The organism is Flavobacterium sp. UBA5153 (assembly GCA_002413745.1).
Taxonomy (GTDB): Bacteria; Bacteroidota; Bacteroidia; order Flavobacteriales; family Flavobacteriaceae; genus Flavobacterium.
This window is the reverse complement of sequence record DHXP01000024.1, coordinates 1-57,671: the sequence shown is the minus strand read 5'-3', so window position 1 is coordinate 57,671 and position 57,671 is coordinate 1. Positions and strand designations below refer to the sequence as shown.

Sequence of the window (57,671 nt, the reverse complement as noted above, 5' to 3'; positions counted from 1 at the left end):
CTTCGACCTCAACAGGATTGAAGGTTCCTAAACCAACGTGAAGGGTTACTTCGGCAAATTTTATTCCCTTGATTTCTAATTTTTTCAATAAATGTTTAGAGAAATGCAATCCGGCAGTTGGCGCCGCAACGGCTCCTTCCTCTTTGGCATAAATAGTTTGGTAACGCTCCGCATCTTCCGGAGTTACGTCTCTGCTGATGTATTTTGGAATTGGTGTTTCACCAAGTTCGGTCAATTTATTTCTAAATTCTTCATAAGAACCATCATATAGGAAACGCAATGTTCTACCACGCGAGGTTGTATTATCAATAACTTCGGCCACCAATGAATCATCGTTGCCAAAATACAATTTGTTACCAATACGGATTTTACGAGCTGGATCAACCAAAACATCCCAAAGGCGTTGTTCAGCATTCAATTCCCTAAGCAAAAAAACTTCGATTCTTGCTCCTGTTTTTTCCTTGTTCCCGTATAAACGTGCCGGAAAAACTTTGGTATTGTTCAGAATTAACACATCGCCTTCATCAAAATAATTGATAATATCTTTGAAGGTTTTATGTTCAATAGTTTGTTTTTGGCGATCAATAACCATTAAACGAGATTCGTCCCTGTTTTCGGCTGGATATTCAGCAAGGAGTTCTTTTGGTAAATTGAATTGAAAATGTGATAATTTCATTTGAGAAAGTTATGAGTTATGAATTATAAATTATGCGTTTTCTCTTTCATAATTTTAAATCGTGTGCAAATATACGATTGTAAGATAGGCGTTGTCAAGTGTTTCGATGTTTATTTTTTTGGAACACAGATAAAACGGATGTGCCAACGCAGATTTGCTCGGATTTTATTTTTGCAATATCTCAAAACCCAAACTTTTTAAATCATTCCAAAAATCGGGATACGATTTTGAAACTACTTCGGCATTTTCGATAATTATTGGCACTTTTAATGCCAAAGGCGCAAATGCCATTGCCATACGGTGGTCGTTATAAGTGGCAATTTTCACGTTCGAATTGATTGGACTCGAAGGCTGAAGCGTTAGACTGTCATTGGTCACCGATATATTGGCTCCGAGTTTCGTCATTTCTGTTTTTAAGGCTTCTAGCCTGTCAGTCTCTTTAATTTTCAAGGTATGCAAACCGGTTAAATGGCAACCAATTCCCAATCCTAAACAGGTTACAACAATGGTTTGGGCGATGTCGGGGGTTTTGTTTAGTTCCAAATTTAAAGTTGCAAGTTCAAATCCGCTCTGTTTTTTGAGAATAATTTGATTATTTTCAAAAATAGTTTCTACTCCAAGATTCTTGTAGATTTCTACTAAATCTGAATCGCCTTGTAAACTGTTTTCTTTGTAACTTGACAATGCAATTGTTGTTCCTTCATTGGCCAAAGCCGCGATAGAATAAAAATAAGAGGCTGAAGACCAGTCGCTTTCCACAGTCAAAGTTTGAGGTCTTGGCGCCTCGAATGCGCTCGGCGTGACAATAATTTTATTTTCCTCGAAAGATGTTTCAACACCAATTTCGTTCAGCAAGGCCAATGTCATTTTGATATAGGGAACAGATGTGATTTCGCCTTCTAACCTCAATTCTATTCCGTTTTCAAGTTTTGGCGCTATTAGCAAAAGTGCCGAAATATATTGGCTACTCACGCTTGCCGGTAAAGAAACTTTATTTTGCGAGAGTTTTTGACCCGTGATTTTTATTGGCGGAAAACCTTCATTTTCTATATATTCTATTTTGGCTCCCAATTGTTGTAAAGCATCAACCAAAATCTTGATTGGTCGTTCTTTCATACGAGAAGATCCCGTCAAAGTCACTGTTCTGTGTTCTTGTATGGCAAAAAAAGCGGTCAAAAATCGCATTGCCGTGCCTGCGTGATGAATGTCAATAATTTCCTCATTGCCTTTCAAAGCCATTTGCATCACTTCGCTGTCATCAGAATTTGATATGTTTTCTATTGTAATATTGGGGAACAAAGCCTGTAACAGCAGCAACCTGTTGCTTTCGGATTTTGAGCCAGTTATTTGGATTGCAGACTGTGGATTACAGTCCCGAAAGCTTTCGGGAGAAGAATGTAGTAGTAAATTCATTTTTTAATTATTTCACAAAGAAGCGCAAAGATACACAGAGATTTAAATTATTTTAATTTTTCGTTGTTTTTGTGTCTGTCTTTATCCCGCACCGATTTTAAGTCCAATTTTTTGTCGAAAGCGGCTTGCAAATCGATTCCGGTTTGGTTGGCGAGACACAAAACCACAAAAACCACGTCGGCTAATTCCTCGCCAAGGTCTTTGTTTTTATCGCTTTCTTTTTCGGATTGTTCTCCGTAACGACGGGCAATAATTCGGGCAACTTCGCCTACTTCTTCGGTAAGTTGCGCCATATTTGTCAATTCGTTGAAATAGCGAACACCGTGTTCTTTGATCCAATTATCTACTTCGAGTTGGGAGTTTTTTAGGTTCATAGTTTTTTTTATTTAACCCTTTATCCCTGTCAGGGTTTCAAACCCTGACAGGGTTGGTTGGGAAGATTAGTATTCGATTATAAAATCAATAATTTCATTCAAATTCTGTTGTTGATTGTGATAAAAAATAAAGTTCTCTACATCTCCGAATAATTCAACAACTTCCTTTCTTTTTAGTTTTGTGGGTTTGTCCGAAATTATTGTTCCATATGATGACCAAGGGTACAAACTCATTTTCGTAACAAAACCGTGATGTACTGGATTGTTATGGATGTAAAAAATCAATTGTTGAAAATACTTTTCAGAAGAAACTAATTTTCTTTCAAAAGTTGTTTCAAATAAACTTCCTGTTCTATTATGGCGTTTATTTACAGCTTGCGTATAAGCATTGAATAAATGCGAAAACTGTCTTGATGGGTCAATGATTTTTGGTTTTTCAGTTGTGGTGTAGGTCAACTCATCTTGTTCTATTTCAACTTTTTCTTTGATTCTCACCAAGATATGAAAGTGATTTTTCAACAAGCACCAAGCATACGTTTCGGCAATAGGTTCTATGTATTTATCATACAACCGAAGAAAATGATAGTAATTCTCGTTTTCAAGAAATATGTCAATTCCATTATTACCACGATTGTAAATGTGGTAGTAATTTCCGGGAAGTATGGGTTCTTTTATTTCCATTTTACTATTTCTTTTAAATTTCAACCCTAACAGGGTTTCGAACCCTGTTAGGGTTGATAGCTTGACCTTGTTTTAAACGATTATCATCCAACACAAAACCTTTTATAATATATTCTTTTAAAGTTTGGGTTGCCCAAATACGAAATTGTGTGGCTTTAGTAGAGTTTACTCTATATCCAACAGAAATTATGGCATCGAGACTATAATGTTTTACTTTGTAGGTTTTACCATCTGATGCAGTTGCCGAGAAAACCTCGGTAACTGAATTTTCTTCTAATTCATTACTTTCAAAAATATTTTTTAAGTGTAATGAAACATTGTCCGTACTACAGTCAAACAATAACGCCATTGCTTTTTGTGAAAGCCAAACCGATTCATTTTGCAACAAAACATCGACGCATATTTCTCCGCTTGAAGCAGTATATAATACAAACTTTTTTAAATCTTCATCCATAACTATTCTATTGCTATTGTATCAATCTCCTTCATCAATCGGTCGGTTTCTGTCAAGGCAACGATGATTTTTTGATAATGGGCAATATCGTCAAATTCTAGTTTGCGTTCCTTACGGTCTTTGAGCCATTTTTGCGCGGGTTGATATCCGCCAATGTAGAAATTCCAAGCTACTTCGGGAACATTTTCAAAATACTGGGTTTCGTTTATATAAACTTTTCCGACAACCCTATCAGGGTTCAAAACCCTGATAGGGCTAATTTCAAATCGAGGTTTCCCCACCACACAATCGCCGTCAATATTAAATTCAGTAATATAATCTTCTACTGTTGCGCTTTCCAGCAAATGGATTTCTCGTATTTGCGAACCCAATTCTACCAATTCCCAAAAGGTTTTGGAGTCTTTTGGATAGGGGATTTTTGGAAAATCTATTTTCAGGAATTCCTTGTATTTTTCTCTGTATGTTGGCGAATGCAAAACAGCATAAATATAATCGAGAATATCGATTGGCGCGAAACTACCTTTGTCAAAGTTTGAAACTTTGACAAAGGTGTCTTTCTCGGGAACAAAAGTTAAACCTAAATTGCTTGCGATTTTGTTTACTATTTCGGTGTTTAGATTGGGGATTCTTTTTAGGGTTGCGTTATTTTCGCTCCCGTTCATCCCTGTCAGGGTTTCAAACCCTGACAGGGATTGTTCTCCGTTGGTTTCGGGATAAAGGTAAAGTGGATAAATTGATGTCATAAATCTATCGCTTAATCTAGCATCTGCTAAATTCTTAGTAATAAACACACTACTAAATTCATCTTCTTTGTTAATCCTAATTGTTGCTAATCCTAAGTTTTCTCGATTTACAAAATTCTGCATTACTTCATTTCTTGGATAACAATGAAATCCTTTCGATTTTCCAGTGTAAAAAGTATATTTATCCTCAAATGGTCTATATGATATTTTTATTAATTTTTTATCATTTGGATAATGGCTTTGTAAATCTTTTCTAGCATAATTTACTTGCCAATCTCTTACATCTTTTCCTAAATCGAATTTTCTTCTGGCTGATTCATCATCTAAACTTAAAAATTCTTCTATAGTTTTTTGAAGATTTAATTTCGTAGAATGAATTGTAAAATTATCTCTCGCTGTTACAATTCCAACACCATTAACCTTAAATAATTCGTTTACTGCAAATGCTTTATCATATCCTTTTTGCTCATCAAAATCTTTATTAGCAAAGAAATAATTTGGCGCAACATTTGGTAATTCTGTAAATTCAATGTTTTTTAATGAGTTTTCAGAAAGAAAATCATATTTCAAATCTCTTTTCCCATACAAATCATAATGGAAAACTTGTCCCAATTCGTTGGCTTTTTTCTTGCCCGTTTTTACAAAAATGTTGATAGAAACGCCTTGCATAATGTCAAACACATTAACATCGGCAGAACCATCGGGCGAAGTTTCTTTTTTCTTGCTGTTGCCGTGTAAATCAATCGTATAAATTTTGTCGTAGGTTTTCAATAAATTCCAACGCATTCCACGAAATGTGGGATTGTCCAAAAATCCGTGTGGATTGATAAACGCCAAAACACCGCTGCCATTTCGTTCGATATAATGTTGTCCGTAACGCAAGAATTTTACATAATCGTCATTTATCCATTTTGGGTTTCGTTCTTTCAGTTTTTCCTTTCCGCCGGGTTCTTTTTTGTAATCTTCCATCAATTGCATAATCCACTCGCCTTTGTTGTTGCTTTCGCCACTATACGGAGGATTTCCCACAATGCACATTACTGGCGTGTCGCGCTTGATAAAATTGGCTTCGTTAGCTTCGCTACTCAACCAATTGGCAAATAAAGTTCCTGTGTCTGGGTGACTTTCTTCGAGAGAGTTGGTTAAATATATTTTTAATCGTTGTGACACACCCCCAGCTCCTCTCGAGAGGGGAGTGTAACCGGTTTCCGTGAGTAATAAATCCATTTGCAAATGCGCCATGGCGTAACTTGCCATCAGCAATTCAAACCCATTTAATCTGGGTAATAAATGGGTTTCTACATAATTGCTCCAAACACCTTGTTGTCCTTTGAATTTTTTATGAACGTGTTTTACTACTTCGGCAAGAAAAGTTCCTGTTCCAGTAGCTGGATCCAGAATTTGCACTTTGTGAACTTCTTGTTCTACTTTTTTGCCTTGAAGGTCTATTTTTATCTTGGTTTTGCTGTTGTCGGCTAAACCTTGCGGCAAATCGAATTCGGTTTTTAGAATATCATCTACGGCACGAACAATAAAATTCACGACTGGTTTTGGCGTGTACCAAACGCCACGCGCTTTTCGTAATTTTGGGTCGTATTCGCTCAAGAAGGTTTCGTAAAAATGGATGATGGGGTCTTCCATTTTTGTTGACTTTCCGTAGTTTTTCAAGATTTCTTCAACATTACACGCCAAGAAAATTTCGACCAAAGAATCTACAATCCATTTGATTCGGTCGTCAATATCTGGTCCGGCAATGTAGCCAAACAGTTTTCGCAAGAAAGGGTTTGATTTTGGAATTAATTCCGCTGCTTCTTGTCTGGAGAAAGTGGGTAAAGTTGGGTCGTGCAACCTGGCGGCAAACATTCCGTAAGCAATGGTTTGGGCATAAACATCTGCAAATCCTTTTGGCGTTATGTCGTGAATAAGAATTTCTTTGAAAGCGTTCATTTGGTCTTTCAATGTAGAATTTTCTTGAGTTTCTTGGTCAGAAAGCAAAGATTTCTCTATAATATCGGCAAGTAAACGCGCTTTTCCCGCCATCATTTCAGCCAGTTTCTTGGAGCTTTTGATGGATTGGCTTATGTGAACACAAAAATCTTTAATGAGATTTGTAAAAGTGGCGAAGTTTTCGGGTAATGAAAAAATCGTTCCGTTTTGGATTTCTGCAATGGCAATTTTTGTGATAAAAACGCCATCGATATACAAATGAAAATCTAAATAATCGGTAAAAATTAAATTGTTCAGCGAGTTTTTATAACGGTCAAATTGTTCTTTGTTTCCTGTTTTTTTTGCTCCTGCCAAATCTTTATCGCCAATATCTTTGGCTTCAATAAAACCTACAGGAATATCTTTTTTAGTGATGATATAATCTGGCGCTCCACATTGCTGTCTTTTGGGTTCATTGGTTGCAGCAACATCTATGACAATACTCTCGATTAGTTGCTTTAAGTCGCCACGATAGGTATGTTCCGTCGCACTTCCTCTTTTGTAAGCTAAATTAATGTTTTGAATGTATTGCTCTAATGTCATTGAAGTTGAATTTAAACAAATGTAAAGAATTGGAAAATAAAAAAACACCTTGAGTGAGGTGTTTCTTATAATTTAAATTGATCTTTTCTAAATTTCCTTGGAAGTAATATTGAATTTGAAAAACAATGAATAATTTTATCAAATTCATCGTCAATTAATTTTCCTTTAAATTCAATATCTTCTATTTGATAGGTTGAAAGCAAATTGGTTTCTGTTTCATCGAAAACATATTGAGCATACAAGTAAGTGTCCAATTGGAAAGAAAATCCTTTATCCGTTACAACAATATCTTTAGGTATATAATAACAACAAATACATTTTTCAGGAAAAGAAATACAACCGTGATTTTTTTCAATATTAGCTGGAAGTGACTCTACCTTTGTAGGCAAAATAGCTGCAACAAAACCATTTTCAATAGTTTTTAAAACTAGAAAGAATTTGTTTTTTGGCTCGTTCCCGTTCTTAAAAATATAATCTTTGAAGTAAAATAGATTTCCTTTTTCGAACATCTTCTACCTTTGATTTAAAGATGCTGTAAAGTTTAAAAACTCTAAATGGTCATTATAGAATGCCAATTTATTTTGATCGTGAGCTACTAAATCTGCAAAATCAATTTTAAAATCGGTAGCATTGATTTCTTCATTTAGCAAAGCTTCTAAAACACCATTTTTTTTGGCCGTTGCGTACCAAAGAGAATTTTTTTGATGAGTATAATCAACCAGATAATTGGTATTTTTACCCGAAAAAGTAGTTACAATTTCGTCAAAAATAGCAATATCTGAATCTGAAAACTCATCATCATTGAAACTACTTATTGGAGAAACGTGAGTTGAATTATTAACAACTTCAGATTTGATGTAATCCTTTAATAATGAAGCCCCATCATTGAATTCAATATATAAATCTTGACAAACTGGTCCATATTTCCAAATTTCATATTGTAAATTGAACATTGGAAAACCTCTTTTTTTTACAGAATATTCATCCAAAATATACACAAGTTTCAACAAACTTGTCTTTGGAAGGAATCCCATTTTTTCTATCAAATAAATTAAACCATTTCCTAGTTTATCAATTTGATTACGTGAATATTTATTATTGATTGTCATAGTTTTACAAAATAGCTAAAATGTTGATTTTCAAAAACATAAACTAATTAAGGACTGCAAAGATAATATGAATTATCTAATTATAGTTAAAATTACAAAAAAATCATTACAAAACAATCTTGATTTATCCTTTATTTTTACTGTCAATAATTATAGTCACCGGTCCATCATTAATCAATGCCACTTTCATATCGGCGCCAAATATTCCAGTCTGCACTTTCTTGCCCAATTCGTTTTCCAGTTGTTGCACAAAATTCTCGTAAAGCGGTATGGCAATTTCGGGTTTTGCAGCTTTGATATAGGACGGGCGATTCCCTTTTTTGGTCAAGGCGTGAAGCGTAAACTGGCTTACCACGATAATATCGCCATTGGTTTCTTTGACTGACCAATTCATCACGTCATTTTCATCTCCAAAAATTCGAATATTGACGATTTTTGAAGCCAGCCAATCAATATCTTCTTGATTATCGGCATCTTCGATGCCAAGCAGAACAAGCAATCCGTTTTGAATTTCGGCCACAATTTTATTGTCGATGGTCACTGAGGCTTGGGAAACTCTTTGGATTACTGCTTTCATTTTATGTTTTAAAGTTTGAAAGTCGAAAGTCGAAAGCCGAAAATCACAAAACATTTGACTTTAAGACTTTAGACATTTGACCAATTATTTCCTCGTTTCATCACTTGCTTTTCGATCTTCATCAAAGGAATCCGTGCGATAATTTTCATCGTCGCCTTCCAGAATTTTTAGGTAACTATTGTAGCGTGACCAGGCAATTTCGTCTTTTTCCAATGCCTGTTTTACGGCGCAATTCGGTTCGTCTTTGTGTAAACAATTGTTGAATTTGCATTGACCCTTCAACTTGAAAAACTCCGGAAAATAACCACTAATTTCTTCTTTCTCCATATCGACAATCCCAAAACCTTTTATTCCCGGCGTGTCGATTATTCGAGCATCAAAACTCAAATCATACATTTCGGCAAAAGTGGTGGTGTGCTGCCCTTGCTTGCTTGCTTCTGAAATCGTCTTTGTTTTTAGGTGCAAAGATGGTTCCAAAGCATTGACCAAAGTTGATTTCCCCACGCCAGAATGACCGGAAAACATACTTACTTTCCCAATCATCAATTCCTTTAATTCATCAATTCCTTTTCCTTGGGTCGAAGAAACGCGAAGGCATTTGTAACCAATATTTTCATAAATATGTTGCAAATACAACTGTTCGTCTAATGTAGCATCATCAAAAGTGTCAATTTTATTGAAAACCAAAACGGTTTCTATTCCGTACGCTTCGGCAGTTACCAGAAAACGATCAATGAAATTAGGAGTTGTTGGCGGATTATTGATGGTGACCAAAAGAAAAACGGTATCAATATTCGATGCGATAATATGCATTTGATGCGATAAGTTCACCGATTTTCGAACGATATAATTCTTTCTTTCGTGAATTTTGTGAATGGTTCCCGTAACAGTATCCGAAGTTTCTTCGAGTTCATAATCCACGATATCGCCCACCGCAATAGGATTGGTGCTTTTGATTCCTTTAATTCGGAATTTACCTTTCATACGACATTCGATAAAATCGCCTTGCTCGGATTTTACGGTGTACCAACTTCCTGTGGATTTATAAACGATTCCTGTCATAGAAGATTTAGGATTTTAGATTTAGGATTTTAGATTTCAGATCTAAAACCTGTAGTTTCGACAAAGGTAAAACGTTTGTCACTTTAGTTCACAAAAAAAGGTTGCTATTTTAAAGCAACCTTTTTTTATTCCAAATATTTTTGATAATTTAATTTTAAATAAATTATTTCTGATAAGGAAAATTTCGACCTACTTTTCTCATCATTCTTTCCATCATAGCACTTGGTGAACTCATAACATCTTCTGCCATTTGTTTGTAAAAACGCCATACTAAACCACCATCTTTTCCATCGTTTATTTGCATCGTCAACTCTCCTGTTGCAACTTTCCCTGTCCCAAAACCTATAAGCAATGATTTCACAATTGCTCCAGCTTCGCTACCTGTTTTTTCGTAGGTATAAGAACATTTTATTACAGCATCAACTCCTAAAATTTTTGCGATTTCGTCTCCTGATAACTCGCTTAATTTATCAAATAAACCATTTTTTTTCAACAAAGCATTTGTTTTGTCAACGTCTTGAACTTCAACTGTAAAGTCGGAAGATTTTCTCAATAGGTATGTATAAAGTCCTGATTGCATACTTAATCCTAATTTTTCTTCTTCGTCTTTGTTCCCTTCTGCACTAAAATTTTTAGGTATCCTTTTATAACCAATGTTTGCTTTGAAAGGCAAAATAGCTACTGTTTTATGCATCGCAATAATTTCTTTTAATTTTGGACTTTCAAATATTTGTTTTTCTTGTGAATATCCTAAAAAGGACAACATTAAACACACGAAACTTAAAATGATTTTAAAATTGTTTTTAAAAACAATTGATAACTGTTTTTTCATTAAATTGAATTTAAAATATTAATATTGTATTTTACTGCATGATATGAAAAAAACCCTACACTTTTTTATGAAAATATAGGGTTTTTTATAATAAATAAATCTTGATTATGAATTCAATATTTTTTCTTGGTGACCAATACTTTCTTGGTGAATATCTTTGAATAACTTAACGATAAACTCTTCGGTCAATCCTTTTTTTCCACCTTCAGCGATCATTTTTTCTTGGATTTCATTCCAACGATTACTTTGTAAAACAGCCACATTATTGTCTTTTTTCACTTGACCAATTTCGTTAGCTACTTTCATACGTTTTCCTAACAAATCCAATAAGTTAGCATCCAAAACATCGATGTTTGCTCTCAATTTTGTCATTTTGTTTGCAAACTCATCTGTATCACCGCTCACTTTTCTTACTTTCAAATCTTTGAAAATTTGAAGCAAAGCTTCAGGAGTCACTTGTTGTGCAGCATCACTCCAAGCATTGTCCGGATCATTATGTGTTTCGATAATCATACCGTCATAATTCAAATCCAACGCCTCTTGAGTCACTTCAAGAATCATATCGCGGTTTCCTGTAATATGTGATGGATCAATAATCAAAGGCAAATCAGGGAATTTATTTTGCAATTCGATAGCAATCTGCCATTCTGGAATGTTTCTGTATTTTGTTTTTTCGTAAGTAGAAAAACCTCTGTGAATCACTCCTAAATTCTTGATTCCAGCAGCATACAAACGTTCAACACCACCCAACCACAAAGCCATATCTGGATTCACCGGGTTTTTAATCAATACGATTTTATCCGTCCCTTTCAAAGTATCGGCAATCTCTTGAACCGCAAACGGATTTGCAGTTGTACGAGCACCAACCCATAAAACGTCGATATCATTTTCTAAAGCCAATTTACAGTGTGCAGCGGTGGCAACTTCGGTTCCCATTAGCAATCCTGTTTCTGCTTTTGCTTTTTTTAACCATTTCAAACCTATTTCTCCAACACCTTCAAATCCTCCCGGACGCGTTCTTGGTTTCCATATTCCAGCTCTAAAAACGCTAACATCAGAATCTTTCAATGCGTGAGCAATTTTCAATACTTGTTCTTCTGTTTCAGCACTACAAGGTCCTGCTATCACAAATGGATGAGTCAAATTGAATTCGTTCAACCAGTTTCTCATTTCTTTCTTGTTTTCCATCTTTTCTAATTATTTATTTTTTTATTGTGTTGTTCTTTGATTGTGTTGTTCTTTTTAACTGTAAACTGAATACCGCCTACTTTTTACTATTCATTCCGTTTAATATTTCTTTTATTTTATTCACACTTTGCATTTCGTCGTAAATCGCATCGTAATCTTCGTTCTCCAATAATTCCTTGAACTTGGATAAATTGGAAATATATTCTTCCAATGTTTTTACCACTTGTTTGTTATTTTGTTTAAAAATAGGCGTCCACATTGCGGGTGAACTTTTGGCCAAACGAACCGTACTTTCAAAACCGGAACCCGCCATATCAAATATATCCTGCTCGTCCTTTTCTTTATTTATCACCGTTTTTCCAAGCATAAACGAACTGATATGGGACAAATGCGACACATATGCAATGTGCTTGTCGTGCGATTTTGGATCCATATATCGGATTCTCATTCCCATACTTTTGAACAACTCCAATGCTTTTTCCTGTAATTTGAAAGTCGTTTTCTCCACTTCACAAATAATGTTGGTCTTGCCTTCGAACAATCCTCTTATCGCTGCTGAAGGCCCCGAAAATTCAGTTCCCGCAATTGGATGCGTTGCAATGAAATTCCTTCTTTTAGGATGATTTGCCACTGCTTCGCAAATTGGTGTTTTGGTAGAACCCACTTCAAAAACAATCGTATTCAATCCAATAGAATCCAAAACTTTTGGCAAAACTGTAAGCGCAATATCCACGGGAACCGAAACAATAACGAAATCGGCATCTACCAAATCTTCAAATGTCGCAGCTGCATCTATAACTCCCAAAGCCAAGGCTTCCGCCAAATGACTTTCATTATTGTCAATCCCATAAATAGTAGCTTCTGGATGCAGTGACCTGATGTCCAATGCCATTGAACCTCCTATTAATCCTATACCTATTACGAAAATCCTCTCCCCAGCCCTCTCCAAAGGAGAGGGAGCCGAAACCGGAGATGTATTTGTTTTGTTTTTATCCATTAGTTGCTCTTTTTGTTGCTCAAAGCCCCTCCTTCGGAGGGGTTGGGGAGGAATCTATCAATTGCTTCTTGTACTTTTTCCTCTTTTACACACAATGCAAATCGGATGTAACCTTCGCCATTACTGCCAAAAATTGTTCCCGGCGTTATAAAAATCGATTTCTCGTATAATATTTTATCTATAAAATCTTCTGCCGATGTAATTCCGTCCGGCAATTTTGCCCAAACAAATAATCCAACGCCTTCCTTATACACTTTACAACCCAGTTTTTCGGCTAATTGTTCGGTTAGTATTCTACGTTTTTTATAAATCCCATTCATCGAATCGAACCAAGATTTATCACTTTTCAAGGCAGCAATGGCTCCTTTTTGAATCCCGAAGAACATTCCGCTGTCCATATTGCTTTTTACTTTCAATATCGCATCGATACAAGCGGCATTTCCCAAAACCATTCCCACTCGCCAACCTGCCATATTGAAGGTTTTTGACAAGGAATTCAATTCCAACGCTACTTCTTTTGCTCCTTCAACTTGCAACAAACTCATTGGGTTGTCATTCAAAACAAAACTGTACGGATTGTCATTGATCAATAATATAGTATGTTTTTTGGCGAAAGCCACTAACTTTTCAAACAATTCCAAACTTCCTCTCGCTCCTGTTGGCATATGCGGATAACCAATCCACATAATTTTCACTTTCGATAAATCCAATTTTTCCAAAGCTTCAAAATCAGGTTCCCAATTATTCGTTTCTTTCAAGTCATAATAAACGGGTACCGCTCCAACCAAATTCGTCACCGAAGTATACGTTGGATATCCTGGATTTGGAATCAAAACCTGATCTCCTTCATTCAAAAAAGCCAGTGAAATATGCATAATTCCTTCTTTGGAACCCATCAAAGGCAAAATTTCCGTGTTAGGATTCAACGCAACATTAAAGTTATTTTGATAGAAATCAGCCATCCCTTTTCTCAATTCCGGCAATCCCTGATAACTTTGATATTGATGTGCATTTTCCTCCTGCATTGCCAAAACAACGGCATCAATAACTGCTTGAGAAGGTCTCAAATCCGGACTTCCAATTCCCATATTAATGATTGGTTTCCCTTCAGAAGCCAGTTGTCTGACTTCTCTCAATTTAGAGGAGAAATAGTATTCTTCAATTATATCTAGCCTTTTTGCTGTTTTGATCATTTTCTTATTTTAAAATTCTTTCGACTTTATGACTTTGAACTTTATGACTTACTACGGTTTTGTATTTTTATATTCGCCCAATACTTTGAAGTATTCTGCCATAATTTCCATTAATGATTTTGCTTTTGCATAATCCTCATAGTTGGAGAAAGTCACGTCTACAAAAAATGAATATTTCCAAGGTGTTTCAATTTTTGGCAAGGATTGAATTTTGGTTAAATTCAGCTTACAATCGCTCATTACATTCAAAACAGCAGCCAGACTTCCGCGTTTGTGATCCAATTCGAATTTCAAGGAAGCTCTGTTTATTTCTTCTTTCGACACAAATGAATTCTCCTTTTTAATAATGACAAATCGCGTCATATTATTATTAATCGTTTGAATTTCTGGAGCCAAAATTTCCAAATCATACATTTCCGAAGCCGTTTTGCTGGCGATTGCCGCAATTCCTGTCAATTGATTTTCGTGGATTCTTCGTGCCGTTTCAGCCGTATCTTTATCCTCGACAATTTTTATGTGTGGATGCTTTTTCAAAAACTCCATACATTGCAACAAAGCAATTGGATGAGAATGTACTTCTTGTATATCCCCAATTTTTTGACCTTTTAGAGCCATCAAATTTTGATGAATGCTTAAGTAATGTTCGCCAATAATGTGCAAATTATTCTTGTCTATCAAAGCATAATTTGGGATAATTGGTCCAGCAATCGAGTTCTCAATCGCCATAACCGCTTCATCCGATTTTCCCGACATTAAACTATCAACCAATTCTTCAAATGACAGACATTCGTCTACCTCAACATTCTGAGAATAGTATTCTTGTGCCACCTGATGGTGAAAAGATCCTTTTATACCTTGAATTGCAATTGTTGTGCTCATAAATACTCAAAAAAAAATCCTGATTTTCATCAGGATTGTATATTAGTTTTATTTGTTTCTTGTTTTTCAAATAACCATAGACAATCCTTACTTCCTAAAAAAGAAGTAGTAAGTATTGCTAAAATAAAAACGGTTATTGGACATTTTGATTCTGTTTTTTAATAAATTCTTTGCGAATGTATAAATAATTTTCTGCCAACCAAAAAAAAAGACATATTTTATTGAACAAAAAAAGAATTCTCGGTAAAACCTGTTTTTTATTATGTAATATTCAAAAACCGCCTCTAAAAATCACATTTAAGCAACTGCGTTTGAGCGTCTTTAAGTCGATAAGTCCTTATATTTTAAACAAAAAAATTGCTGTTTATCTATTTCACTCTTGTAGGTGTGTCTCCTCCGTTTATAATACTTTGCGAGCTGATTGCAATTGATTTTATAATTTCGGTCATATTGTCCAAATCCAAGGTTGAAACTTCATCAGTCAATTTATGATAATTGGGCTCTACATCCATTTTAGAAGTAGAAATAGTGTGGGCCGGCACACCCAAAGCAGCCAATCTTGCATTATCTGAACGATAAAAAAGTTGCTCTTGTGGATAAGGATCTGGATTGAAATTAAAATTAGAGCCTTGTAAATTTCCCTGCAAGATTGTTCCAAAATCGGATTTTTCAAAACCGGTTATGTAAGCCGAATTCTTGCCCCATTTGCTTTCTGTCCCAATCATTTCGATATTGAACATAGCCACAACTTTGTTGGAATCTATGTTTTCCGAAAAAAACTTCGAGCCAAAACCGCCCACCTCTTCACCGGTAAAGGCCACAAACACAATCGTTCTTTCGTTTTGATTTAATTCCTTAAAATACTTTGCCAAAGCTATTACGGCAGTAGTTCCCGAAGCATCATCATTGGCTCCGTTAAAAATTTTGTCTTCCCCATTTTTAATAATTCCCAAATGATCATAATGAGCCGAAAAAACCACGTACTCATCAGGTTTTGATTTCCCTGGAAGTACGCCAATTACATTATTTGCCGCCTTTCCTTTGACAACAAATTCTTGTCTATATTTTTTTAAATCCTTGAAATAGGAAAGATCTATTTTTTGAAATTCATTTTCAATAAAAGCAGAAGCCGAATCAATTCCCGGCGTAAAAATGGCTCTTCCTTCCATCTTGTCTGAAGCCAATTTGGTTTCAATTCTTACGATTTCTTGCTTTTGAATCGTTGGTTTTTCCTGTGCTTGAACGAAAAGTCCCAGAAAGAGAAAAAACAGTAAACTTCCTTTATTCATATTTTAGTTTAATTTTGAGTGATAGAATATTGGTAAATATAGAAATCTAATTGGTAATGACATCAACCTTTGTCAAAGTTTTGAACTTTGACAAAGGTTATAAAAAAACAATAAATCAATCCTTTTTCTGTTTACTTTTGCTACAAATAAATACGCCATGTCAATAGAAGTAAATAACATATCGAAAAGTTACGGTGTCCAAAAAGCACTCGACAACATTTCGTTTTCTGTCAAAAAAGGGGAAATCGTTGGTTTTTTGGGGCCAAATGGCGCCGGAAAATCGACTTTGATGAAAATATTGACCACGTATATTGCTGCCGATGAAGGTTCCGCGGCGGTAAATGGTTTCGATGTTAACACGCAAGCCAAGTCTGTGCAACAATCAATCGGCTATCTGCCGGAACACAATCCGTTGTACTTGGATTTGTACGTGCGGGAATATTTGGCTTTCAATGCCGATGTCTATAAAGTAGCGAAATCCCGAATCGAAGAAGCGATTCAACTTACCGGTTTATCCACCGAAAGTCACAAGAAAATAGGACAATTGTCCAAAGGTTTTCGCCAGCGTGTGGGACTTGCCAATGCTTTATTGCACAATCCCGATGTTTTGATATTGGATGAACCTACAACGGGTTTAGACCCAAACCAATTGGTCGAAATCAGAAACGTGATTAAAAACGTGGGTAAGAACAAAACCGTTTTTCTTTCTACCCATATTATGCAGGAAGTGGAAGCAATTTGCGACCGCGTCATCATCATCAATAACGGAAAAATTGTTGCCGACAAGAAACTGGATAACTTAATTTCAGCCGAAAAAGAACAAGTAATCGAAGTTGAATTTGATTATAAAGTCGAAGAACAATTGATTGCCAAAATCGAGAATCTGACTTCCTACAAGAACACCCACGACATGATTTGGGAATTGACTTTCAAGGCAGACAAAGATATGCGTCCCGCGGTTTTTGATTTTGCCAATGCCAATGGTTTGAAAACGCTACAACTCAATCAGAAGAATAAAAATCTGGAAGCTGTTTTCAGGGAAATTACCAAAAAATAGTATTCAGTGTTCAGTCGCAGTTTACAGATTATTCGGATTGTCAGTTCGAGCGCAGTCGAGAACCACCATTACATCTCGACTGCGCTCGATGTGACAAAAAAACTCATTTAACCCGAAACCTTTAGAAAAACTAATCTGTTTTTTATGCAACTTTTTGAGATTTGTTTTCAATAGCTCTCCTAATTAATACCGTAATAATTATCAGCCAACCAATCGGAAATGGAAGTATCAATAAACTCCACCACCGCGACAGTGTCGACGTCCCTCCAAAACCGCCAAGTGAGGAGAAATAAAACATAAAAACCACTCCAATAACAATCAGTATCAGTGATGCCGTGAAAATTTTCGAATGTCTGTCGCTCGTCACATAAGCTGACAAAGCAAGAAGCGCGCTGCCGGCCATTATTAAAACTGACCCTTCCAAAGGATCGATGGCACCAATTAACAAGGCAACAACGCCAATGATGTAAATGATGCGAGTCCATTTTGCTTTCTCTTTCATTTATTTTGATTTTAAGATTGGTTTACTCTTATAAAAACTAACGATTTGAGTGACTTAAAGGTACGCAAAAACAAAATAAAGTGCGTTAATTGAGGTAAAAATCTATATGGTTTGAAATGAGTTTGTCATTTCGAAGAATGAGAAATCTAAATTACGAGAGCAACAAACAGAGATTCCTCCTTCGTCGGAATGACAAGTTTGTAGAGAGTAGGAATGAAAAAAGACCTCACAGGTTTTAAAAACCTGTCAAGTCTGATTGAAAATGGTTCGTTATAAATCCCTAAAAAACCTTACTCGCTATTTGTCTAATGTTTTCTGATTTTCCCATAGAATAATAATGCAAAACGGGAACACCGGCAGCTTTCAATTCCAGCGATTGTTGGATTGCCCATTCCACGCCAACTTGTCTTATATCAGCAGGGGTTTTGCATTTTTCGACAGCGTTTATCAGGTCTTCCGGCAAGTCGATTCTGAAAATCTGTGGTAGAATTTGCAAATGTCTTTTCACTGCTATTGGTTTGATTCCAGGTATAATCGGAACCGTGATTCCTATTTCTCTGGCTTTGGCAACAAATTCAAAGTATTTTGCATTGTCAAAAAACATTTGGGTGACAACATAATCAGCACCGGCATCTACTTTTTCTTTCAATCTTTTTAAGTCTGAAATCAAGGATGGAGCCTCTAAATGCTTTTCGGGATAACCCGCAACGCCAATACAAAAATCAGCTTTGTTATCCACATCCATCACATCGTGCAAGTATTTCCCTTGGTTTAGTTGGTAAATTTGACTCACTAATTCAGAAGCATAATTATTCCCTCCCTCTTTTGGGACAAAAGACTGTTCGTCTTTCATCGCATCACCACGAAGTGCCATTACATTATTAATCCCTAAATATTGGCAATCAACCAACATATACTCGGTTTCTTCCTTTGTAAAACCTCCACAAAGCAAGTGTGGCACAGTATCCACTTGGTATTTATGTTTTATGGAAGCGCAAATCCCCAAAGTTCCGGGACGCATTCTGGTCAATTTCTTGTCCAATAATCCGTTGCCTTTATCCACATAAATATACTCTTCCCGAGAAGTCGTTACGTCTATAAATGGTGGCTTAAACTCCATCAACGGATCAATATTATCGTATAATTCCTGTATACTTCTCCCTTTTTGCGGAGGAATTATCTCGAAAGAAAACAATGTTTTCCCTTGTGCGTTTTCTATATGCTGTGTTACTTTCATTTTGTTTGTTTAAGGTTTAAAGTTTAAGGTTTAAAGTTCTCTCGAGCAACTTCAAACCTTAAACTTTAAACAATTTTTTTAATCTGCTATATTAGGATTCAACCATTTTATAGCAGTTTCCGTTGGAATATTTCTACGTTTGGCGTAATCGACAACTTGGTCTTCTTTTATTTTTCCAAGTCCGAAATACTTGCTTTCGGGATTGCCAAAATAATAGCCTGAAACCGAAGAAGCCGGCCACATCGCCATACTTTCGGTCAAAGTTACACCAATTTCTTCCGCAACATTTAGCAATTTCCAAATCGTTGGTTTTTCTAAATGGTCGGGACAAGCCGGATAACCCGGTGCCGGACGAATTCCTTTATAGGTTTCTTCGATTAGCGCTTCGGTTGATAAAACCTCATCGGCAGCGTAACCCCATATTTCTCGTCTGATTTTTTCGTGCAAATATTCGGCGAATGCTTCCGCAAAACGATCCGCCAACGCTTTCACCATAATCGAATTATAATCGTCCAAATCCTTTTCGAATTCTGCCGCCCATTCATCAACTCCAAAACCGGTTGTCACACAAAATGCGCCCATATAATCCGTTTTTCCGCTCTCTTTTGGCGCGATAAAATCGGCCAAAGCGATGTTTGGTGCGCCTTTTGTTTTTTGGGCTTGCTGACGCAAAGTCAAGAATTTCTCCAAGACTTTTCCGCTTTCGTCACGCAATTCTATATCATCATCGTTGATTTGATTGGCTGGAAAAATGCCGTAAATACCTTTAGCAGTCAGTTTCTTTTCTTTCAAAATCACTTTCAACATTTCCTGCGCATCGTGAAAAACAGATTGCGCTTGTTCGCCCACAACGGCATCGGTCAGAATCGCAGGATATTTTCCGAACAGTTCCCAAGTTCTAAAAAATGGTGTCCAGTCAATGTAAGGAACCAAAACATCTAAATCGACTTCGATGGTTTTTGTTCCAATAAAATTCGGTTTCATTGGATTGTAATTTTCCCAATCCAATTGCAATTTGTTCACTCTTGCCTGTTCAATAGTCAAGAAATTTTTATCTCGTGATCGGTTTAAAAACGTTTCCCGGAAAGCGTCATACTCGGCTCTAATAGTGCTTGCGTATATTTTTTTGTCGCTATTTAATAAACTTCCCGCCACGGTAACGGCTCTTGAAGCATCGTTTACGTAAATTACTGTTTCTCTATATTGAGGTGCAATTTTCACTGCAGTATGTGCTCGTGATGTCGTGGCACCACCAATCATTATTGGTATTTTTATATTTTGCTTATCTAATTCTTTGGCTAAATACACCATTTCGTCTAATGACGGCGTGATTAATCCGCTTAATCCGATAATATCAACATTATGTTCAATCGCGGCTGCAATGATTTTTTCCGGAGCAACCATTACACCTAAATCTACAATCTCGTAGTTGTTACATGCTAAAACAACAGCAACAATATTTTTCCCGATATCGTGAACGTCTCCCTTTACAGTAGCCATTAATATTTTTCCAGCCGAGCTAGATTTACCATCTTTTTCGGCTTCAATATAGGGCAATAAATAAGCCACCGCTTTTTTCATTACACGAGCCGATTTCACCACTTGAGGCAAAAACATTTTTCCGCTTCCGAATAAATCACCAACGACATTCATTCCTGCCATCAGGTTTATTTCGATTACTTCGATTGGTTTTGCAGCTGCCAGTCTGGCTTCTTCAATGTCCAATTCTATAAATTCGTCTATTCCTCTTACCAAAGAATGCGTTAATCGTTCTTGGATTGTTCCCGAACGCCATTCCTGAATCGCTTTTTCATTGACTTTGAAATCGCCTTTTACATTTTCGGCGAAATCCAATAGTCGTTCGGTCGCATCTTCTCTTCTGTTGAGTAAAACATCTTCAACGCGTTCCAAAAGGTCTTTTGGAATCTCGTCATAAATAGACAACATTTCAGGATTTACAATTCCCATTGTCATTCCATTTTTTATGGCGTGATACAAGAAAGCCGAGTGCATCGCTTCGCGAACGGTATCATTTCCTCTAAATGAAAATGAAACATTACTCACACCGCCACTTACATGTGCGCATGGTAAATTTTCTTTAATCCATTTTGTGGCTCTGAAAAAATCTAATGCATTGTTTTTATGTTCGTCCATTCCGGTTGCTACCGGAAAAATATTGGGGTCAAAAATAATATCTTCGGCAGGAAAGCCTACAACATCAACTAAAATATCATAGGAACGTTTGCAGATTTCGATACGTCTTTCATAGTTATCGGCTTGACCTTTTTCGTCGAAAGCCATAACAATTACTGCCGCTCCGTATCGTTTTACTAATTTGGCGTGATGAATGAATCTTTCTTCTCCTTCTTTCAAAGAAATCGAGTTTACCACACTTTTGCCTTGAGCGACTTTCAAACCCGCTTCAATAATTTCCCATTTCGAACTATCAATCATCAAGGGAACACGAGAAATATCGGGTTCGGAAGCGATTAAATTCAGGAAAGTGGTCATGGCATAAACGCCATCAAGCATTCCTTCATCCATATTAATATCGATGATTTGTGCACCACCTTCTACTTGGTCACGAGCCACGGCAAGTGCTTCGGCGTATTTTTCTTCTTTGATTAATCGAAGGAATTTTCGGGAACCGGTTACATTGGTACGTTCGCCAATGTTTACAAAAACGCTTTCCGGCGTAATGATTAACGGTTCAAGACCTGATAATTTTAAATATTTTTTTGTTTCTGACATATTTTATTTATTTGCCTCGAAGGCACAAAGTCACAAAGTTTTTAACACAGATTTTACTTCATCTCTGCTAGCGCAAGCGTCAAGCTTTTGCTCATTCCAATTTGTAAAATTATTTTTTAAACTAATTTTATTTCAATTCTTATTCCTTTTTGTTTCTGTTTATAGGCACAAGCGTGACGCTTGCGCTAGCGGAGATTAGCAAATTAATTTAAATTTCGCTGATAATTCCAAATTAAATTGTCAAGTTTTTTAGGTGTAATATTAAAGCCATTATTTTTTAATTGATCCGCTACTGCTGCAAGAATAACTTGACAGTCCTTCAAACTTACTTTTTCTCCTGAAATATTCTCTAAAAACCGAAGAATCATCCTGTCTGGCTTTATCAATTCATCTGAACCTGCAAGCATAAAAAAATATGTCAAAGAAATTCCACTATTTTGTCCAGGTATTTCTTTTATTTCAGTTTCAAATTGTTCGCTAGTAATGATTTTATCAATATCACTTAATTTATTGATTTTAAATTTCTGCAATACCTTTAAGAATAATATAACTGCTTCGGATTTTAAAATTCCACTTCTTGTAGAAGTCCTTTGTCGGTTTTTATAAATATTTTCAGTTAATTCTTTAATAGATTGTCGCTCCATTAATTTCAAAAAATCCGAGGTTGACAGTTCGTTTGTCTTTGAAAATTTGTCGATACTGTAATGGTCGCAAAAATGGTTGATAGAATTTTGAACAGTTTCATATTTTACCCCAATTGAAAATATAGAATCAATTGCACATAATGGCAAGTGTCCGTAATTGAACTCATCAGGGAGTTTATATTCCTTTTTGTCTACGAAAATTTCGTTACAAAATTTTGTCGTTTTTTCGATTATTTCTTTATTCATATCAATTAAAAAATTTACTTTGTGTTAGACGCGATAAATCGCGTCTCTACACGGTGACGCGTGGTTTATAGTTTTTCGCCACTTCAGCAATCAATCGGATATGTTCTGGATTTGTACCACAACAGCCGCCGATAATATTGACTAAATTCTCCTCTAAATATTCTTTAATTTGGGCTTGCATTTCTTTGGGTGTTTCGTCATATTGCCCAAAAGCATTTGGCAATCCAGCATTTGGATGCGCCGAAATATTGAAAGACGTATTGTGTGCCAATTGTTTTAAATAGGGTTTTAATTGGTGAGCGCCCAATGCGCAATTGAACCCTACGCTCAACAACGGAATATGCGAAACTGAAATCAGGAATGCTTCCACGGTTTGACCTGAAAGTGTTCTTCCAGAAGCATCCGTAATTGTTCCTGAAACCATTATTGGAATATCGATTTTGCGTTCGTCTTTGACTTCTTCGATGGCGAAAAGTGCTGCTTTAGCATTTAAAGTATCGAAAATCGTTTCGACCATTAATAAATCTACTCCACCATCAATTAACGCTTCGACTTGTTGTTTGTAAGCAATTCTTAAATCGTCGAAAGTTACGGCTCTATAACCCGGATCGTTCACATCTGGCGACATACTTGCCGTTCTGTTTGTCGGACCTATTGAACCGGCAACAAAACGAGGTTTATCTGGATTTTTTGCGGTAAATTCATCGGCTACTTCACGGGCAATTTTAGCCGATTGGTAGTTCAATTCGTAAACGATATCTTCAAGATGATAATCGGCCATACCAATGGTCGTACTTGAAAAAGTATTGGTTTCGACAATATCGGCGCCCGCTTCTAAATATTGTGCGTGGATGTCTTTTATGGCTTGAGGTTGCGTCAAGGACAATAAATCGTTGTTCCCTTTTAAGGAATACGGAAAGTCTTTGAAACGTTCTCCCCGGAAATCTTCTTCGGAAAAATTATAGCGTTGTAGCATCGTTCCCATTGCTCCGTCGAGTACGAGAATTCGTTTTTTTATTTCTTCTTGAATTTTTGACATAACTTGTTTTTTGCCGCTAAGACGCTAAGGCGCAAAGCATTTTATTATTAAACCCAGAAATTTGTTGATTCCTATTTTTTAGCCCTGATGGAAGTGGAAATCCCACGCTTTTGGGCGTGGATTGTAACGCACAGCAGGAAATAGCTCCAAAAAAAAGCTACTGTTTCAAAAAAATTAAATGTTATCGTAAAAAGTGAGAGGATTTCTCGTGGTTATCTTTTCCCGATTAATCGGGATAGAATGTAGCACCTTCTTTACAGATAAAGGGTTGCTAAGGTTTCATCGGGTCTTTCCCTCCGCCTTTCGTGATAACAATCAATAAATGCATGAACACTGCAAAGTAAACACATAACGCGATTAATTGCAAGCATTCACGCCATATTTTATTGTTTGCCCTTTAAAACTTGGGTAATTTCGTTCATTTTATCCACTTTTTCCTGAAAATTCCCTTTTAGGGTTTTTCGATATTCGTTCAGGTTTTCGACCATTGAATTGATGTCGTCCGGGATTATTTCTTCGAAAAATTCGCGTAATCTTTTGGCGGTTGTTGGTGATTTTCCATTGGTCGAAATGGCAATTTTCACGTTTCCTTTGGTCACGATTCCGCCTAAATAAAAATCACATAACTCGGGTGTGTCGGCTATGTTTGCCAATAAATATCGTTTTTTTGACAAATCATACACTCGTTTACTGACTTTCGAATCATTGATGCAAGCAATAACCAAATGCCTTTTTTTGAGCATTTTTTTCTTGAATTTTGATTTGGTCGTTACCAAGTTATGTTTTTTGGCAAGTGCCAAAACTTCGGGCAAAAAATGGGTTGCAACAATTTCGACATTGGCATTTGGGCTCGATTTCAACAAAAAGGACAACTTCTCTAATCCTACATTTCCTCCGCCAATTAGGAGTACATTGAGTTGGTGGAGTTTTAGGAAAATTGGGTAAAGTTCGTTCCTCTCCCCAGCCCTCTCCGAAGGAGAGGGAGCCGAGTCTTGAATGTTGGAATGTATTAGATTATCGGACATTGAAAATGTATTATAAACGTTTTAAAAATATTGATTATGATGATTTTAAAAATAATTTTTTTAACCTTTAATTCGCATAATTAATATGAATATAAAAAAGCAAGAACTTAGTTTTCTTTTCTAATATAAGCCCAAGATTCTAAATTATCTAATTGAGATATTGGCTCTAATGTAAATATACATTTTTCTTCAACTTCCGTGAAATCAACATCTGCACAAACTTCACCTGTTACATCACTTATATTATCATAATCATCTTCATTTGGTTCTCTATCTAAAAACATACAACCTTAAGCTTTTTTGTTCCTTCAAAACCAACTGCTATTGCTCTAATAGATGGATATATCATACCCCACAAAGCTCTTTGTATTGACAATAACACTTTTGCCCTAATTTCAAAATAATTCATATTTATCAAGTTTAAAAATTTGGAATATAGTTAGTTTATCGCCATTATTCTCTTGCATAAACCTTATTGGATATAAATTCTTCGTGAAAATTTTTCAACTTATTACTTTCTCTTACAACTTCGCCAATTACAATAATTGCTGGTGAACTCAAGCCGTTTTCTGTTACCACTTTCCCAATTGTGTTTATGGTTCCAACACCCACTTTTTCGTTCGGCAATGTCCCGTTTTGAATAATGGCAACAGGAGTTTCGCCTTTGGATTCGTTTTGGAATAACGCCACAATTTGTTCGAGTTTGCCCATCCCCATCAAAATCACGACAGTTGCCGATGATTTCGCTGCGAGAGCCACGTCTTTGGATAATTTCCTCTCGGAAGTAGTTCCTGTGATGACCCAAAAACTTTCGGAAACACCTCTTTTTGTCAAGGAAATTCCCTGATTTGCTGGAACGGCAATCGATGATGAAATTCCAGGAATTACTGCTGTAGGAATTCCAAAACTTTCTACAAACTCTATTTCTTCACTTCCGCGACCAAAAATAAATGGATCACCGCCTTTTAGTCGCACCACATTTCCGTAAGTAAGCGCATTGTCAACAATCAATTGGTTGATTTGATCTTGAGAATACTCGTGACAGCCTTTTCTTTTTCCCACAAATATTTTTAGGGCTTTTTTTGACGCATAGGTCAATATTTCCTCGTTGGCCAAAGCATCATACAAAACCACATTGGCATCGGCAAGCGCCTTTGCTCCTTTGATGGTAAGCAAATCTGGATCGCCAGGACCAGCGCCCACTAATGTTACTCTTGGTTTCATGATTTTATTCATTTGCTAAATCTTTTTCTCTATAGGATTCGATAGTTTCAAAAAAAGCTGTTGCTTCTTGAATATATCTTTTTGCGAATGCTGCAGAAGGTTCATTTTGGTTGATTTGGTAAACCAATTCTTTGAAAGTCGATTTCAATTCAATTTTATTGGTCTCCGTGAAAAAAGTGTCGAATAAATCGATTATTCCCGCGTGGTGGTTGGTTCTTTGATTTTCGGAAAGCAGCAATGCTTTGGCACCATTTACAAAACCTGCGTACGCCAAATAGATGGCGTCGGCCCAATTTTTGTCTTCGAAAGCTTCCTGAGCGAAAGTCATTTTGTCTTTGGCTTCGAATATCAACGTGGCAACTAAATCAATCACGACACCGGCACATTCGCCCACACCGATAGCTTTTACATAATTATCGGCATTGCCCCAATCGACAAAATCGGCTTCGGATAAATTCGTAATATCCGAAAGTGGTTTCAATAATTCGAAAAAATAGGTTTCGCCTTTGGCATCGTAATAGTCCAAAAAGGATTGTCCGTTGGCATTGGATTCGAAATCATCCAAAATAGAACGAAGTGCCTCTGGGCCACGACGACTAGGGATTTTGATTACTTTATCGGCAAATCGTCCTTCTCCGTTTCCTAAAACGCCTCCGCCTAACAACACCTGAAGTGCCGGTGCGACTAGCTTTCCTGAATTAATTGACATTCCCTGAAAACCAATGTGCGCCATATTATGTTGCCCGCAAGCATTCATACAACCGCTAATTTTTATGGTGATTTCCTTGTTATTGAAGTATTGTGGATATTCGGTTGCCAAAACTCTTTCCAGTTCCGTGGCAACTCCCGTGCTGCTTGCAATTCCCAAATTACACGTGTCAGTTCCCGGACAAGAGGTAATGTCGGCAGTAGAATTATATCCTAAAGTTACAAAACCAAGTTTGGCCAATTCTTGGTAGAAAAAGGCCAAATTTTCTTCTTTTATGTGACGGATGAGAATATCTTGTCTCAACGAAAAACGCAATTCGTTGGCTGCATAATTTTTGATTAAATCCGCCAATAATCTGGCTTTATCCGTATAAAAATCGCCCAATGCCACTTTGATGCCAATGGCAACGTAGCCTTTTTGTTTTTGTTGGATGACATTCGATTTTTTCCAGGCTTCGAAAGTCGCAACGTTTTCGATTTCTACTTTTGGTGCAACCAATAAAGGTTCCGGAATTGGAGTGTCAAAAGCGGTTGTGTCGATTTCGAAAACTGGATGTGACAAAGCTTTTTTCTCTTCTTCGACCAATTTAGTAAATGCTTCCGCACCCAAGTCTTTGATTAAGAACTTCATTCTGGCTTTCAATCTTCTGGATCTTTCGCCAAAACGGTCAAAAATTCTTAAAACGCCTTCGGTTGTTGGAATGATTTGATTGGTTGGAATAAATTCCGATAAGACTTCGGCGTGGAGTGGCTGCGAACCCAATCCTCCGCCAAGCATCACTTTGAAACCTCTTTCACCGTTTACGATTTTTGGAATAAACCCTAAATCGTGAATGTAACTCAAGGCCGTATCTTTATCGGACGAAGAAAACGAAATTTTGAACTTTCGCCCCATTTCCTGACAAACAGGATTTCGCAAGAAAAAATCGAACATTGCAAATGCATAAGGCGAAACGTCAAAAGGTTCATCCACATCAATTCCGGCAGTTTCACTGGCAGTAATATTTCTTACCGTGTTTCCGCAAGCTTCACGAAGCGTGATGTCATTTTTTTCCAATTCGGCCCAAAGTTCAGGTGTTCTGTCCAAACTTACATAGTGAATTTGGATATCCTGACGCGTCGTGATGTGCAAACGCCCCGTAGAATATTCATCGGAAACTTTTGAAATTCGCAACAATTGCTCGCTCGAAACTTTCCCGAAAGGCAATTTGATACGAATCATTTGAACGCCTTCCTGACGCTGACCGTAAACGCCACGCGCCAACCGAAGGCTACGAAAACGTTCCTCGTCAATTTTTCCTTCCCTAAATAATGTTATTTTTCTTTCCAAATCGATGATGTCTTTTTGGACAATCGGATCTTCTATTTCGGTTCTAAAACTCTGCATCTGTAGATATGTTTATCCTCCCCTCAGCCCCCTCCGAAGGAGGGGGAGCCGAGTCTGGTATGTTTTTTAAATTAATATTTTACTTTTATATTCTAAATTATTTGCTCAAAACTAAATCCCAACTGAGTCCAGTTTTAGCTTCCTCTCCTTCGGTGAGGGGATTATTTTATAAATCCAACTCCTGCGGTTGTATTGGTTGCGGTATCGATTAATATGAATGCTCCGTTTGATTTGTTGTCGTTATAGGCATCAAAATATAATGGTTTGCTCAATTTTACATGCACTTCGCCGATCTCGTTAATGGCCAATTGAGTCGCCGGGTTTGTCCCCGAATAATCGGTTGCGATAGTGTTTTTTATACTTTCAATTTTGGCTAAAACCCTATTGGTATTGTGCTGAACGATGTATTTTGTTCCCGCAACCAGCTTTTTGCTGTCCATCCAGCAAATCGTCGTGTTGATGTCTTTTTCGATTCTTGGAAGTTCTCCTGATTTTATAATCATATCACCACGAGTAACGTTGATGTCATTTTCCAATTCCAAAACTATTGAAGAACCCGTAGTGGCTTCGTCAAATTGTTTGTCGAAGAAATGAATTTTAGAAACTTTCGATTGGGTCAACGAAGGAAGCACCGTTACGGCATCTCCCACTTTGATATTATTCCCGTACAATTTTCCGGCATAACCCCTAAAATCGTGGTATTCTTCGGTTTTTGGTCTAATCACCGTTTGAACCGGGAAGCGAACTTCTCCTTTTTCGAAAACATCTTTTGGTTCCAAACCTTCCAAATGTTCCAAAATAGTTTGCCCGTCATACCAAGGCATATTCTCTGATTTGTCAACCACGTTTCCGCCATTGATGGCGCTTAACGGAATGTAACTCACCACTTGTTCTTTGAACGTGCTTTTTGCATTCAATGCTTGAAAATCGGCTTTGATTTTGTTGTACACTTCTTCGGAATAATCGACCAAATCCATTTTGTTGACCGCAACAATCACTTCTTTTACACGCAACAAATTATTGATGAAAAAGTGGCGATAGGTTTGCTCGATAACGCCTTTTCGAGCATCAATCAATATGATGGATACTTGCGAAGTCGAAGCTCCGGTTACCATATTTCGGGTATATTCTACGTGACCCGGTGTATCGGCAATGATGTAACTTTTTTTGGCAGTCGAAAAATAAATATGTGCCACATCAATCGTAATCCCTTGTTCTCTTTCAGCAACCAAACCATCGGTAGCCAATGAAAAATCTAGATAATCATATCCTTTTTGCTTGCTGCTTCTTTCTATTGCTTCAATTTTATCGGTAGTCAATGATTTTGTATCGTACAACAATCTCCCGATTAATGTACTTTTCCCGTCATCTACGCTTCCTGCTGTTGCTATTTTTAAAACTTCCATCAGTTTCTTGTTATTTTAAATTATAAGTTTTGAATTTTAAATGCCGTTGATTATTTTAAATTTTAATGATACTTTCATTCATTTAAAATTTAAAATTGCTTTGCCTGTTCGCCTTTCAGGCTCGGATCAATATTTAAAATAATTCTAAAAGTATCCTTGTTGTTTTCTTTTTTCCATTGCTGCTTCAGAACGTTTATCGTCGATCCTCGCACCTCTTTCGGAGATGGTCGAAGTCCTGATTTCGCCAACAACTTCTGCAATTGTAGCGGCATACGATTCGACTGCTGCCGTACAACTCATATCGCCAACAGTTCTAAAACGCACAATTCTTTCTTCAATTTCTTCGTCTTCTTCTTGATAAACAAAGGGTGAATGCGACCAGATTAATCCGTCACGCAAGAATGTTTTACGCTTGTGTGAAAAATAAATCGACGGAATTTCGATTCCTTCCTGTTCGATATAACTCCAAACATCGAGTTCTGTCCAGTTCGAAATTGGAAAAACACGAACGTTTTGTCCGTTTTCAATTTTACCGTTCAGGATGTCGAATAATTCTGGACGTTGGTTTTTTTCGTCCCATTGTCCAAAATCGTCACGAACTGAGAAAATACGTTCTTTGGCTCTTGCCTTTTCTTCGTCACGACGAGCACCGCCAATACAAGCATCAAATTTGAATTCTTCGATAGCATCTAAAAGCGTTGTCGTTTGCAACATATTTCGGCTGGAATAACGTCCTGTTTCCTCGATAACTTTTCCCTCATCGATTGAATCTTGAACATTTCGAACTATTAATTCCAGACCTAATTCTTTAACTAATCGATCTCTAAATTCGATGGTTTCCGGAAAATTATGTCCTGTATCCACATGTAACAATGGAAAAGGAATTTTCGCGGGGAAGAATGCTTTTTGTGCCAATCTTACCAATGTAATCGAATCTTTCCCTCCGGAAAAAAGCAAAACAGGTTTGTCAAACTGAGAAATTACTTCTCTGAATATGTAAATTGCTTCGCTTTCTAAAGCATTTGTTTTTAATATTGAACTCATTATTCTTTGATTTACCCTCACCCCAGCCCTCTCCGAAGGAGAGGGAGCCGAGACTGGAAATTATTACTTAATTGTTATTTATACCTTTTTCTTCTGTTCTCAATTTCCCCCTTTGGGAGTTTGCTTCGCCAGTTCGCTGTCGCTCGTGTGGGGGCTATGCAACCCACATTCTTTATGGCTTGATTCCCACCACCACCTTCCGGCTCTAGTGTCTTCGTCAGTGGTAATTGCTCTGGTACACGGCGCACAACCTATACTTACAAATCCTTTTTTGTGCAATGCATTTTGTGGCACATTATTTTTTTCTAAATAATCTTCGACTTCTTTTAATGTCCATTTTAATAATGGATTGAACTTTATGATTCCGAACTTTTCGTCGTATTCAAAAAGAGCTAAATCATTTCTGTTTTCGGATTGTTCGGCACGTAAACCGGTAATCCAAATCGAATTTCCTTTCAACGCTTTGGTCAACGGCGCTACTTTTCGAATAAAACAACATTCTTTTCTGTTTTCGACAGAATCGTAGAAACTGTTTGGTCCTTTTTCTTCCAACAATTTCTCCACTGCCGATGCTTCCGGAAAATAGACTTTGATTTCTTTCTTATACTTTTTTAACGTCTTGTGAAAAACATCATACGTTTCCTGAAACAAACGCCCCGTGTCCAAAGTAAAAATGGTAATTGGTAAATCATTTTTGGCAATTAAAGCTGTAATCACTTGGTCTTCCTGTCCGAAAGAAGTCGAAAAAACCACTTTTCCTTTATATTCATTCGCCAAATAAATCAAAGTTTCCTCGATGGAAAATCCTTTGGTTTTTTCTGATAATGTTTGAACTATCGCTGTGCTCATTTTATTTTTTTTATTATAAAATCTATTACCCTATCGGTTTAGTAGATTAGTTCGCAAAAATACTACTTATTTCTAAATAACAAAATAATATCTGGCCTTTTTTAGATTTAATTATTTATTTTTTCAAAAATATTTTACATAGTCTACCTTGTCTATAGGATAATTATAAAATAGTTACTATTTTTGTCCAAAAAAATTTCATTTATGAATTTTCAGTTAGGATTTGTAGTTGCAGGTTTAATAGTTGGCTTTGTGATAGGATTGACGGGCGTAGGAGGCGGTTCTCTGATGACTCCAATTTTATTGTGGTTTGGTATTCCCCCAACAACGGCTGTTGGAACTGATTTGTTGTATGCGGCTTTTACTAAAATGGGTGGCGTATTTGTTCATCATAGAAAAATGAATATAAATTGGTCCATCACGGGTTGGCTTTCTTTAGGAAGCATTCCAGCTGCTTTACTAACTTTGTGGATACTTCATATCATAAAAACAGATATTACTGCCATAAATAGCGTAATAAAACACAGTTTGGGTTGGGCGCTACTTTTTACTTCGGTGGCCGTTTTGTTCAAAAAGAAACTCTTAGTGTTTTCTCAAAAACATGCCGGTGACAAGTTTCATAGTGAGAGCAAAACTCAGAATGTATTAACTGTCGCAATTGGTGTAATGCTAGGAGCAACTGTGACCCTGACTTCGATAGGAGCAGGTGCTTTAGGTACGGTTACTTTATTTTTCCTGTACCCACTTTTGCCAACTTCTCGATTGGTTGGAACCGAGATCGCCCATGCCGTCCCCTTAACTCTTGTTGCTGGATTAGGACATGCCTCAATGGGAAATCTAGATTTTGGTCTATTAGGGCAGTTATTAATGGGATCCCTTCCTGGAATTTTTATAGGAAGTATGTTGAGTGAAAAAATACCTGATTTGATTCTTAGAAATGCCATTGCGATAATGTTGTTTTTCGTGGGATATAAATTGGTTTTTTAGGTTTTATGATTAAATATTTTAATTGAAATTGTCATACGAAAGTGGCTCAACAAACCATTTTTGACCACATTACCTTAAAAAAATTGACCCTTTTATTGGGTAAACGCAATGAAATGGTCAATTTTTATTCACTTCTATTTTATTTAGGACAGCATTGATTAAAAAGCAATATCGGCAAGGGTGTTGTTTTCCAATATCATCAATGTATTGTCACGAACTTCCATCATTAGTTTACGGACAGCACAAGTTGCTTCATCCGTGCAATCGTCGCATTTTTCATAAAAATTATGACTGACGCAAGGCAACAAGGCAACCGGTCCTTCGAGAACACGATAGACTTTTGCCATATTGATGTCTTTGGGTTCTTTAATCAAATAATAGCCGCCGCCTTTTCCTTTTTTGGCACCCAAAAAACCGGAATGACGCAAGAGCAACAAAATACTTTCGAGAAACTTAATCGAAATATGCTCGCTTTTTGCAATTTCAGCAATGGCAACAGGGGTCTGATCTTCTTGGCGCGCCAAAAAAGTCAAAGCCTTTATTCCGTATTTTGTTTTTTTTGAAAGCATTTTTTATGTTTGATTTACGAGATTGGATATACGATGTTTTTTATGAAACCCAAGTTCCTTCGGCTTTGTCAATTACCCATTTGTTATTTATTTTCTTAATATATATTCTGGAACCTTGCCCACAAAGCCTTCCACAAACAAATCCACCGTCAAGAATTCCAAACTTTTTATCTTTATCAAATTGTATTCTAGTAAAGAAAACTACACCCGAAAAAATAAAATTATATTTAGTCTTCCAGATTTCCCCTCTTTCTTTCGGGAATTCAGAAATATTTTTCAGTACAAATTTATTTTTTATTTTTATTTTTTTGAAATCAAAATCATATTCTAAATTTTGTTCTTTTTTAGATTCAAAAATTTTTGCTCCCGAAAAATGTTTTTCAAAATCTTCTTCGGCATTCTCTCTATTTCTTTTAATTTTTGAATCAAACGCAAAGATTATTTTAGAAGTATCATTTTTAATTTTAGCTTCTTCTCTTTCCCAATTTTCTCTTTCCGTTTTTATGTTTGATGTATCGGAACCAATATAATTATCATTTTTATCATAAATTGATTTCCCCAACGGGGGACGCATAAATAAAACTCTACAATCAATACAAGTAGATTCAATTAAACTTGGAAAAATTTCAGTCATAACACTTTTCTCAAATTCTAGTTCAGTTTGTTTCTTATCACAACTTGAAACTAAAATAAGCAAAATTAAAAGCGATGTTATTTTTCTAAATTTTCTCATAACATACCAGCTAAAAACCCAAATTTACAACATTCATAAATCAAAAATAGTTAATCTGAAGTTAATCTGAAATCTTAAACCCACGGTTTAAACCGTGGGCTAATGTATCAAATATCGTAAATTTTTAAGACAATGCCTGTTCCAAATCAGCAATAACATCTTTCACGGTTTCCAATCCTACCGAAACACGCACCAAACCATCGGTAATACTAACTGCCAATCGTTCTTCAACAGACAATTTACTGTGCGTTGTCGATGCTGGATGCGTCACGATAGTTCTGGTATCACCCAAATTTGCCGAAAGCGAACACAATTGGATTTTGTCCAAAAAGACTCTTCCGGCTTCGATTCCTCCTTTTATTTCGAAAGCTACGATATTTCCGCCAAGGCTCATTTGTTTTTTGGCAATTTCATATTGCGGATGCGATTTCAGGAATGGATATTTCACGCTATTCACATTCGGATGCGCTTCTAAAAACTCGGCGACTTTCATAGCGTTTTCACAATGTTTTTCGACACGAACAGCCAATGTTTCCAAACTTTTAGATAAAATCCAGGCATTAAATGGCGATAAAGCCGGTCCCGTATTTCTGGAGAATAAATAAATTTTACGGATCAAATCTTCGCTTCCCACAGCAACTCCGCCTAAAACGCGTCCTTGCCCGTCAATCAATTTCGTGGCAGAATGCACGACCAAATGCGCTCCAAATTTTATAGGATTCTGGATATATGGCGTGGCAAAGCAGTTGTCGATTATCAAAATCAGGTTGTGTTTCTTGGCAATCGCCCCCAATAATTCCAAATCGATAATGTCAACCGCAGGATTCGTAGGCGATTCCGCGTAAAGGATTTTGGTATTTGGCTTGATAAAACTCTCGATGGTTTCCGGTTTATTGATGTCAAAATACGAAGTCTCGATATTCCATTTTGGAAAATAAGTCGTAAACAAAGCGTGGGTTGAACCAAAAACGCTTCCCGCGGAAACGATATGATCGCCAGAACTCAACAAAGCCGCAAAAGTGGAATAGACCGCAGCCATTCCCGTTGCAAAAGCATAACCGGCTTCGGCACCTTCCATTTTACAGATTTTCTCCACAAATTCGGTGGTGTTCGGGTTGCTGAAACGACTGTAAATGTTGCGTTCTTTTTCTTCGGTAAAGGAAGCGCGCATATCTTCGGCGTCTTCAAATACAAAACTCGACGATAAATACAAAGGCACGGAATGCTCTAAATATTGTGATCTTTCTAATTGGGTGCGTATGGCTTGGGTTTCGAAGCCGAAATCTTGTTCGTTCATATAAAAATTATTATCCCCACCCCGACCCTCCCCGAAGGGGAGGGAGTCTAAAGTGGAATGTTGTTATTTAAAAGTAAACAAAAATATTAGAATTTATACCCAATAAAGATTTTGAAGATACAAACCGTTGATTTTCAATAATCTTTTTATTCCAAACCGTTAATGTGTATAAACCCTATTATATTTATTTGTCGCTAGTTTCCGCTTCGGGGGTTAGGGGGCTTCCATTCAAAACTACTTTATAATGTATTGTTGCCGTTGGTTCCAATGTTTTGGAAACCGAACAGTATTTTTCGAAAGAAAGTTGGGCGGCTTTTGCGGCTTTATCTTCTTTGATATTTCCTTCCAAAAAGAAAACCACATAAATATCTTTAAATGGTTTTGCTTCGCCAACTTGTACGCGTTCGCCTTCGACCTCAGCCTTGAAAGAAGTGATTTCCTGACGTTGTTTTTTTAGAATCGAAATCATATCGATTCCGCTGCAACCTGCAACACCCATTAATAGCAATTCCATTGGGCTTGGCCCCATATCGTTTCCTCCAAAATCAGGTCTAGCATCTACATTTACAATATGACCACGTTCGTTTTTTAATTGAAAATGGTAGTTATCGTTTACTCTGTTTAATGTTATTTTCATTGTTTTATTTTTATTTTGGACACTGATGAAGCGGATTTGCTATCGCAAAAACACAGATTCAACGGATTTTTATTTTTTAATCTGAATACTCTTTTATCCTTTTTCTGACAATCTCAAAATATCTCCAAAAACGCCTCTCGCTGTCACTGCCGATCCTGCACCAGCTCCTTGAATCACGATGGGTCTGTCGCCGTAGGATTCAGTATAAATTTCGAAGAAAGAATCAGAACCTTTCAATCCGCCCAAAGCGGTATCCGAAGGTACAGAAACTAATTTTACCTCGAGGTTTCCTTTGTCATTTTGTAGATCTCCCGACAATTCACCTATGTATCGCAATACGTGATTGGGTTGTTGTTGTTCTTTTATTTTGGCGTAAATGGGATCAAATTCTTTCAATTTGTTCAAGAAATCAGCGGCACTTCCTTCTCTTAAATGTTCCGGAATCAGGTTTTGAATGTCGATTTCTTCGAACTCGTTTTGCAAGTCTAATTCTCTCGCCAAAATCAGCAATTTTCTCCCCACATCGTTGCCACATAAATCTTCTCTTGGGTCTGGTTCGGTGTAACCGTTATCGATGGCTTCTTTCAAAATTTCACTAAACGGAACGTCTTTTGCCGAGAAATTATTGAACAAATAACTCAATGTTCCAGAGAAAACTCCTTTTATTTTTGTGATATTTTCACCGGAAAGATGCAATAATTTTATGGTGTCAATCAGAGGTAAACCTGCACCAACATTGGTTTCGTATAAATAATTCTTTTGATTGTCGGCCAATACTTTTCGCAAGTCTTTGTAGAATTTATAACTCAACGTATTCGCCACTTTATTGGAAGAAATCAAGTCAAAACTGCTTTCGGCCAATTTTACATAATTCTCAACAAACGAAGCGCTTGCCGTGTTGTCAATGGCAATCAAATTCTCTAAATGGTTTTCATTGGCAAACGCAATAACATCATCGATTGTATAGGAGAATCCGTTATTTTGAATCTCGTTTTTCCAGTTTTGTGACACGCCGTTTTTATTTAAAAGCACTTTCTTTGAATTGGCAATTGCAAAAACATTCAGTTTGATGTCTTTTCTTTTTTCGATGTTTTCTGCAGAAGCCAATATTTGATTAATCAAGGTTCCACCTACCAAACCATGTCCGAAAATGGCGATATTTATTTTCTTTGAAACTCCGAAAATCTCGCCGTGAATCACGTTTAACGCTTTGTTAAGTTGTGATTTTTTGACCACCAAACTCACGTTTTTACCGGTTACCGTATTGTTGAAAAGGATTGGGATGACTTTATTTTTGATCAAAGCCGTATAAGGTTTATGGAAAGTACTTAAATCCTGGCCAATTATCGAAATTACCGAAACATCATCGGTTATCGAAATTTTGTTGACGTCTTTCGAATAGAAATCATTCTCGAATTCTTTTTCGAGTTCGATCATTGCTTTCGTCGCTTTATCGGCGGCAACCACAAGACCAATTCCACGTTCTGACGAACCTTGCGAAATGATGCTCACGCTAATATCATTGTCGCCCATAACCCTGAAAATTCGGGCGTCAACGCCGGTTTTTCCCAACAATCCTCTTCCTTCCAAGTTGACCAATGACACATTTTCGAGAACTGAAAGTGTTTTAATTCCTTCCTTATTTGACTTCGAAGTGATTAATGTTCCCTGGTTTTCGTGATTGAACGTGTTTAAAATTCGCAAAGGAATATTTTTTTCCAATAACGGAATAATCGTTTTGGCGTGCAAAATAGTTGCTCCAAAATTGGCTATTTCATTCGCTTCATTAAAGGACAAACGATCAATTTTCTTGGCATCAGGAACTAAATCTGGGTTGGCAGTGTAAATTCCGTCAACGTGAGTGTAGTTTTGCAATTCTTCGGCATCGAGAAAATTGGCAATCAAAGAAGCCGAATAATTACTGCCATTTCTGCCTAAAGTAGTCGTTTCGTTATTTGCATTCGACCCAATAAAACCTGTAATAATAATGACTTTATCGGTGTGTTTTTTGAAATAATCAACCACATTTTTCTTCGAAATTTGTTCCAAAGGTTGGGCATCGCCAAACTTGGAATCGGTTTTTATCAATTCACGAGAATCGGCAAATTGGGCATTTATTCCTTTTTCATTTAAAAGAGAAGTTATTGTTTTGGCCGAAATCAATTCGCCTTGCGACAGCACTTGATCCTTTATTTTTTCGCTATAATCGCCAATCAAACTTATGCCTTCAAAAAGCTTGTCTAATATTGCAAATTCTTGCGACAAATCAATATTCGTGAAACCATTTTGTTGGTAGTTTTTAAAGCTTTCCAGCAAGGGTTTGTAATTCCCGTTTTTGGCAGCAATTGTCAAAATATCTTCTAATTCATCGGTTGCATTTCCTCGTGCCGAAACAACGACTGCAATGTTTTCGCCTTTGCTTTTTTTGTCGATAATAATATCCAAAACTTTATTTATCCCTTCTCCGTTGGCCAATGATTTTCCGCCAAATTTCAATATTTTCATTTTGTCTTTTTTATTTTTAAAAACAACATCCAGTAAATTGCTTAATTGATCGTATTCCATTAAAAACGCATCGTGACCGTGTTGGGAATCAATTTCGCTATAAAATACATTGTTTTTGAATTTTTTTATTTCGTGGTAGGTTTCCCGATTTTCATTCGCCGTAAAAAACAAATCCGAGTTGATTCCGATAATATAAATATTGGCATCTACTTCGGAAATTATTTTTTCCAATGAAGTTCTGCCTCTGGTAATATCGATGGTTTTGAGCAACTGATTCATCATTTTGTATGCCGAAAGTTGAAACCTTTTTTGTAATTTTTCTCCGTGATGATTCAGCCAACTTTCCACTTGAAACGATTCCGAAGATTCGGTCGAATTTCGTTGAAATTTTTCTTTGAAAGATTCGGGCGTTCGATAGCACATCATTGCGTGAATGCGGGCGTCTTCGATGGGATGAGAAGAATTATTTAATATTTTCTCTTGCAAATAACAATTCGCAATTAGCCAATCGGTCGATTTCCAATCGGTAGCAATAGGGATAAAATTATGCGTTAATTTAGGTTCCAAAGCCACCATTTCCCAAGCAATTCCGCCACCTACAGAACCGCCAATGATCGCAAACAATTCTTTTATTTTCAAAAATCGAATGCCTTCCAAGAAAAGTCTGGCGATGTCTCTGGCATTAAAATCTAAATAATTCTCTATGATATTTCCATCAAAACCGTTTCCGGGAACATTAAACGAAATTATGGTATATTTTCGAATATCGATTGTTTTTTCGATGCCAATCAAATCGTTCCACCACCCACTTTCGCCTATAACTTGCGAATTACCCGTCAAAGCGTGGTTCACCAAAACAATCGGAGCCGTATTTAAGGCCGGACCAAAAACCTGAAAACTTAAGTTTAAGGATGCATAAAATGCACCACTTTCGGTGGTGAAGTTTTGAATGATAATTGTTGTTGGTTTATTTTCCAATTTCAAATCTTTTATAATTTTTTGATTTGTGTCTGGAAATATTAGAAAGAAAAAGCTAGAAGTGAACTAGAAGAATTCTTTGAGTTATCTTTTCCCGATTAATCGGGATAGAATGTAGCACCTTCTTCGTTTTCAAAGGGTTGCTAAGCTTTCATCGGGTCTATTCCCTCGAGCTTTCTTTATAACATTTCAATACGTTTGTGAACTTAAAGGCACAAATTAACTACATTTTTTTTTAACAACCAAATTTATACCCGTTCGTTTTCGTGTTTAAAATTAAAAAACAGCCTCGGAAAGAGCCCATAATCAGACTCAAACCGTTGCTTGTTTTAAAATTTACTTGACTTTCTATCTAATTATTTTTAGATAAACAGCGTTTCATTTTCCTCAGAATTCATTAAAGACAACAAAGAATTTGATGCTTTATTAGGAGACGAAGTTTCTTTTGAATTCAAACTTTTAAAAAACTGAATTGCTTTTGAAATATATTTTAGAATTTTCATAATGTTATATTTTTAAATGTTTTACTTTTTTATTTTAAAACATATTGAATTCAGTTTTCCTAAGTTCAACTATGTTTCTTTTATACTTTTAAATTTTCGAAAACGGCCTTTAAATCGGCTTTCAAATCTTCGATATCTTCCAGTCCGACCGAGAGTCTGATCAAATCTTTGGTTACTCCCGTTGCGACCTGTTCTGCATCTGACAACTGCTGGTGCGTGGTACTCGCCGGGTGAATAATTAATGATTTTGTGTCTCCAATATTGGCCAAAAGCGAAAATAATTTCGTTTCATCGGCCACTTTCTTGGCGGCTTCAAAACCTCCTTTTAGGCCGAAAGTTAGCAAACCGTTTTGTCCTTTAGGTAAATATTGTGTTGCCAAATCGTAATATTTACTGGACTTTAGTCCCGGATAATTGACCCAAGCCACTTGGTCTTGATTTTCTAACCATTGTGCTAAAGCCAATCCGTTTTCGCTGTGCTTCTTGACACGAATTGGTAGGGTTTCCAGTCCCTGAATAATCTGAAAAGCATTAAACGGACTCAAAGCTGCACCAAAATCCCGTAACCCTTCAATACGAACTTTAGCTATAAAAGCAGCATTTCCCAGTGCTTCGTGATACACTAATCCGTGATAACTTGCCGATGGCTCCGTAAATTCAGGAAATCTTCCGCTACTCCAATCAAATGTTCCTGCATCAATAACTGCACCTCCCAGCGAAGTTCCGTTTCCTGCAATGTATTTGGTTAAGGAATGAATGACAATATTGGCGCCGTGTTCAATTGGGTTTAGCAAATAAGGTGAGGCGACCGTATTGTCAACAATAAACGGAACTTTAAACGCTTTGGCTTCCGCCGAAATGGCTTTCAAATCCAAGACATCTAATTTCGGATTCCCTAAACTTTCTGCAAAAAACACTTTGGTGTTTTCTTTGGCAGCTCTAGTAAAATTGGCCGCATCGGATGGATCTACAAAAGTGGTGGTTATCCCTAGTCTTGGCAAAGTGGCGCTCAACAAATTATAAGTTCCGCCATATAAACTATTGGAGGCAACAATATGATCGCCTGTTTTGAGCAAGACCAACAAAGACGTTGCAATTGCCGCCGTTCCTGATGCGGTAACGACAGCGGCGATTCCTCCTTCGAGAGCGGCCAAACGTTGTTCAAGAATGTCATTCGTTGGATTATTCAATCTGGTATAAATAAATCCTGCTTCGGCAAGGCCAAATAAATTAGCCGCATGATCCGAATTATTGAACACATAAGAACTGGTTTGATAAATAGGCACGGCTCTTGTCCCTGCTGTTTTAGTAACGTCGTGACCTGCGTGTAACGCTTTTGTTGCGAATTTTGTAGTACTCATAATTTTTTATTTTTTGTAATTGATTTTAGATTTTAAAACTGAATTTTCTTTCAGCTTCATTTTATTTTAATTTTTAGATTTTTTACCATCCCAAATTCGGGATAGAAAAACAAAAAACCCTTTTAGAAACGTATCCAAAAGGGTTTTAAGTTGTGTTATAAACTTATACTTTCGGAATCAACAGACACAAACACACATCATGACTTTTGCACAAATCATCGATTTGACATTGCACTGCTTCATTTGTTTCTGTTTTGAGATATTCATAATATTCTAATTTTGTTTTTATAATTCAAAAAAAAAGCCTCCCGTTTTGTGGGAGGCTTTTGCTATATAATTTTGATTTTAAACTTAAGCTATAAGCGACCCACAGGATTTATCCTGAACGTGTTTTGACATATTGCAAACATTTAATTTCATTTTTTTCTTTTTATTGGTACAAATTTGCAAACTATTATTTAAATATCCTAATGATTTTAAAAAAATAACAATTAAGCAATTTAAGGTTGTAAATATCCGATTATTCATTCAAATGACTATTCTGATTTTTAACATCAAAAAAAGGTTAAGAATAATTTGCAATTCAATTTGGTTTCATACATTTGCACTCGAATATTAGAGGAAAAATTTGAACTGATTGCAACCTCGTTAAAAAAATGCTAAAGCAGAAATCCTTCTTTAGCTTTTACTCGCAATCTCCATTATTTTTCCGAATTAATTTAAAAAATAATTTTAATTATGGCTTATTTATTTACCTCAGAGTCAGTGAGTGAAGGACATCCAGACAAAGTAGCTGATCAAATTTCAGACGCATTAATCGACAATTTCTTGGCATTTGATCCGGAATCTAAAGTAGCTTGTGAAACATTAGTAACAACTGGTTTGGTTGTTTTGGCGGGCGAAGTAAAATCTGAAACTTATTTAGATGTTCAAACTATTGCAAGAGATGTCATCAAGAAAATTGGTTACACGAAAAGCGAATATATGTTTGAAGCCAATTCTTGCGGCGTTCTTTCGGCCATTCACGAGCAATCTGCAGATATCAATCAAGGAGTTGATAGAGCTAGCAAAGAAGAACAAGGAGCGGGCGATCAAGGAATGATGTTTGGTTACGCAACCAACGAAACGGAGAATTTTATGCCTTTGGCCTTGGATTTATCCCATAAATTATTGCAGGAATTAGCCGTTTTACGTCGTGAAAATAATGAAATTACTTATTTGCGTCCTGATGCAAAATCACAGGTAACTTTAGAATACAACGACGATAACAAACCAAGTCGAATTGATGCGATTGTAATTTCGACTCAACACGATGATTTTGATGAAGAAGCTAAAATGCTTGCAAAAATTAAAAGCGATTTAGTTGGTATTTTGATTCCAAGAATCATCAAAAACAACCCACAATACGCTCATTTATTCAACGATAAAATCACGTATCATATCAATCCAACCGGAAAATTCGTTATTGGCGGACCTCACGGGGATAGTGGATTAACAGGCAGAAAAATTATTGTTGACACTTACGGTGGAAAAGGCGCTCACGGTGGTGGAGCATTCTCCGGAAAAGATCCAAGTAAAGTGGATAGAAGTGCGGCTTATGCTACGCGCCATATCGCCAAAAACCTTGTTGCAGCTGGTGTTGCCGACGAAATTTTGGTTCAAGTTTCGTATGCTATTGGTGTTGCAAAACCAATGGGAATTTTTATTGAAACTTACGGGACTTCAAAAGTGAAATTGACCAATGGTGAAATTGCCAAAAAAGTGGAAGAATTATTCGATATGCGCCCTTACTTTATTGAGCAACGTTTGAAATTAAGAAATCCAATCTATAGCGAAACCGCAGCTTACGGACATATGGGTCGTAACCCAGAAACAGTGACAAAAACTTTTTCTGCTCCTGGAGGAATTGAAAAAACCGTTACAGTTGAATTGTTTACTTGGGAAAAATTAGATTTTGTTGACCAAGTAAAAACTGCTTTTGGATTGTAAAGTTTAACCGCAAAGAGTGTAAAGTTTGCAAAAAAATAAGAAAACCTGACTATTGAATTTAGTCAGGTTTTTTGTTTTTTAGCAAGATCGCTATAGTCCAGAAAACTTTCGTGACTCGCAAATGACAATTATAAATTATATTTCAACGAAAAAATCAAATAACGAGGCTGCACCGTATATTGAGATGTTCTTATAGAAAATTGGCTAAAACTATCATCATTTAATGAGGTTGTATTAAGCAAGTTTGTTGCCGAAACTTTGTATTCCCATTTGCTGTCTTTTTTCTGATAAATCAAACTTGCGCTCAAGAAATCATATTCATTTACGACGGTTTTATTTTTGTTGTAATAATGATAAAACTCATACTCAGAAACAAATGAGAAGCTTTCCAGGAAATAATAATCCAGTCTTGCAAATGGCTTGTCCGTGTAAAAAGTAGAACCACCATATTTATTGATCAAGGCATTGTAACCCAATTCTAAATTTGGCTTATTCTTGAAATTTGTCGATGCTTTCAAGGTGTAACTTTCCGTGAAACTCTCTGTGGTCGAAGCCAAATTATTTTGGATATTGTTGAATTTCGCCCAGTTAAAATTCACATTTGCCGAAGCTTTATAATTCTTCAAAAACGAACGTCCATAACTTCCCATTCCCGAAAGTGTTTCGTCGGAAAAATTAGAATTAAATGGCGTTGACGATTGATTGACACCAATAAAATCAGCTTTTGTCTTTACCGCATCGATTTTTCGAGTATAACTTGCATTGGCAAAAATATTTTCGAAATTAAACATATTGTATTTGAAATAACGCAAAGAATGTACTTGTGAAGTGGCGTTTTCAAGCAATCGATTTCCTCTGAATAAATTGCTGTAACTTGGCAAAACATAGCCCGCAGCTAACTGGTTTATATCAGTAAAATCATTGGTTAACGAAAAATTATACGTTAATGTTTCGGCTTTTTTGATTTGGTACAAAGCGAATAAATCGGGTAAAATTTTAAAGAAACTTTGATTATGAATTGTCCCCAATTGTCCATTATTTGTATTATACGAATGCAAACTCACACCTGGGGTAAACGTAAATTTTCCGCTTAATATTTTGTAATGAAACCCTAAAAACACATCGTTAAAATTATATTTTACTTGATTGTTGTTTTCTGGATTATTTAGATCATTAGTGGTTTCATTGTCCAAAATCTGGAAAATATGAGAGTTGAAGCTTTGGTATGAATAGGTGTTTCCAAGAGTAATATTGATATTGCTTTTTGGCGTAACCATATAGTAATAATCCAACTTGGCATCTACTTTATTAGTTTTCACAAAACGATTTTGGTTTAAATCATTTCTATTTTGCCCCGTAATATAGCCCGACAAATTAAAAGGTTGGCTTTGCAAATTAGCGTTATAAAAAGGATTTTCGTCTTGGTACAAATGTTGCGCTTCGAATGCAAAAATGTTTTTGTCGTTTTTGGTATAATACAAACTCACATTCTGATTAACTGAAGTTGGATCCTGTTTTTTTTGGGTAAAAATAGTTTCAGAAACAGAGGAATTCCCAATTATGGTTTCTCTAAGCAAATTACTGTTTTCGTCTTGTTTGGACAATTTAGTTAGAACATCGTAGTCAAATTGCAATTTGGCATTGGGTTTATAAGAAGAACTTAATTTAAATAACCCTAAATTATTTTTTTGATGTGCCACTTCTTGACTTTTTTGCTGAACGCCAGAAGCTGTAATGATAGTTTGGGATTTGGTTTCTAAATCGGTTTGCGAAGTAGAAAGAATTCCAAAACCACTTAAGCTCCATGCTTTATTAACATTATAAGCAAAATTTGTCGCTCCAAATTGAGTGTCGATTTCCTTGGCACGATTGTTTCTTAAAAGTGACATTCCCAAATTATTTGATGACACATTAAAACTTGAACCTCCTTTTTGCATCATGTTTTTAAAACCTCCGGTGAGTTTAAAATAATCCTGAACAGTCAACGGTAACTCTCCAATATTATTGAAATTAGTTATCAGATTCACGCTGTATTTTGGACTGTAATAAAACAATTTTGGATTTACTAAATAGCGTCCGTCTGGTCCTGCACCAGCAGTAATATCCCCAAACCAAAAGTTTTTCTTGCCGGATTTCAGTTTGATGTTCATAGCAACATTGTCTTGGTCGTTTTCCAACCCTTTCATTGCGCCAATTTCGTTGTAATTTCTCAAAACCTGAACTTTATCAATGGCATCGGCTGGAATATTCTTGACGCCAAGTTTAGTGTCTCCATCAAAGAAATCCTTGCCTTCGACCATTAGTTTAGTAACTTTTTTGCCTTCGACCTCAACTTCGCCATCGGCGTTTACTTCGACTCCAGGCAATTTTTTCAACACGTCTTCAAGCTTTCGTTCTGTTCCGGATTTAAAGGAATCGGCATTGTAAACAATCGTGTCACCCTTGATGGAAACCGGCATTTCGTGAATAATTTCGACACCCTTCAATTCAATTCCGCCTTCTTCGAGGGGAATTGTTTTAGACATATTTTCAGTACCGGTAGTAACAACAACTTCTTTGGTTTGCATCCCAAGGTAACTCACCTTGATGCTGTAAGTCGTGTTTTGTTTTAATGTAAGCACATATTTGCCTTTGTCATTCGTAATAGCATACGAATCCATTCCTTTTGTGGCTTGGTTTACCGCCATTACATTGGCCATTTCCAATGGAATTTTTCCGGAATCCAGGATGAAACCGTCAAGTTTTATGGTTTGCGAAAAGGAAATTGAGGCAAACAAAAATAAAGTTATAAGTAGCGTTTTTTTCATAAGGAAAGTTTAAAAAGACTTGATTTTTAAATTGTGACACAAAAAAACTAATTACCCACCAATTCTAATATGCATTCCGCCATTTCCGCCACGACCTTGATTCATATCGCGCATCTCCTCCATTTTTTTTACGACCGTTTCATCATACTCTTTTTGAGAAATTTCTTTCCCTTTTGTTGGCGCTTTTATTTCGACTTTGTTTTTTGGATTCAACACAACTTTTGAACATAAAATAATTGTTTTCCCGTCACTTACTTCAAGTATCAAACCAGGCAAACCCCAATACCCTTCCGGGCCTTGATTTACGGGAATTTCTGGCGTATACCACGCAGTGATTGCTACTTCTTTTGGCATATCGATATTATCCATAAAGTTAGTTTTCTTATCTTTCGTATCGACTGATGCAGCATCTCCTTTTTTAGGCTCTTCTTTTTTATCATCTACTTTTTTGGGTCTGAAATTTCTAAAATCAGAGGTGCTCACAGGACGAATTGCAGTTGCTTTAAAACAATTATAACCCCCAATAACTCTGGTTTCCCCTTCCATTTTCCATTTTAAATTTGGCAAAGAGTCCTTTATCAGAAATTCTTTGCCCATAAATTCTTTGTCAACAGTATATGATTTGCTTTTTACATTTTTGTAATATGTTCCGCCTCCGCCCATCATATTGCCCATCATTCTCATTCCTCCACCATTTTGTCCCGGCGCATCCAGTTTTTCTTCTTCTTTATAAATGGAAGCCGATTTGTCGAAGTTGAGAATAAATGTTTTTTCAAACATTTTTTTCATTCTTTCTTCGATGTTTTTTTGCATTTCGGGAGTAATATCTTTGTTTCCTTCAAATCTGGCTTTGAAATCAGCCGTGCTAGTTTTGGATTCATATACTGCCATTCCTTGAAACTCCTGCGCTTGAAGACCAAAGCAGGAAACCACCAGCGTTACTATTGTAAAAATTACTTTAAACATAATTGTTTGATTTTAATTGTGACGTAACAAATATGACGAAACTCGGCTGTTTTTGTTACAAATGGTTTGTTAAAATAAAAGTAAGACATCTACAATTATAAAAGGTTTAATCGTAATTTAGCTTTACCTGAAATCAAAAATTAATTCCTGAAACTTCAAAAAATAATAACACGAATTGTATGAGTAAAAAAATAACACTTCTTTTTTTTATTTTGCAACTTGCACCGGTTATGGCGCAGGAACAAAACTTGAAAGTTTTGCCCATTTCTATGCAGAAAATCGATGCCGATGATTTTGTGGGTTATGACGGCTTGGAGAATTTATATTACATCAAAAACAATGTTTTTTTCAAGAAAAAGGAGAATGAATCGTGGCAATATAAAAATATTTCTTTAGGAAAAATCACTCGTGTCGACATTCAAAATCCGCTAAAAATTGTTTTGCTTTATGAAAACTTCAACACAATTGTTATGTTGGACAATCAATTGAATGAGACCCAAAAAATAAATTTTTCCGAAAACAACATTCCAATAATAGTTGCCGCGACAGGAAATGCTTCCCAAAACAGATTGTGGATTTACAATAGTTTGTCGCAACAAATTGGGCTTTTCGATTATTTAACCAACACGTTTCAATCGATAACACCATCCATTCAAGGGAACTTAAAATATTATGAATCAGATTACAACACTTTTCAGTGGATTGATGACAAGTTAAATTGGTACACTTGTGATGTGTTTGGAAAAAGTCTTTCTTTAGGAAAAGTTTCTGACTTTGACCAAATTCAGCCTATCACAAACCAAGTTGTTCTTTTTGCCAAAGACGGAAAACTGTATCTTCAAGATTTACAGAAGAATAGTATTTACACGATTGTAAATATTGAGAAATCATTTAAAAATTTCTTCTACAAAGGCCAAATTTTGTCTATTTTTACCAACAAAGGAATTACGAATTATAAAATATCGATACCATAATGCACATAGCAGTAGCAGGAAACATAGGCGCGGGAAAAACAACATTGACACGTTTATTGGCGAAACATTTCAAATGGGAACCACATTTTGAAGATGTGGTTGATAATCCTTATCTGGACGATTTTTATCACCAAATGGAACGTTGGTCGTTTAATTTACAAATTTATTTCCTGAACAGTCGTTTTCGTCAGGTAATGCTAATTCGCGAAAGCGGCAAAAAAATCATTCAAGACCGGACCATTTATGAAGATGCGCATATTTTCGCTCCCAATCTTCACGCAATGGGTTTGATGACCAACCGTGATTTTCAAAATTATACTTCGCTGTTTGAATTAATGGAATCAATGGTGGAAGCACCGGATATGCTGATTTATTTAAGAAGTTCAATCCCTAATTTAGTGGGTCAAATTCACAAGCGCGGTCGTGAATATGAAAACACAATTTCCATCGATTATCTCAACAGGTTGAACGAGCGTTATGAGGCTTGGATTCAAACTTACACCAAGGGTAAATTACTAATAATTGACGTAGACAAGATCAATTTTGTGGACAATCCTGAAGATTTAGGAATGATCATCAACCGTATTGATGCGGAGCTACACGGATTATTTTAATTCTCCCCCATCTCGATAGCTATCGAAACACTCCAAAAGAGAGAAACGATATTAAATATAAACCTACATAAAACAAAAGTACTTCCTGCTGAAACTGCGCCGTTTTTTGCTCGGCATAAAGCAAACCATTATTTTCTTTCACGAAGACAATGACTTCTTTAACTCTTTTTTTATGCCTCTTTATTGGCTAGTTGACCGCAGGCAGCATCAATATCTTTACCGCGACTTCTGCGCACTTTTACTACAATCCCTCCGGCTTCAAGTGCTTTTATATAGGCATTAACCGTTTCTTCCGAAGCTTGTTGAAATTCCCCATCATCTATTGGATTATATTCAATCAAATTGACTTTACAAGGAACATATTTACAGAATTTTACCAATGCATCAATGGAGGCTTTGTCATCATTGATGCCTTTCCAGACCACATATTCAAAGGAAATTTTGCTTTTGGTCTTCCTGTACCAATATTCCAATGATTTCCGTAAATCAGCCAATGGAAAATTTTCGCTAAAAGGCATAATTCTCGAACGGATTTCATCTATTGCCGAATGCAAGGAAACGGCAAGGTTAAATTTTACCTCATCATCGGCCAGTTTTTTAATCATTTTTGGCACCCCAGAAGTCGAAACCGTAATCCGTTTTGGCGACATTCCCAACCCTTCGTTTGAAGTTATCATTTCGATAGCTTTCAACACATTGTTATAATTCATGAGCGGCTCTCCCATTCCCATAAAAACAATGTTTGACAAAGGACGATTATGATACAACCTGCTTTCTTTGTCTATTGCAATTACTTGATCGTAAATTTCTCCCGGTTCAAGATTTCGCATTCTTTTTAGCCGTGCCGTGGCACAAAAATTACAATCCAAACTACAGCCTACTTGGCTTGAAACACAAGCGGTTGTTCGGGTATTTGTTGGAATCAAAACACTTTCCACCACCAAACCGTCATGCAAACGAACGGCATTTTTTACTGTCCCGTCTGCGCTGCGCTGCATTGTATCCACTTTTATGTGATTGATAACAAAATTTTCTTCAAGCATATTTCGAGTGGCTTTTGCCACATTGGTCATATCCTCAAAACTGTGTGCGCCTTTGCTCCACAACCATTCATAGACTTGGTTACCACGAAAGGCTTGGTCGCCATTGGCAACAAAAAAATCACGTAATTGTTCTTTAGATAGGGCTCGTATGTCTTTTTTATCGATTTGCATGGTGCAAAGTTAATTACAAATTTGAATTATAATGAAATTTTATAACCTTCAAATTATTATTTGTAACTTTGTTTTTCATTAAAATGAAATGTTATGGGACTTCCAGAATTAAAAAATAAAATTCAAATGCAAATCGAGAATGCTGATGAACGTTTGTTACGTATAGTTTCTTCGGTTTTTGATAATTATTTGAATGAAGACTTGTCTTCGAATTCCATGACATTGTTAGAAAAAAAAGCAATTGATGAAGCACTTATTCAAATTGCCAACAAACAAACTATTTCGCACGAATTAGTAATGGAAGAAACCAAAAAAAGATACCCAAAATATTTTAAGAATGAAAATTGATTGGACTTTATTATCTAGAAATGATTATTTTCAAAATATCGAATATCTAGAAAATTGTTGGTCTGAAAAAGAAGTATATAATTTTATCAATGAAGTAGATTTTTCTATAAATCTGTTATTAAAAGGGAATTTGATTTTTAGTAAATCTGATTATCCAGATGTATACAAAATGGTAATCATAAAGCAAATTACTCTTTATTATTCCATTGAAAACGAAACCATTTATTTATTGAGATTTTGGAATAATTACCAAAATTTGAGTAATTTCAAAATAAAATAATGCATTTCATTTCCCAAAAACTAGAAGATTATATCGAGCAACATTCTGAAAAAGAGCCGGAATTACTGGCGGCTTTGGACAAAGAAACGTACCAGAAAATTTTGTTGCCACGAATGTTGAGCGGGCATTTTCAAGGTCGGGTTTTGAGTATGCTTTCTAAATTGATTCGTCCAGTGAATATTCTCGAAATTGGCACTTACACCGGTTATTCGGCTTTGTGTTTGTGTGAAGGAATGCAGGAAAACGGAATGCTTCATACCATTGATATCAAGGAAGAATTAGTTGATTTTCAGCGAAAATATTTCGATAAATCGCCTTGGGGAAACCAGATTGTGCAACATCTTGGCGAAGCAATTGATATTATTCCGACTTTAGATTTGAAATTTGATTTAGTTTTCATCGATGCCGACAAGGAAAACTACATCAACTATTTTGAGTTGATTGTTCCAAAAATGAACAAAGGAGGAATTATTCTTTCGGATAATGTTTTGTGGAGCGGAAAGGTTCTCGAACCCTTGCAACCGAACGATTTGAGTACAAAAGTGATTATGGAATTCAATCAACTATTGAAAAACGACCCGAGAGTGGAAACCGTTTTGTTGCCCATTCGCGATGGATTGTCTGTGAGTCGAGTTTTATAGATTGCAGATTTTAGTTTGAAAATTATTTGTTGTTTTGAAAACCAATGCCTAGCCCTGATGGAAGCGGCATCCCACGCTTTTTTGCGTGGATATAGCGTACAGCAGGAAAAAGCTCCTGAAAATTATACCGGGAAATATCTTTTTTGTGCAATTTGGTACAGTTTGAACATCAAAAAACCCAATGTCAATCCACACAAATATCCACAAATAATATCTAATGGATAATGCAACCCCAGATATATTCGACTGTAAGCGAAGATTAACGGCCATAAAAACAGGAATCCCAAATATTTAAAATGACGTTTCAAATTAAGATATAAGAAAGTGGAAACTGCCATTGTGTTTGCGGCATGACCCGAGAAAAAACTAAATGTTGCGCTCGATTTTATGATTCTTATTTTCGTGTTTATTTCCGGATTGCTGCAAGGTCGCAATCTTTGAAATTCGTATTTGAACAAATTGGTGATTTGATCCGTGAAAACCAACAAAATTGCCACAAATAAAAGTAAGTACAAGGTTTGTTTTGTTCCTAATTTTTTAAAAATCAGATATAATAATACTATAAAAAAAGGAATCCAATTGGTTTGTTTGGTAATCAATAACCAAAACCCATCGTAGGTTTCGGAGCCAAGACCGTTTAAATAAATAAATAATTGGGTATCAAGAGACAGTATTTTTTCCAGCATTATTTTTTGCGTTTTATTGACCCGGCACTATCCTCAATTTCTTCCACGGCTTTATCAGTTTGAGGCACTGTTTCGGTCAACGGGACGTCTTTTGTTTTTTCAATTTCAACAGTAACTGTAGCCGTTGAAACTTCGGTTAAAGTTGTTGTGGTTTCACCCAGTAAATCGCTTTTGGCTTTACTCATTTCTGAGGCAAAAGTGCCCGATATTCCGCTCAATGTGGTCGTCGTTTCGCCAAGAAGATTGCTTTTGGCTTTACTGATTTCTGAGGTGATATTATTGGCCAAATCATTCAGCGTTCTTTGATCAAAGCCATTATCTTCAACTCCTTTTTGGATTTCGTTTTTTATGTCGTTTGTTGCGTTTTTTAATTGTGCCATCATTTTTCCCATTCCGCGAGCCATTTCAGGCACTTTATCTGAACCAAAAAGCAATAGAACAACAAACATGATGAAAATTAATTCGCCTCCTCCTATACCAAACATAATCTATTTATTTTTTATTAAGGCAAAGATACCAAATTTTGAATCCTGGTCTTTTAAATTTTTCATAAAAAAAGGCTCTTTTAGAGTCCTTTTTTTATGTTAGTTAGTCAAATTTAGATTTTATCACTTCTCTTGGCCAAGTGTTATTAGTCACGTCAATATCAGCAGTTTCTAATTTTGGATCTATTTGAATTTTTTTGATTGCTTTTTCAGTTGCATACACTTTTTTGGCCGTGTCATTGTTCTTCCTCCAAATTTGCGCTGGATATTTGAAATTTTCTGTTGTCCCATCTTCATACGTAATGGCAACAAGAATAGGCATTAACATTCCCCCAGGCTTATCAAATTCAACTTCATAAAAATATTTAGGGGTTTTCAAATTTGATTTTTCTTCAGCTGAAAGGTTTTGATTTACATAATCCGAAAGCAATTTTACTTCTTCAATTCGCAAGGGTTTCTTCTGATTTGGTTTTAATTCCTCATTGTTTTCTTCTATTAAATATACAAAAGGCCCATTATCAACTCCAAAACGTCCTTTCTTAACTTTGGCATTTTTCAGTTCTTTGGTTGGGGTTTCGGAAACATAGTATTGTTTTACTTCTTTTATGCCAATATCCACAAAATCGGTTGAGTAAAACCATCCTCTAAAAAACCAATCTAAATCTACTGCAGACGCGTCTTCCATAGTTCTAAAAAAGTCTTCAGGAGTAGGATGCTTAAACTTCCATCGATTGGCATATACTTTAAAAGCATAATCAAACAATTCTCTTCCCATAATGGTTTCTCTAAGAATATTCAAACCTGCCGCTGGCTTACCGTAAGCATTATTGCCAAATTGAATTATGTTTTCCGAATTGGACATTATAGGTTCCAAGAAATTTTGGTCTCCGCTCATATAAGGAACAATGTTTTTTGCAGGACCTCGGTTTGAAGGATAATTGGAATCTAATTCTTGCTCTGCCATATATTGCATAAAAGAGTTTAATCCCTCATCCATCCAGGTCCATTGACGCTCATCAGAATTTACGATCATTGGAAAAAAATTGTGTCCCACTTCGTGGATTATAACACTCATCATTCCGTGTTTCATACGATCGCTAGTCACACCATTTTCATCGGGACGCCCGTAATTCCAGCAAATCATGGGATATTCCATTCCCTGGTCCTCTGCCGAAACGGATACCGCTTTTGGATAAGGATAATCAAAGGTGTGCGATGAATAACTCTTTAAGGTATGGGCAACTGTTTTGGTAGAAGTTTCTCCCCAAAGCGGATTACTTTCTTTCGGATAAATTGAAACTGCCATTACCGTTTTGTTGTTCAATTGTACCGCCATGGCGTCAAGGATGAATTTTCTTGATGTGGCAATGCCAAAATCCCTTACGTTCTTGGCACTAAATTTCCATGTTTTCTTCTTTTCTGAAAACCCCTTTTCACTAGCTTCTGCCTCCTCTTGCGTCACAATTACAACTGGCTTATCGAAAGTTTTTTGTGCCAGTTCATATCTGTTTACTTGTGCCGGAGTAAACACTTCGCTTCTGTTCATTAATTCTCCCGTTGCTTCCATAACATGATCAGCAGGAACGGTGATATTTACATCAAAATTTCCAAAAGGCAAAGCAAATTCTCCGCTTCCCCAAAATTGCATATTTTGCCAACCCTCAACATCATTATAAACTGCCATTCTAGGATAGAACTGAGCAATTACGTACAATCTATTTCCTTCTTTTTCGAATAATTCATAACCGGAACGCCCTCCGTCTTGTCTATAATTATTGACATTGTACCACCATTTAATAGAAAATGAAAGCGTTGAACCCGGTTTCATGGGCGCAGCCAAATTGATTCTCATCATAGTTTGGTTTATGCTGTAGGACATGGGATTTCCTTTGGCATCCTTTACATATTCTATATTAAAACCACGGTCTAATCCCTTCTTCAAAAACTTATTTGCAAAATTACTGGCTGGAAAAGTCTGCTCCATTTTTTCGCTTTCCGCCAAAGGGGATTGGGAATTTTTAGCCGCTTGATTTTGATCTAATTGTACCCACAAATATTCCAGACTATCTGGGGAATTATTATAATAAGTAATGGTTTCAGAACCACCTAATTTGGCGTTTTTGTCATCTAACTCTACATCTATCTTGTAATCAGCCCTTTGCTGATAATAAGCTGGTCCTGGCGCACCAGAGGCAGTACGAAACATATTAGGCGTAGCTAATAAATCGTACATTTGACTGAACTTATTGGTATCGTATTTTCCTGATTGTTTAGGAGTTATTGCTTTTTCTTGAGCAAATAAAACTATTGGAAGAATAAAAAATAATGTGATTTTTTTCATAGCTAGAATTCGAATTATTTAAGTGCGTGAAAATAATGTTTTTTAACAAATTTCCATCATTTAATCAGAATTTTAACATTTGCTTAGTCGAAGAATCTGTAAAAAGAAAACTTTGTTTCGTTCCCAGTATGGTAAAATGCGTAATATTTTGCTGTTCTGAATCCCAATCGATTAAAACAGCATTGTATGTTTCAAGAGAATTAATCTTGGAAATATCCTTTATATTCCAATAACAAACAACAACATCTCCTTCTAATTCTTTGCTCAAAAAATTCATATCCTTGGGTTGTCCATTTATTTTTATGGTGAATTTTTCTGCAAAGTACTTTTTTAGTAAAATTAATTCTTCTTGTGATTCTTTTTCGGTTCCTAAATATAGTTTCTTATTGTACTTTTTCTCAAGTGCTTTATTTAAATCGTCAACAAAAATTCTGGAAGTAATTTGCAGCATTTTCTTTTCGGGGGCATAATTTATTTGATACACCGCAACATAAAATTTATGTACACTAAAAGCGGTCAATGTTAGAAAAAAGAGTCCGAAAAAAATAAATAGAAGTGTTTTTTTCATTCTTCAAAAGTAGTAATTTTTTTGTATTCCTTGTTTTTTGTAATAAGGAAGTCAATCAATTCAAACTCGGATTTGGGCTCTAGGAGTGTTTTTGCTTTGGAATCGTTTTCGCAAAAAATAAGAAAAAGTCCAATTTCATCTTCTTTGAGTTTCAATGTATTGGCAAAAAAAGTATAACTAATTCTTTTCATGACAACCTCGGTAAAATTCATCGGAGTGATAAAATCAGTTCTATCCGGGTTGTTTATTTTCAGGATTTTTAAAATGTCTTTGTACATCCGAACAAAGTTCATTCCGTTTTCAATGGTTCCATCAGGAGGCATTGTGCGGTTTTTTGGTGAAGACTTTTCATCATCAAAATATTGCTTGTCAACAATTGCTTGCGAATTTCCTTCGATTGGGATAATACTTTTTTTTGCATAAACAACAACCTCAACTAATTGTTTGGCTAAAACTTCTAGTTTTACCCTTAAAAATGGAGACGAAAAATCTTTTTGGGTAAGCCTCATTTTTTTTGATTTAAATGCCAAACTTGAAAAAACCAACGTGTCATTTACTTTTGCCAGTATGCTAAAAAACCCTTGCTGGTTTATGACGGTTCCTGTTTTTGAATTTATGTTAAAAACGACACCAGTTTCTATCTTAATTGAATCATTTACAATCTGGCCATGCAAAGGCATTCTCGTCAATATTTGGCCAAAACAAAATTGATAAAAAAAACACAAAACAAGAATTCCTATTTTACTTTTCATCCTGAATGATTTGGTTAAACTTTTCAGCTAAAGGAACAATTAAAAACATGGTCATTGTTTTATTTTTAGATCTTAACGATGCTGCAAAATTCGTGTCTTCGACGCAATAATACTGGAATCCCTTGATGTAAGCGACAGGGATTTTCAGTGTCTCGGTGTAATATTTGTCTTCGAAAAGAACATCTATTTTCGCTAATAATTGCTCCTTTTTTTCTACTGCAAGTTCTTTCTTGAGCATCGTGGTTCGACCTGAAATTTTGTTTAAAAGACCATCAATTCCTCCACCAGAAGTGGCCGTGTATAATTTTCTTTCAGCGGCCGTGTATTTTTTTTGACCATAGGGCGTAATTCCCAATGACACTGCATTTATTTCGGGATATTCATTGACGATTACCTCTTTGAGCTGATTACTTTTTAGAGTCATTTGAATTTGAATGACATCCAACATTAAATCTTGTTTGTTAATTTTTTTTTGCAATGTTTCAAGATTTACGGCCGAAAAAACCAAAACATCCCCCTCATTTGCAAATAACGTAAACAGTCCGTCTTTATCAGAAATAGCTGCCTTCTTATTCGAGGAATTCACAATGTTTATTCCCTCTGCCAAAACGGAATCGACACTAATTTTTCCCCGAATTTCTTTACCCTCTTTTGTTTGTCCAATTGCAAACTGTGCCAACAATAACAAAACAATAGTTAAAGTTAAGGAATTATTCATTTTCACAGGCTATTATTTCATTATATTTTATCGCCAATTCTCCCATTAAAAAATCGGTCATAGTTTTATTTTTAGAATCCAAAATAGCTGTAAATCTAGTGTTTTCAACAATATAATATTCAAACCCTTTAATGTATGCTGCAGGAATTTTTAAATTACCAACGAAATGATCCTTATCAAACATGTTTTCTAGTTGCTGGATATAAAATTCCTTTTTTTCTACTTCAATTTCTTTTTTGAGCATTGCCGTTCTGCCAGAAATTAAATTCAACAAAGGATCTAAACCCATTGGATTCAACTTGCCTGAGGTAGCTGTTGCATATTTCCGTTCAGCTGGCGTGTAATGTTTTATTCCTTTTGGAACAATTCCCAGCGAAACTGCATTGATGTTGTCGTATCTTCGGACCAATACTTCAGGTAATTGATTTATCATTGGTTCCATTTTTACAAAAAACAATTCTTTTTGAAAATGTTTTTGCTCCAAACCAATTCGAATTCCCTTTAATTGCACTGAAGAAAACACGAGCGTGTCACCCGGAATTGCCTCTATCGAGAAATATCCGCCTTCCCCAGTAATCTCCGATTTTTCAGTTTTTAAATTTACAACATAAATTCCTTCAAGATTCCGCATATCGGCGATAATTTTTCCATTCAATTTAGTTCTAACGGTTTCTTGCGCCAAAACATTGGTGATTATTAAAATAAAAAAGATACCTACAACTTTACGCATTGGCTTACAATCAATTATTGATTAGTTGTAAAAGTATCTTAATCCATTCCAAATTAATTATTAACGACTTGGTAAAAATATGTTAATTAAAAACCATAAAATGCAAGTTTAAAAAACACGATATATTATCTTTATACCTCAATTATTCCACTAACACAAAATGAAAAATATAATTATCGCCAGCACTTCAACCCTCCATGGAGGAGACTATTTAGACTACTTGTTGCCAGAATTGAGTGTTCATTTTCAGCATTGCAAAACGATTCTATTTATTCCGTTTGCGAGACCAAGTGGGATTTCTCATGAAGGCTATACGACAAAAGTGGCGCTGGCTTTCGCCAAAATAGGTAAAGAAGTAAAAGGAATCCACGAATTTGAAGATTTATCCATGGCAATCAAAAATGCCGAAGGAATTTTTACCGGTGGCGGCAACACTTTTTTATTGGTGTCTCAATTACATAAAAATAATATCATGACCCTTCTTGCCGAAACAGTGAAAAAAGGAATTCCTTATTTAGGAACGAGTGCCGGAAGCAATATTTGTGGATTAACGATGCAAACTACTAACGATATGCCTATTATTTATCCTCCAAGTTTTGAAACCTTGGGATTGGTTCCTTTTAATTTGAATCCGCATTATCTTGACGACGATACGGAATCGAAACATATGGGAGAAACACGTGAAACAAGGATTGAAGAATTTCATGCATTTAACACTTTTCCTGTTTTAGGATTAAGAGAAGGGAGTTGGCTGGACGTAAAAGGCAACGAAATAACGTTGAGAGGGAACTTGACGGCTCGTCTTTTTATGCAAAAACAAACTCCGATAGAAATAGAAAGCGGGACAGTTTGTCTAGTCCTGAAAAAACGATA

At 36.1% G+C, this 57,671-nt stretch carries 54 protein-coding genes, 1 pseudogene and 2 riboswitches (1 of these 57 running past the window's edge); of the genes and pseudogenes, 9 read left to right on the top strand and 46 right to left on the bottom strand.

Annotation, left to right across the window (positions count from 1 at the left end; translation table 11 throughout):
- From queA to B2145_RS05080, 16 genes are all read right to left on the bottom strand, one after another.
- Positions 1–676, bottom strand: partial view of a tRNA preQ1(34) S-adenosylmethionine ribosyltransferase-isomerase QueA gene (gene queA, locus B2145_RS05155; RefSeq protein ID WP_291099174.1) — the 5' portion only. Its footprint begins 374 nt before the window's first position; the window shows 676 of its 1,050 coding nt (coding positions 1–676); it begins with the start codon at positions 674–676; its stop codon lies beyond the left edge, outside the window.
- Between the two features lie 165 nt (positions 677–841).
- A complete protein-coding gene (gene aroA / locus B2145_RS05150) occupies positions 842–2,089 on the bottom strand; it encodes a 3-phosphoshikimate 1-carboxyvinyltransferase (protein ID WP_291099172.1) in 1,248 nt (415 codons plus the stop codon).
- Between the two features lie 47 nt (positions 2,090–2,136).
- On the bottom strand, positions 2,137–2,463 hold the full coding sequence (locus B2145_RS05145) for a nucleotide pyrophosphohydrolase (RefSeq protein ID WP_291099170.1): 327 nt from the start codon (positions 2,461–2,463) through the stop codon (positions 2,137–2,139).
- A gap of 66 nt (positions 2,464–2,529) precedes the next feature.
- A complete protein-coding gene (locus B2145_RS05140) occupies positions 2,530–3,144 on the bottom strand; it encodes a hypothetical protein (protein ID WP_291099168.1) in 615 nt (204 codons plus the stop codon).
- Positions 3,145–3,157: 13 nt separating this feature from the next.
- Complete coding sequence (locus B2145_RS05135; protein ID WP_291099165.1) at positions 3,158–3,598, bottom strand: virulence RhuM family protein; 441 nt, start codon at positions 3,596–3,598, stop codon at positions 3,158–3,160.
- A 2-nt stretch (positions 3,599–3,600) separates the two neighbouring features.
- Complete coding sequence (locus B2145_RS05130; RefSeq protein ID WP_291099163.1) at positions 3,601–6,870, bottom strand: type ISP restriction/modification enzyme; 3,270 nt, start codon at positions 6,868–6,870, stop codon at positions 3,601–3,603.
- 65 nt (positions 6,871–6,935) lie between these two features.
- A complete protein-coding gene (locus B2145_RS05125) occupies positions 6,936–7,379 on the bottom strand; it encodes a hypothetical protein (protein ID WP_291099160.1) in 444 nt (147 codons plus the stop codon).
- Between the two features lie 3 nt (positions 7,380–7,382).
- Entirely contained in the window at positions 7,383–7,979 is a 597-nt protein-coding gene (locus tag B2145_RS05120; protein WP_291099157.1) for a Panacea domain-containing protein, read from the bottom strand.
- Between the two features lie 124 nt (positions 7,980–8,103).
- Entirely contained in the window at positions 8,104–8,556 is a 453-nt protein-coding gene (gene dtd / locus B2145_RS05115) for a D-aminoacyl-tRNA deacylase (RefSeq protein ID WP_291099154.1), read from the bottom strand.
- Between the two features lie 84 nt (positions 8,557–8,640).
- Positions 8,641–9,618 (bottom strand): ribosome small subunit-dependent GTPase A, encoded by a 978-nt coding sequence (gene rsgA, locus B2145_RS05110; protein ID WP_291099151.1) that lies wholly within the window; start codon positions 9,616–9,618, stop codon positions 8,641–8,643.
- 163 nt (positions 9,619–9,781) lie between these two features.
- On the bottom strand, positions 9,782–10,450 hold the full coding sequence (locus tag B2145_RS05105; protein WP_291099148.1) for a hypothetical protein: 669 nt from the start codon (positions 10,448–10,450) through the stop codon (positions 9,782–9,784).
- Positions 10,451–10,555: 105 nt separating this feature from the next.
- Positions 10,556–11,638 carry a bifunctional 3-deoxy-7-phosphoheptulonate synthase/chorismate mutase type II gene (locus B2145_RS05100; protein ID WP_291099146.1) on the bottom strand — a complete coding sequence of 361 codons (1,083 nt, stop codon included), beginning with the start codon at positions 11,636–11,638 and terminating at the stop codon, positions 10,556–10,558.
- A 76-nt stretch (positions 11,639–11,714) separates the two neighbouring features.
- The gene (locus B2145_RS05095) at positions 11,715–12,635 is read right to left on the bottom strand and encodes a prephenate dehydrogenase (protein WP_291099143.1); all 921 of its coding nucleotides are present in this window, start codon (positions 12,633–12,635) and stop codon (positions 11,715–11,717) included.
- Positions 12,635–13,828 carry an aminotransferase class I/II-fold pyridoxal phosphate-dependent enzyme gene (locus B2145_RS05090; RefSeq protein ID WP_291099140.1) on the bottom strand — a complete coding sequence of 398 codons (1,194 nt, stop codon included), beginning with the start codon at positions 13,826–13,828 and terminating at the stop codon, positions 12,635–12,637. Before B2145_RS05090 ends, B2145_RS05095 begins: the two co-directional genes overlap by 1 nt.
- 51 nt (positions 13,829–13,879) lie before the next feature.
- Positions 13,880–14,707 carry a prephenate dehydratase gene (locus B2145_RS05085; protein WP_291099137.1) on the bottom strand — a complete coding sequence of 276 codons (828 nt, stop codon included), beginning with the start codon at positions 14,705–14,707 and terminating at the stop codon, positions 13,880–13,882.
- A 368-nt stretch (positions 14,708–15,075) separates the two neighbouring features.
- Entirely contained in the window at positions 15,076–15,996 is a 921-nt protein-coding gene (locus tag B2145_RS05080; protein WP_291099134.1) for a M20/M25/M40 family metallo-hydrolase, read from the bottom strand.
- Between the two features lie 157 nt (positions 15,997–16,153).
- Here B2145_RS05080 and gldA point away from each other — a divergent pair, with 157 nt between their 5' ends.
- The gene (gene gldA / locus B2145_RS05075; protein ID WP_291099132.1) at positions 16,154–17,053 is read left to right on the top strand and encodes a gliding motility-associated ABC transporter ATP-binding subunit GldA; all 900 of its coding nucleotides are present in this window, start codon (positions 16,154–16,156) and stop codon (positions 17,051–17,053) included.
- Positions 17,054–17,195: 142 nt separating this feature from the next.
- On the opposite strand, the gene B2145_RS05070 is transcribed toward gldA, so the two are convergent.
- From B2145_RS05070 to B2145_RS05015, 12 genes are all read right to left on the bottom strand, one after another.
- A complete protein-coding gene (locus B2145_RS05070; RefSeq protein WP_291099130.1) occupies positions 17,196–17,555 on the bottom strand; it encodes a hypothetical protein in 360 nt (119 codons plus the stop codon).
- Between the two features lie 280 nt (positions 17,556–17,835).
- A complete protein-coding gene (gene metF / locus B2145_RS05065; RefSeq protein ID WP_291099127.1) occupies positions 17,836–18,792 on the bottom strand; it encodes a methylenetetrahydrofolate reductase [NAD(P)H] in 957 nt (318 codons plus the stop codon).
- Between the two features lie 78 nt (positions 18,793–18,870).
- A complete protein-coding gene (gene metH / locus B2145_RS05060; RefSeq protein ID WP_291099124.1) occupies positions 18,871–21,543 on the bottom strand; it encodes a methionine synthase in 2,673 nt (890 codons plus the stop codon).
- A gap of 203 nt (positions 21,544–21,746) precedes the next feature.
- A complete protein-coding gene (locus tag B2145_RS05055) occupies positions 21,747–22,433 on the bottom strand; it encodes a hypothetical protein (protein ID WP_291099120.1) in 687 nt (228 codons plus the stop codon).
- Between the two features lie 46 nt (positions 22,434–22,479).
- Positions 22,480–23,472 (bottom strand): homocysteine S-methyltransferase family protein, encoded by a 993-nt coding sequence (locus tag B2145_RS05050; RefSeq protein WP_291099117.1) that lies wholly within the window; start codon positions 23,470–23,472, stop codon positions 22,480–22,482.
- Between the two features lie 209 nt (positions 23,473–23,681).
- Positions 23,682–23,787, bottom strand: a riboswitch (SAM riboswitch).
- A 68-nt stretch (positions 23,788–23,855) separates the two neighbouring features.
- Positions 23,856–24,497, bottom strand: a complete 642-nt coding sequence (locus B2145_RS05045; RefSeq protein WP_291099113.1) for a precorrin-2 dehydrogenase/sirohydrochlorin ferrochelatase family protein — start codon at positions 24,495–24,497, stop codon at positions 23,856–23,858.
- A gap of 107 nt (positions 24,498–24,604) precedes the next feature.
- Complete coding sequence (locus B2145_RS05040; RefSeq protein ID WP_291099111.1) at positions 24,605–24,781, bottom strand: hypothetical protein; 177 nt, start codon at positions 24,779–24,781, stop codon at positions 24,605–24,607.
- Positions 24,782–24,950: 169 nt separating this feature from the next.
- Entirely contained in the window at positions 24,951–25,733 is a 783-nt protein-coding gene (cobA, locus tag B2145_RS05035) for a uroporphyrinogen-III C-methyltransferase (protein WP_291099108.1), read from the bottom strand.
- On the bottom strand, positions 25,726–27,816 hold the full coding sequence (locus B2145_RS05030; protein ID WP_291099105.1) for a nitrite reductase: 2,091 nt from the start codon (positions 27,814–27,816) through the stop codon (positions 25,726–25,728). The genes cobA and B2145_RS05030 overlap by 8 nt, the downstream gene beginning before the upstream one ends.
- Before the next feature lie 161 nt (positions 27,817–27,977).
- Positions 27,978–29,222: a sulfate adenylyltransferase subunit 1 gene (locus B2145_RS05025; RefSeq protein WP_291099103.1), complete on the bottom strand. Its 1,245-nt coding sequence runs from the start codon at positions 29,220–29,222 to the stop codon at positions 27,978–27,980.
- A gap of 144 nt (positions 29,223–29,366) precedes the next feature.
- Positions 29,367–30,266, bottom strand: a complete 900-nt coding sequence (gene cysD, locus B2145_RS05020; protein ID WP_291099100.1) for a sulfate adenylyltransferase subunit CysD — start codon at positions 30,264–30,266, stop codon at positions 29,367–29,369.
- A gap of 99 nt (positions 30,267–30,365) precedes the next feature.
- Positions 30,366–31,115, bottom strand: a complete 750-nt coding sequence (locus tag B2145_RS05015) for a phosphoadenylyl-sulfate reductase (protein WP_291099098.1) — start codon at positions 31,113–31,115, stop codon at positions 30,366–30,368.
- Positions 31,116–31,319: 204 nt separating this feature from the next.
- Here B2145_RS05015 and B2145_RS05010 point away from each other — a divergent pair, with 204 nt between their 5' ends.
- Entirely contained in the window at positions 31,320–32,102 is a 783-nt protein-coding gene (locus B2145_RS05010) for a sulfite exporter TauE/SafE family protein (RefSeq protein ID WP_291099095.1), read from the top strand.
- Positions 32,103–32,260: 158 nt separating this feature from the next.
- Here B2145_RS05010 and B2145_RS05005 read toward each other — a convergent pair whose 3' ends face one another.
- From B2145_RS05005 to B2145_RS04975, 7 genes are all read right to left on the bottom strand, one after another.
- Positions 32,261–32,671, bottom strand: coding sequence for an RrF2 family transcriptional regulator (locus tag B2145_RS05005; protein WP_291099092.1), 411 nt, complete (start codon positions 32,669–32,671; stop codon positions 32,261–32,263).
- Positions 32,672–32,711: 40 nt separating this feature from the next.
- Complete coding sequence (locus B2145_RS05000; RefSeq protein ID WP_291099089.1) at positions 32,712–33,305, bottom strand: hypothetical protein; 594 nt, start codon at positions 33,303–33,305, stop codon at positions 32,712–32,714.
- A gap of 223 nt (positions 33,306–33,528) precedes the next feature.
- Entirely contained in the window at positions 33,529–34,701 is a 1,173-nt protein-coding gene (locus B2145_RS04995) for a trans-sulfuration enzyme family protein (protein ID WP_291099086.1), read from the bottom strand.
- A 184-nt stretch (positions 34,702–34,885) separates the two neighbouring features.
- A complete protein-coding gene (locus B2145_RS04990) occupies positions 34,886–35,338 on the bottom strand; it encodes an OsmC family protein (RefSeq protein WP_291099083.1) in 453 nt (150 codons plus the stop codon).
- A gap of 93 nt (positions 35,339–35,431) precedes the next feature.
- Positions 35,432–38,821 carry a bifunctional aspartate kinase/homoserine dehydrogenase I gene (gene thrA, locus B2145_RS04985; protein ID WP_291099081.1) on the bottom strand — a complete coding sequence of 1,130 codons (3,390 nt, stop codon included), beginning with the start codon at positions 38,819–38,821 and terminating at the stop codon, positions 35,432–35,434.
- An 81-nt stretch (positions 38,822–38,902) separates the two neighbouring features.
- Positions 38,903–39,009, bottom strand: a riboswitch (SAM riboswitch).
- 174 nt (positions 39,010–39,183) lie between these two features.
- Positions 39,184–39,324, bottom strand: a complete 141-nt coding sequence (locus B2145_RS04980; protein WP_291099078.1) for a hypothetical protein — start codon at positions 39,322–39,324, stop codon at positions 39,184–39,186.
- A gap of 80 nt (positions 39,325–39,404) precedes the next feature.
- Positions 39,405–40,685 carry an O-acetylhomoserine aminocarboxypropyltransferase/cysteine synthase family protein gene (locus B2145_RS04975; protein ID WP_291099075.1) on the bottom strand — a complete coding sequence of 427 codons (1,281 nt, stop codon included), beginning with the start codon at positions 40,683–40,685 and terminating at the stop codon, positions 39,405–39,407.
- Positions 40,686–41,423: 738 nt separating this feature from the next.
- Between B2145_RS04975 and metK the strand changes: the two genes are divergently transcribed.
- Entirely contained in the window at positions 41,424–42,674 is a 1,251-nt protein-coding gene (metK, locus tag B2145_RS04970) for a methionine adenosyltransferase (RefSeq protein ID WP_291099072.1), read from the top strand.
- Positions 42,675–42,802: 128 nt separating this feature from the next.
- Here the strand turns inward: metK and B2145_RS04965 are convergent, their stop codons facing one another.
- The gene (locus tag B2145_RS04965; RefSeq protein ID WP_291099069.1) at positions 42,803–45,481 is read right to left on the bottom strand and encodes a carboxypeptidase-like regulatory domain-containing protein; all 2,679 of its coding nucleotides are present in this window, start codon (positions 45,479–45,481) and stop codon (positions 42,803–42,805) included.
- A gap of 51 nt (positions 45,482–45,532) precedes the next feature.
- Positions 45,533–46,447 (bottom strand): GLPGLI family protein, encoded by a 915-nt coding sequence (locus B2145_RS04960; protein ID WP_291099066.1) that lies wholly within the window; start codon positions 46,445–46,447, stop codon positions 45,533–45,535.
- A gap of 179 nt (positions 46,448–46,626) precedes the next feature.
- Between B2145_RS04960 and B2145_RS04955 the strand changes: the two genes are divergently transcribed.
- Positions 46,627–47,421: a hypothetical protein gene (locus tag B2145_RS04955; protein ID WP_291099064.1), complete on the top strand. Its 795-nt coding sequence runs from the start codon at positions 46,627–46,629 to the stop codon at positions 47,419–47,421.
- A complete protein-coding gene (locus B2145_RS04950; protein ID WP_291099061.1) occupies positions 47,421–48,035 on the top strand; it encodes a deoxynucleoside kinase in 615 nt (204 codons plus the stop codon). Before B2145_RS04955 ends, B2145_RS04950 begins: the two co-directional genes overlap by 1 nt.
- A gap of 73 nt (positions 48,036–48,108) precedes the next feature.
- On the opposite strand, the pseudogene B2145_RS04945 reads toward B2145_RS04950, so the two are convergent.
- A pseudogene (locus tag B2145_RS04945) lies at positions 48,109–48,219 on the bottom strand (polyprenyl synthetase family protein); the annotation flags it as partial.
- Positions 48,206–49,249 carry a 23S rRNA (adenine(2503)-C(2))-methyltransferase RlmN gene (gene rlmN / locus B2145_RS04940; protein ID WP_291099058.1) on the bottom strand — a complete coding sequence of 348 codons (1,044 nt, stop codon included), beginning with the start codon at positions 49,247–49,249 and terminating at the stop codon, positions 48,206–48,208. The gene rlmN and the pseudogene B2145_RS04945, both read right to left, overlap by 14 nt.
- A gap of 93 nt (positions 49,250–49,342) precedes the next feature.
- Between rlmN and B2145_RS04935 the strand changes: the two genes are divergently transcribed.
- The 3 genes from B2145_RS04935 to B2145_RS04925 are packed head-to-tail and all read left to right on the top strand — an operon-like array spanning position 49,343 to position 50,518.
- Positions 49,343–49,597 carry a hypothetical protein gene (locus B2145_RS04935; protein WP_291099055.1) on the top strand — a complete coding sequence of 85 codons (255 nt, stop codon included), beginning with the start codon at positions 49,343–49,345 and terminating at the stop codon, positions 49,595–49,597.
- Positions 49,587–49,877: a type II toxin-antitoxin system RelE/ParE family toxin gene (locus B2145_RS04930; RefSeq protein ID WP_291099052.1), complete on the top strand. Its 291-nt coding sequence runs from the start codon at positions 49,587–49,589 to the stop codon at positions 49,875–49,877. The genes B2145_RS04935 and B2145_RS04930 overlap by 11 nt, the downstream gene beginning before the upstream one ends.
- The gene (locus B2145_RS04925) at positions 49,877–50,518 is read left to right on the top strand and encodes an O-methyltransferase (protein ID WP_291099049.1); all 642 of its coding nucleotides are present in this window, start codon (positions 49,877–49,879) and stop codon (positions 50,516–50,518) included. The genes B2145_RS04930 and B2145_RS04925 overlap by 1 nt, the downstream gene beginning before the upstream one ends.
- 122 nt (positions 50,519–50,640) lie before the next feature.
- Here B2145_RS04925 and B2145_RS04920 read toward each other — a convergent pair whose 3' ends face one another.
- The 7 genes from B2145_RS04920 to B2145_RS04890 form a co-directional block, all read right to left on the bottom strand.
- On the bottom strand, positions 50,641–51,204 hold the full coding sequence (locus B2145_RS04920; protein ID WP_291099046.1) for a phosphatase PAP2 family protein: 564 nt from the start codon (positions 51,202–51,204) through the stop codon (positions 50,641–50,643).
- Positions 51,204–51,689 carry a Sec-independent protein translocase subunit TatA/TatB gene (locus tag B2145_RS17695; protein WP_414654599.1) on the bottom strand — a complete coding sequence of 162 codons (486 nt, stop codon included), beginning with the start codon at positions 51,687–51,689 and terminating at the stop codon, positions 51,204–51,206. Before B2145_RS17695 ends, B2145_RS04920 begins: the two co-directional genes overlap by 1 nt.
- Before the next feature lie 103 nt (positions 51,690–51,792).
- Positions 51,793–54,030 carry a M1 family metallopeptidase gene (locus tag B2145_RS04910; protein ID WP_291099043.1) on the bottom strand — a complete coding sequence of 746 codons (2,238 nt, stop codon included), beginning with the start codon at positions 54,028–54,030 and terminating at the stop codon, positions 51,793–51,795.
- A gap of 64 nt (positions 54,031–54,094) precedes the next feature.
- Positions 54,095–54,598: a DUF6702 family protein gene (locus B2145_RS04905; protein WP_291099040.1), complete on the bottom strand. Its 504-nt coding sequence runs from the start codon at positions 54,596–54,598 to the stop codon at positions 54,095–54,097.
- Positions 54,595–55,350 (bottom strand): hypothetical protein, encoded by a 756-nt coding sequence (locus B2145_RS04900; RefSeq protein WP_291099037.1) that lies wholly within the window; start codon positions 55,348–55,350, stop codon positions 54,595–54,597. Before B2145_RS04900 ends, B2145_RS04905 begins: the two co-directional genes overlap by 4 nt.
- A complete protein-coding gene (locus B2145_RS04895; protein ID WP_291099034.1) occupies positions 55,340–56,068 on the bottom strand; it encodes a hypothetical protein in 729 nt (242 codons plus the stop codon). The genes B2145_RS04900 and B2145_RS04895 overlap by 11 nt, the downstream gene beginning before the upstream one ends.
- Positions 56,061–56,798 carry a hypothetical protein gene (locus tag B2145_RS04890; protein WP_291099032.1) on the bottom strand — a complete coding sequence of 246 codons (738 nt, stop codon included), beginning with the start codon at positions 56,796–56,798 and terminating at the stop codon, positions 56,061–56,063. The genes B2145_RS04895 and B2145_RS04890 overlap by 8 nt, the downstream gene beginning before the upstream one ends.
- Positions 56,799–56,958: 160 nt before the next feature.
- On the opposite strand from B2145_RS04890, the gene pepE reads away from it, so the two are divergent.
- Positions 56,959–57,671, top strand: a 713-nt coding sequence (pepE, locus tag B2145_RS04885; protein ID WP_291099029.1) for a dipeptidase PepE, incomplete at its 3' end; no start/stop codon positions are given.

Excerpts from the sequence above, each read along its gene's own strand:
- aroA (WP_291099172.1), bottom strand. The coding sequence starts at position 2,089 with ATGAATTTACTACTACATTCTTCTCCCGAAAGCTTTCGGGACTGTAAT.
- B2145_RS05145 (WP_291099170.1), bottom strand. The coding sequence starts at position 2,463 with ATGAACCTAAAAAACTCCCAACTCGAAGTAGATAATTGGATCAAAGAA.
- B2145_RS05140 (WP_291099168.1), bottom strand. The coding sequence starts at position 3,144 with ATGGAAATAAAAGAACCCATACTTCCCGGAAATTACTACCACATTTAC.
- B2145_RS05135 (WP_291099165.1), bottom strand. The coding sequence starts at position 3,598 with ATGGATGAAGATTTAAAAAAGTTTGTATTATATACTGCTTCAAGCGGA.
- B2145_RS05130 (WP_291099163.1), bottom strand. The coding sequence starts at position 6,870 with ATGACATTAGAGCAATACATTCAAAACATTAATTTAGCTTACAAAAGA.
- B2145_RS05125 (WP_291099160.1), bottom strand. The coding sequence starts at position 7,379 with ATGTTCGAAAAAGGAAATCTATTTTACTTCAAAGATTATATTTTTAAG.
- B2145_RS05120 (WP_291099157.1), bottom strand. The coding sequence starts at position 7,979 with ATGACAATCAATAATAAATATTCACGTAATCAAATTGATAAACTAGGA.
- dtd (WP_291099154.1), bottom strand. The coding sequence starts at position 8,556 with ATGAAAGCAGTAATCCAAAGAGTTTCCCAAGCCTCAGTGACCATCGAC.
- rsgA (WP_291099151.1), bottom strand. The coding sequence starts at position 9,618 with ATGACAGGAATCGTTTATAAATCCACAGGAAGTTGGTACACCGTAAAA.
- B2145_RS05105 (WP_291099148.1), bottom strand. The coding sequence starts at position 10,450 with ATGAAAAAACAGTTATCAATTGTTTTTAAAAACAATTTTAAAATCATT.
- B2145_RS05100 (WP_291099146.1), bottom strand. The coding sequence starts at position 11,638 with ATGGAAAACAAGAAAGAAATGAGAAACTGGTTGAACGAATTCAATTTG.
- B2145_RS05095 (WP_291099143.1), bottom strand. The coding sequence starts at position 12,635 with ATGGATAAAAACAAAACAAATACATCTCCGGTTTCGGCTCCCTCTCCT.
- B2145_RS05090 (WP_291099140.1), bottom strand. The coding sequence starts at position 13,828 with ATGATCAAAACAGCAAAAAGGCTAGATATAATTGAAGAATACTATTTC.
- B2145_RS05085 (WP_291099137.1), bottom strand. The coding sequence starts at position 14,707 with ATGAGCACAACAATTGCAATTCAAGGTATAAAAGGATCTTTTCACCAT.
- B2145_RS05080 (WP_291099134.1), bottom strand. The coding sequence starts at position 15,996 with ATGAATAAAGGAAGTTTACTGTTTTTTCTCTTTCTGGGACTTTTCGTT.
- gldA (WP_291099132.1), top strand. The coding sequence starts at position 16,154 with ATGTCAATAGAAGTAAATAACATATCGAAAAGTTACGGTGTCCAAAAA.
- B2145_RS05070 (WP_291099130.1), bottom strand. The coding sequence starts at position 17,555 with ATGAAAGAGAAAGCAAAATGGACTCGCATCATTTACATCATTGGCGTT.
- metF (WP_291099127.1), bottom strand. The coding sequence starts at position 18,792 with ATGAAAGTAACACAGCATATAGAAAACGCACAAGGGAAAACATTGTTT.
- metH (WP_291099124.1), bottom strand. The coding sequence starts at position 21,543 with ATGTCAGAAACAAAAAAATATTTAAAATTATCAGGTCTTGAACCGTTA.
- B2145_RS05055 (WP_291099120.1), bottom strand. The coding sequence starts at position 22,433 with ATGAATAAAGAAATAATCGAAAAAACGACAAAATTTTGTAACGAAATT.
- B2145_RS05050 (WP_291099117.1), bottom strand. The coding sequence starts at position 23,472 with ATGTCAAAAATTCAAGAAGAAATAAAAAAACGAATTCTCGTACTCGAC.
- B2145_RS05045 (WP_291099113.1), bottom strand. The coding sequence starts at position 24,497 with ATGTCCGATAATCTAATACATTCCAACATTCAAGACTCGGCTCCCTCT.
- B2145_RS05040 (WP_291099111.1), bottom strand. The coding sequence starts at position 24,781 with ATGTTTTTAGATAGAGAACCAAATGAAGATGATTATGATAATATAAGT.
- cobA (WP_291099108.1), bottom strand. The coding sequence starts at position 25,733 with ATGAATAAAATCATGAAACCAAGAGTAACATTAGTGGGCGCTGGTCCT.
- B2145_RS05030 (WP_291099105.1), bottom strand. The coding sequence starts at position 27,816 with ATGCAGAGTTTTAGAACCGAAATAGAAGATCCGATTGTCCAAAAAGAC.
- B2145_RS05025 (WP_291099103.1), bottom strand. The coding sequence starts at position 29,222 with ATGGAAGTTTTAAAAATAGCAACAGCAGGAAGCGTAGATGACGGGAAA.
- cysD (WP_291099100.1), bottom strand. The coding sequence starts at position 30,266 with ATGAGTTCAATATTAAAAACAAATGCTTTAGAAAGCGAAGCAATTTAC.
- B2145_RS05015 (WP_291099098.1), bottom strand. The coding sequence starts at position 31,115 with ATGAGCACAGCGATAGTTCAAACATTATCAGAAAAAACCAAAGGATTT.
- B2145_RS05010 (WP_291099095.1), top strand. The coding sequence starts at position 31,320 with ATGAATTTTCAGTTAGGATTTGTAGTTGCAGGTTTAATAGTTGGCTTT.
- B2145_RS05005 (WP_291099092.1), bottom strand. The coding sequence starts at position 32,671 with ATGCTTTCAAAAAAAACAAAATACGGAATAAAGGCTTTGACTTTTTTG.
- B2145_RS05000 (WP_291099089.1), bottom strand. The coding sequence starts at position 33,305 with ATGACTGAAATTTTTCCAAGTTTAATTGAATCTACTTGTATTGATTGT.
- B2145_RS04995 (WP_291099086.1), bottom strand. The coding sequence starts at position 34,701 with ATGAACGAACAAGATTTCGGCTTCGAAACCCAAGCCATACGCACCCAA.
- B2145_RS04990 (WP_291099083.1), bottom strand. The coding sequence starts at position 35,338 with ATGAAAATAACATTAAACAGAGTAAACGATAACTACCATTTTCAATTA.
- B2145_RS04980 (WP_291099078.1), bottom strand. The coding sequence starts at position 39,324 with ATGAAAATTCTAAAATATATTTCAAAAGCAATTCAGTTTTTTAAAAGT.
- B2145_RS04975 (WP_291099075.1), bottom strand. The coding sequence starts at position 40,685 with ATGAGTACTACAAAATTCGCAACAAAAGCGTTACACGCAGGTCACGAC.
- metK (WP_291099072.1), top strand. The coding sequence starts at position 41,424 with ATGGCTTATTTATTTACCTCAGAGTCAGTGAGTGAAGGACATCCAGAC.
- B2145_RS04965 (WP_291099069.1), bottom strand. The coding sequence starts at position 45,481 with ATGAAAAAAACGCTACTTATAACTTTATTTTTGTTTGCCTCAATTTCC.
- B2145_RS04960 (WP_291099066.1), bottom strand. The coding sequence starts at position 46,447 with ATGTTTAAAGTAATTTTTACAATAGTAACGCTGGTGGTTTCCTGCTTT.
- B2145_RS04955 (WP_291099064.1), top strand. The coding sequence starts at position 46,627 with ATGAGTAAAAAAATAACACTTCTTTTTTTTATTTTGCAACTTGCACCG.
- B2145_RS04950 (WP_291099061.1), top strand. The coding sequence starts at position 47,421 with ATGCACATAGCAGTAGCAGGAAACATAGGCGCGGGAAAAACAACATTG.
- rlmN (WP_291099058.1), bottom strand. The coding sequence starts at position 49,249 with ATGCAAATCGATAAAAAAGACATACGAGCCCTATCTAAAGAACAATTA.
- B2145_RS04935 (WP_291099055.1), top strand. The coding sequence starts at position 49,343 with ATGGGACTTCCAGAATTAAAAAATAAAATTCAAATGCAAATCGAGAAT.
- B2145_RS04930 (WP_291099052.1), top strand. The coding sequence starts at position 49,587 with ATGAAAATTGATTGGACTTTATTATCTAGAAATGATTATTTTCAAAAT.
- B2145_RS04925 (WP_291099049.1), top strand. The coding sequence starts at position 49,877 with ATGCATTTCATTTCCCAAAAACTAGAAGATTATATCGAGCAACATTCT.
- B2145_RS04920 (WP_291099046.1), bottom strand. The coding sequence starts at position 51,204 with ATGCTGGAAAAAATACTGTCTCTTGATACCCAATTATTTATTTATTTA.
- B2145_RS17695 (WP_414654599.1), bottom strand. The coding sequence starts at position 51,689 with ATGTTTGGTATAGGAGGAGGCGAATTAATTTTCATCATGTTTGTTGTT.
- B2145_RS04910 (WP_291099043.1), bottom strand. The coding sequence starts at position 54,030 with ATGAAAAAAATCACATTATTTTTTATTCTTCCAATAGTTTTATTTGCT.
- B2145_RS04905 (WP_291099040.1), bottom strand. The coding sequence starts at position 54,598 with ATGAAAAAAACACTTCTATTTATTTTTTTCGGACTCTTTTTTCTAACA.
- B2145_RS04900 (WP_291099037.1), bottom strand. The coding sequence starts at position 55,350 with ATGAAAAGTAAAATAGGAATTCTTGTTTTGTGTTTTTTTTATCAATTT.
- B2145_RS04895 (WP_291099034.1), bottom strand. The coding sequence starts at position 56,068 with ATGAATAATTCCTTAACTTTAACTATTGTTTTGTTATTGTTGGCACAG.
- B2145_RS04890 (WP_291099032.1), bottom strand. The coding sequence starts at position 56,798 with ATGCGTAAAGTTGTAGGTATCTTTTTTATTTTAATAATCACCAATGTT.